Annotated in this window: 51 protein-coding genes, 4 tRNA genes and 2 pseudogenes (1 of these 57 only partly in view); 21 read left to right on the top strand and 36 right to left on the bottom strand. The window is 59.6% G+C overall.

Translation table 11 applies throughout. The features are described 5' to 3' along the window. From AC1D1M_RS11285 to AC1D1M_RS11275, 3 genes are all read right to left on the bottom strand, one after another. Window positions 1-949: the 5' portion of an OmpP1/FadL family transporter gene (locus AC1D1M_RS11285; protein WP_477775691.1), read on the bottom strand. The gene continues 323 nt to the left of window position 1, outside the view; the window shows 949 of its 1,272 coding nt (coding positions 1-949); its start codon is at window positions 947-949; its stop codon lies beyond the left edge, outside the window. 146 nt (window positions 950-1,095) lie between these two features. After that, entirely contained in the window at window positions 1,096-1,578 is a 483-nt protein-coding gene (locus AC1D1M_RS11280; RefSeq protein ID WP_007984504.1) for a hypothetical protein, read from the bottom strand. Between the two features lie 277 nt (window positions 1,579-1,855). Then, on the bottom strand, window positions 1,856-2,080 hold the full coding sequence (locus AC1D1M_RS11275; protein ID WP_003204606.1) for a hypothetical protein: 225 nt from the start codon (window positions 2,078-2,080) through the stop codon (window positions 1,856-1,858). A 1,005-nt stretch (window positions 2,081-3,085) separates the two neighbouring features. Here AC1D1M_RS11275 and AC1D1M_RS11270 point away from each other — a divergent pair. Both AC1D1M_RS11270 and AC1D1M_RS11265 read left to right on the top strand, forming a co-directional pair. Beyond that, on the top strand, window positions 3,086-3,409 hold the full coding sequence (locus AC1D1M_RS11270) for an SEL1-like repeat protein (RefSeq protein ID WP_429369414.1): 324 nt from the start codon (window positions 3,086-3,088) through the stop codon (window positions 3,407-3,409). 175 nt (window positions 3,410-3,584) lie between these two features. Then, window positions 3,585-4,949, top strand: coding sequence for a DNA recombination protein RmuC (locus AC1D1M_RS11265; protein ID WP_477775821.1), 1,365 nt, complete (start codon window positions 3,585-3,587; stop codon window positions 4,947-4,949). A gap of 40 nt (window positions 4,950-4,989) precedes the next feature. Here AC1D1M_RS11265 and AC1D1M_RS11260 read toward each other — a convergent pair whose 3' ends face one another. Together AC1D1M_RS11260 and AC1D1M_RS11255 are read right to left on the bottom strand one after the other, a co-directional pair. Continuing rightward, on the bottom strand, window positions 4,990-8,460 hold the full coding sequence (locus AC1D1M_RS11260; RefSeq protein ID WP_477775690.1) for a hybrid sensor histidine kinase/response regulator: 3,471 nt from the start codon (window positions 8,458-8,460) through the stop codon (window positions 4,990-4,992). Window positions 8,461-8,690: 230 nt separating this feature from the next. After that, window positions 8,691-9,227, bottom strand: a complete 537-nt coding sequence (locus AC1D1M_RS11255) for a TetR/AcrR family transcriptional regulator (protein ID WP_477775689.1) — start codon at window positions 9,225-9,227, stop codon at window positions 8,691-8,693. A 148-nt stretch (window positions 9,228-9,375) separates the two neighbouring features. On the opposite strand from AC1D1M_RS11255, the gene AC1D1M_RS11250 reads away from it, so the two are divergent. From AC1D1M_RS11250 to AC1D1M_RS11235, 4 genes are all read left to right on the top strand, one after another. Further along, complete coding sequence (locus tag AC1D1M_RS11250; protein WP_477775688.1) at window positions 9,376-10,566, top strand: MFS transporter; 1,191 nt, start codon at window positions 9,376-9,378, stop codon at window positions 10,564-10,566. Window positions 10,567-10,614: 48 nt separating this feature from the next. Beyond that, entirely contained in the window at window positions 10,615-10,926 is a 312-nt protein-coding gene (locus AC1D1M_RS11245; RefSeq protein WP_477775687.1) for a cupin domain-containing protein, read from the top strand. 105 nt (window positions 10,927-11,031) lie between these two features. After that, window positions 11,032-12,183 (top strand): TDT family transporter, encoded by a 1,152-nt coding sequence (locus tag AC1D1M_RS11240; protein ID WP_477775686.1) that lies wholly within the window; start codon window positions 11,032-11,034, stop codon window positions 12,181-12,183. A gap of 96 nt (window positions 12,184-12,279) precedes the next feature. Continuing rightward, the gene (locus AC1D1M_RS11235) at window positions 12,280-14,154 is read left to right on the top strand and encodes an MFS transporter (RefSeq protein WP_477775685.1); all 1,875 of its coding nucleotides are present in this window, start codon (window positions 12,280-12,282) and stop codon (window positions 14,152-14,154) included. Between the two features lie 95 nt (window positions 14,155-14,249). On the opposite strand, the gene sugE is transcribed toward AC1D1M_RS11235, so the two are convergent. The 3 genes from sugE to rdgC form a co-directional block, all read right to left on the bottom strand. Beyond that, entirely contained in the window at window positions 14,250-14,564 is a 315-nt protein-coding gene (sugE, locus tag AC1D1M_RS11230) for a quaternary ammonium compound efflux SMR transporter SugE (RefSeq protein ID WP_007977599.1), read from the bottom strand. A 118-nt stretch (window positions 14,565-14,682) separates the two neighbouring features. Beyond that, entirely contained in the window at window positions 14,683-15,648 is a 966-nt protein-coding gene (locus AC1D1M_RS11225) for a bile acid:sodium symporter family protein (RefSeq protein WP_477775684.1), read from the bottom strand. Window positions 15,649-15,792: 144 nt separating this feature from the next. Further along, window positions 15,793-16,713: a recombination-associated protein RdgC gene (gene rdgC / locus AC1D1M_RS11220; protein ID WP_007969735.1), complete on the bottom strand. Its 921-nt coding sequence runs from the start codon at window positions 16,711-16,713 to the stop codon at window positions 15,793-15,795. A gap of 159 nt (window positions 16,714-16,872) precedes the next feature. On the opposite strand from rdgC, the gene AC1D1M_RS11215 reads away from it, so the two are divergent. The 4 genes from AC1D1M_RS11215 to AC1D1M_RS11200 all read left to right on the top strand — a co-directional run bounded on the left by AC1D1M_RS11215 (window position 16,873) and on the right by AC1D1M_RS11200 (window position 17,410). After that, window positions 16,873-16,948, top strand: a tRNA-Val gene (locus AC1D1M_RS11215). 19 nt (window positions 16,949-16,967) lie between these two features. After that, a tRNA-Asp gene (locus AC1D1M_RS11210) sits at window positions 16,968-17,044 on the top strand. A 198-nt stretch (window positions 17,045-17,242) separates the two neighbouring features. After that, window positions 17,243-17,318: transfer RNA gene (locus AC1D1M_RS11205), tRNA-Val, on the top strand. Window positions 17,319-17,333: 15 nt separating this feature from the next. Next, a tRNA-Asp gene (locus AC1D1M_RS11200) sits at window positions 17,334-17,410 on the top strand. Between the two features lie 128 nt (window positions 17,411-17,538). On the opposite strand, the gene AC1D1M_RS11195 is transcribed toward AC1D1M_RS11200, so the two are convergent. Together AC1D1M_RS11195 and AC1D1M_RS11190 are read right to left on the bottom strand one after the other, a co-directional pair. Then, a complete protein-coding gene (locus AC1D1M_RS11195; RefSeq protein ID WP_477775683.1) occupies window positions 17,539-18,675 on the bottom strand; it encodes a catalase family protein in 1,137 nt (378 codons plus the stop codon). 28 nt (window positions 18,676-18,703) lie between these two features. Beyond that, window positions 18,704-20,506, bottom strand: a complete 1,803-nt coding sequence (locus tag AC1D1M_RS11190) for a di-heme-cytochrome C peroxidase (RefSeq protein ID WP_477775682.1) — start codon at window positions 20,504-20,506, stop codon at window positions 18,704-18,706. Window positions 20,507-20,775: 269 nt separating this feature from the next. Between AC1D1M_RS11190 and AC1D1M_RS11185 the strand changes: the two genes are divergently transcribed. The 5 genes from AC1D1M_RS11185 to AC1D1M_RS11165 all read left to right on the top strand — a co-directional run bounded on the left by AC1D1M_RS11185 (window position 20,776) and on the right by AC1D1M_RS11165 (window position 23,473). Next, a complete protein-coding gene (locus AC1D1M_RS11185; protein WP_103394837.1) occupies window positions 20,776-21,492 on the top strand; it encodes an FKBP-type peptidyl-prolyl cis-trans isomerase in 717 nt (238 codons plus the stop codon). Window positions 21,493-21,784: 292 nt separating this feature from the next. Beyond that, complete coding sequence (locus AC1D1M_RS11180) at window positions 21,785-22,240, top strand: YkvA family protein (RefSeq protein ID WP_477775681.1); 456 nt, start codon at window positions 21,785-21,787, stop codon at window positions 22,238-22,240. 115 nt (window positions 22,241-22,355) lie between these two features. Further along, the gene (locus AC1D1M_RS11175) at window positions 22,356-22,697 is read left to right on the top strand and encodes a helix-turn-helix domain-containing protein (RefSeq protein ID WP_477775680.1); all 342 of its coding nucleotides are present in this window, start codon (window positions 22,356-22,358) and stop codon (window positions 22,695-22,697) included. Next, entirely contained in the window at window positions 22,694-23,065 is a 372-nt protein-coding gene (locus AC1D1M_RS11170; protein ID WP_007898892.1) for a hypothetical protein, read from the top strand. The genes AC1D1M_RS11175 and AC1D1M_RS11170 overlap by 4 nt, the downstream gene beginning before the upstream one ends. Beyond that, on the top strand, window positions 23,066-23,473 hold the full coding sequence (locus AC1D1M_RS11165) for an SEL1-like repeat protein (protein WP_477775679.1): 408 nt from the start codon (window positions 23,066-23,068) through the stop codon (window positions 23,471-23,473). Window positions 23,474-23,497: 24 nt separating this feature from the next. Here the strand turns inward: AC1D1M_RS11165 and AC1D1M_RS11160 are convergent, their stop codons facing one another. Continuing rightward, window positions 23,498-25,288 (bottom strand): bifunctional diguanylate cyclase/phosphodiesterase, encoded by a 1,791-nt coding sequence (locus AC1D1M_RS11160; RefSeq protein ID WP_477775678.1) that lies wholly within the window; start codon window positions 25,286-25,288, stop codon window positions 23,498-23,500. Window positions 25,289-25,433: 145 nt separating this feature from the next. After that, on the bottom strand, window positions 25,434-27,515 hold the full coding sequence (locus AC1D1M_RS11155; protein ID WP_477775677.1) for a carboxy terminal-processing peptidase: 2,082 nt from the start codon (window positions 27,513-27,515) through the stop codon (window positions 25,434-25,436). Window positions 27,516-27,653: 138 nt separating this feature from the next. Here AC1D1M_RS11155 and AC1D1M_RS11150 point away from each other — a divergent pair, with 138 nt between their 5' ends. Next, a complete protein-coding gene (locus tag AC1D1M_RS11150; protein ID WP_477775676.1) occupies window positions 27,654-28,616 on the top strand; it encodes a zinc-binding dehydrogenase in 963 nt (320 codons plus the stop codon). A 114-nt stretch (window positions 28,617-28,730) separates the two neighbouring features. Here the strand turns inward: AC1D1M_RS11150 and AC1D1M_RS11145 are convergent, their stop codons facing one another. The 6 genes from AC1D1M_RS11145 to AC1D1M_RS11120 all read right to left on the bottom strand — a co-directional run bounded on the left by AC1D1M_RS11145 (window position 28,731) and on the right by AC1D1M_RS11120 (window position 34,084). Continuing rightward, a complete protein-coding gene (locus tag AC1D1M_RS11145) occupies window positions 28,731-29,384 on the bottom strand; it encodes an HAD family hydrolase (RefSeq protein WP_477775675.1) in 654 nt (217 codons plus the stop codon). Between the two features lie 34 nt (window positions 29,385-29,418). Continuing rightward, complete coding sequence (locus tag AC1D1M_RS11140) at window positions 29,419-30,408, bottom strand: ABC transporter ATP-binding protein (protein ID WP_477775674.1); 990 nt, start codon at window positions 30,406-30,408, stop codon at window positions 29,419-29,421. Further along, entirely contained in the window at window positions 30,405-31,205 is an 801-nt protein-coding gene (locus AC1D1M_RS11135) for an ABC transporter permease (protein ID WP_223444854.1), read from the bottom strand. The genes AC1D1M_RS11140 and AC1D1M_RS11135 overlap by 4 nt, the downstream gene beginning before the upstream one ends. Continuing rightward, the gene (locus AC1D1M_RS11130; RefSeq protein ID WP_477775673.1) at window positions 31,192-32,028 is read right to left on the bottom strand and encodes an ABC transporter permease; all 837 of its coding nucleotides are present in this window, start codon (window positions 32,026-32,028) and stop codon (window positions 31,192-31,194) included. Before AC1D1M_RS11130 ends, AC1D1M_RS11135 begins: the two co-directional genes overlap by 14 nt. 5 nt (window positions 32,029-32,033) lie before the next feature. Continuing rightward, window positions 32,034-32,840, bottom strand: coding sequence for an alkaline phosphatase family protein (locus AC1D1M_RS11125; RefSeq protein WP_477775672.1), 807 nt, complete (start codon window positions 32,838-32,840; stop codon window positions 32,034-32,036). A gap of 179 nt (window positions 32,841-33,019) precedes the next feature. Further along, window positions 33,020-34,084 carry an ABC transporter substrate-binding protein gene (locus AC1D1M_RS11120; RefSeq protein ID WP_477775671.1) on the bottom strand — a complete coding sequence of 355 codons (1,065 nt, stop codon included), beginning with the start codon at window positions 34,082-34,084 and terminating at the stop codon, window positions 33,020-33,022. 372 nt (window positions 34,085-34,456) lie between these two features. On the opposite strand from AC1D1M_RS11120, the gene AC1D1M_RS11115 reads away from it, so the two are divergent. After that, window positions 34,457-35,170: a UTRA domain-containing protein gene (locus tag AC1D1M_RS11115; RefSeq protein WP_150724580.1), complete on the top strand. Its 714-nt coding sequence runs from the start codon at window positions 34,457-34,459 to the stop codon at window positions 35,168-35,170. Between the two features lie 77 nt (window positions 35,171-35,247). Here the strand turns inward: AC1D1M_RS11115 and AC1D1M_RS11110 are convergent, their stop codons facing one another. The 7 genes and pseudogenes from AC1D1M_RS11110 to minC form a co-directional block, all read right to left on the bottom strand. Continuing rightward, window positions 35,248-37,353, bottom strand: coding sequence for a mechanosensitive ion channel family protein (locus AC1D1M_RS11110; protein ID WP_477775670.1), 2,106 nt, complete (start codon window positions 37,351-37,353; stop codon window positions 35,248-35,250). A gap of 126 nt (window positions 37,354-37,479) precedes the next feature. Continuing rightward, window positions 37,480-37,656, bottom strand: coding sequence for a hypothetical protein (locus tag AC1D1M_RS11105; protein WP_477775669.1), 177 nt, complete (start codon window positions 37,654-37,656; stop codon window positions 37,480-37,482). Between the two features lie 98 nt (window positions 37,657-37,754). Further along, a complete protein-coding gene (locus tag AC1D1M_RS11100; RefSeq protein ID WP_477775668.1) occupies window positions 37,755-39,044 on the bottom strand; it encodes a M18 family aminopeptidase in 1,290 nt (429 codons plus the stop codon). 216 nt (window positions 39,045-39,260) lie between these two features. Further along, window positions 39,261-39,785 (bottom strand): annotated as a pseudogene (locus AC1D1M_RS11095) (RluA family pseudouridine synthase); the annotation flags it as partial. A 60-nt stretch (window positions 39,786-39,845) separates the two neighbouring features. Beyond that, entirely contained in the window at window positions 39,846-40,100 is a 255-nt protein-coding gene (minE, locus tag AC1D1M_RS11090) for a cell division topological specificity factor MinE (RefSeq protein ID WP_007974947.1), read from the bottom strand. A gap of 3 nt (window positions 40,101-40,103) precedes the next feature. Then, on the bottom strand, window positions 40,104-40,916 hold the full coding sequence (minD, locus tag AC1D1M_RS11085; RefSeq protein WP_007974946.1) for a septum site-determining protein MinD: 813 nt from the start codon (window positions 40,914-40,916) through the stop codon (window positions 40,104-40,106). Window positions 40,917-41,118: 202 nt separating this feature from the next. Then, entirely contained in the window at window positions 41,119-41,856 is a 738-nt protein-coding gene (gene minC / locus AC1D1M_RS11080; protein ID WP_056722299.1) for a septum site-determining protein MinC, read from the bottom strand. 118 nt (window positions 41,857-41,974) lie between these two features. Between minC and AC1D1M_RS11075 the strand changes: the two genes are divergently transcribed. After that, window positions 41,975-42,907: a lipid A biosynthesis lauroyl acyltransferase gene (locus tag AC1D1M_RS11075; RefSeq protein WP_477775667.1), complete on the top strand. Its 933-nt coding sequence runs from the start codon at window positions 41,975-41,977 to the stop codon at window positions 42,905-42,907. A 34-nt stretch (window positions 42,908-42,941) separates the two neighbouring features. After that, window positions 42,942-44,114, top strand: coding sequence for a patatin-like phospholipase family protein (locus tag AC1D1M_RS11070; RefSeq protein WP_477775666.1), 1,173 nt, complete (start codon window positions 42,942-42,944; stop codon window positions 44,112-44,114). A gap of 112 nt (window positions 44,115-44,226) precedes the next feature. On the opposite strand, the gene AC1D1M_RS11065 is transcribed toward AC1D1M_RS11070, so the two are convergent. The 8 genes from AC1D1M_RS11065 to puuE all read right to left on the bottom strand — a co-directional run bounded on the left by AC1D1M_RS11065 (window position 44,227) and on the right by puuE (window position 52,301). Further along, window positions 44,227-45,012 carry an outer membrane protein OmpK gene (locus AC1D1M_RS11065; RefSeq protein ID WP_477754854.1) on the bottom strand — a complete coding sequence of 262 codons (786 nt, stop codon included), beginning with the start codon at window positions 45,010-45,012 and terminating at the stop codon, window positions 44,227-44,229. Between the two features lie 377 nt (window positions 45,013-45,389). Next, window positions 45,390-46,175: an outer membrane protein OmpK gene (locus AC1D1M_RS11060; protein WP_477775665.1), complete on the bottom strand. Its 786-nt coding sequence runs from the start codon at window positions 46,173-46,175 to the stop codon at window positions 45,390-45,392. A gap of 87 nt (window positions 46,176-46,262) precedes the next feature. Then, window positions 46,263-47,621 carry a nucleobase:cation symporter-2 family protein gene (locus AC1D1M_RS11055; protein WP_477775664.1) on the bottom strand — a complete coding sequence of 453 codons (1,359 nt, stop codon included), beginning with the start codon at window positions 47,619-47,621 and terminating at the stop codon, window positions 46,263-46,265. A gap of 165 nt (window positions 47,622-47,786) precedes the next feature. After that, a complete protein-coding gene (locus AC1D1M_RS11050; RefSeq protein ID WP_477775663.1) occupies window positions 47,787-49,088 on the bottom strand; it encodes a urate hydroxylase PuuD in 1,302 nt (433 codons plus the stop codon). 50 nt (window positions 49,089-49,138) lie between these two features. Then, a complete protein-coding gene (locus tag AC1D1M_RS11045) occupies window positions 49,139-49,642 on the bottom strand; it encodes an ureidoglycolate lyase (RefSeq protein ID WP_007960046.1) in 504 nt (167 codons plus the stop codon). 134 nt (window positions 49,643-49,776) lie between these two features. Further along, entirely contained in the window at window positions 49,777-50,772 is a 996-nt protein-coding gene (alc, locus tag AC1D1M_RS11040) for an allantoicase (protein ID WP_477775662.1), read from the bottom strand. A 90-nt stretch (window positions 50,773-50,862) separates the two neighbouring features. Beyond that, window positions 50,863-51,378, bottom strand: a complete 516-nt coding sequence (gene uraD / locus AC1D1M_RS11035; RefSeq protein WP_477775661.1) for a 2-oxo-4-hydroxy-4-carboxy-5-ureidoimidazoline decarboxylase — start codon at window positions 51,376-51,378, stop codon at window positions 50,863-50,865. Further along, window positions 51,375-52,301: an allantoinase PuuE gene (puuE, locus tag AC1D1M_RS11030; protein ID WP_477775660.1), complete on the bottom strand. Its 927-nt coding sequence runs from the start codon at window positions 52,299-52,301 to the stop codon at window positions 51,375-51,377. Before puuE ends, uraD begins: the two co-directional genes overlap by 4 nt. Before the next feature lie 434 nt (window positions 52,302-52,735). Here puuE and uraH point away from each other — a divergent pair, with 434 nt between their 5' ends. After that, on the top strand, window positions 52,736-53,089 hold the full coding sequence (gene uraH / locus AC1D1M_RS11025) for a hydroxyisourate hydrolase (protein WP_477775659.1): 354 nt from the start codon (window positions 52,736-52,738) through the stop codon (window positions 53,087-53,089). Window positions 53,090-53,213: 124 nt separating this feature from the next. On the opposite strand, the gene AC1D1M_RS11020 is transcribed toward uraH, so the two are convergent. From AC1D1M_RS11020 to AC1D1M_RS11010, 3 genes are all read right to left on the bottom strand, one after another. Then, window positions 53,214-53,840, bottom strand: coding sequence for a LysE family translocator (locus AC1D1M_RS11020; protein WP_477775658.1), 627 nt, complete (start codon window positions 53,838-53,840; stop codon window positions 53,214-53,216). Between the two features lie 72 nt (window positions 53,841-53,912). Then, window positions 53,913-55,262, bottom strand: coding sequence for an NCS2 family permease (locus AC1D1M_RS11015; protein WP_015096117.1), 1,350 nt, complete (start codon window positions 55,260-55,262; stop codon window positions 53,913-53,915). A gap of 236 nt (window positions 55,263-55,498) precedes the next feature. Continuing rightward, complete coding sequence (locus AC1D1M_RS11010; protein WP_477775657.1) at window positions 55,499-55,945, bottom strand: MarR family winged helix-turn-helix transcriptional regulator; 447 nt, start codon at window positions 55,943-55,945, stop codon at window positions 55,499-55,501. 82 nt (window positions 55,946-56,027) lie between these two features. Between AC1D1M_RS11010 and AC1D1M_RS11005 the strand changes: the two are divergent. Next, window positions 56,028-56,175: pseudogene (locus AC1D1M_RS11005) on the top strand (PLP-dependent aminotransferase family protein); the annotation flags it as partial.

The raw sequence follows: 56,175 nt of genomic DNA, 5'->3' as shown, positions 1-56,175 counted from the left end.
TCTGTTCTTCGGTGATGGTGCCGAACTGGCCGTTCAGAACGGCTGGAACGCCTTTGTTTTCAACGGTGATTTCTTTCAGACGGCTCCAGCGGGTCCAGGTGCTGCCTGCGTAAAGAGTCCACTTGTCGTCGAGCTGGTGAGTGACCGAGAAGTCCACCGATTCAGGTGTGGTCAGGTCCAGCGAAGCGTCGTACTTCTGGTTTGGGTTCTGGCCGATCAGGCCCAGCACGTTGTAGTTGACCTTGGTGTTGCCTTCGAGCTTGTACTTCACTTTCGAGTGGTAGGTCAGGCCGACGCGAGTGCTGTCGGTGGCTTGAACCAGCACGCCGATGTTGTAGCCCAGCGCGGTGTCGTCACCTGTGATCTTGACCTTGCCGTCTGGCGCGGCCTGGGTGATCGACAGGTTCGATTCCAGGGTGCCGTCAACGCGGTTGATGGTCGGGCCAAAACCGATGGAAACCTTGTCGTTGAAGGCGTAGCTGACAGTCGGTTGCAGGGTGACGATTTTAACTTCGCTCTTGCTACCGAAGTAACGACCGGCAAAGCCGTTTTCGTAGTCGGTTACCAGACCGAATGGTGCGTACACGCCCACACCGAAGGCCCACTTGTCATCGATTGGCTTGACGTAGTAACCCATAGGCACGGCGATCAACGGTACCATGTCGCCTTTGTTGGTGCCGCTGTTCGGGCTGGAGCTTGCGTGGCTGATGTCAGTGTGTGCGTCGATCATCGCAACACCGCCGGTGACTTGTTCGCGCTTGATGCGGGACATGCCGGCAGGGTTGCCAAAAATTGTACTTGCGTCATCGGCAGAGGAAGATCGCCCGGCAAAACCCGTACCCATCCCGCTGATGCTTTGTTCGTTAACGGCAAAGCCACTCGCGAAGATCTGGGTGGATGCCAAGGCAACGGCGAGGCTAAGGGTGGTTTTGAGCATTACTTTTTTCATTATTAGAACTCCTGGTGATCACCGGGGCGAAAATTACCAACATTTTCGTCCCGGCGCCATAGGCTGTATGCCTTGATTTAGAGCGGTTTTGTAGGACAATCCGACCAGAATCGCGACGTGTTGCGCGATCTTTGGATTCAGAGGGATCAGCAGGCTACCTGATTCAGGGGTGAAACACAGGTTTGCCAGGCGCAGGTGAAATCACGCAGACGCCCTTGGGGTTGAAAGGTCTGGCGCCAGATTCTGGCCATACCCAACAAATCATCCGGGGCGGGGAGGGGGGTATTCTGTTCTTCCACCAGCAGCCAGGCGATGGCTGTGGCGTAACGCAGGTTGACGGTCAATTCGAGGTGCGGGCCACTCAGAAACGCATGTTGGCTGGCCAGGCCGCGGACCAGGCTTGCACGCTCCGGATCAAGGGCCAGGTAATGGTCCCAAAGAGCCTGGTGGCGGGGCTCGGCGATGCGGTACAGGCCGTGCCCACGGCGGTCATGCAGGGCGGAACCAAGGGCGGACTGGCTAGCGGCAATGCCCAGCAGCAGGGATTCGGCAGTAGCGCTATGGCGTCCGAGGTAGATCAAGGTCGGACGAATCACATAACGGCACAGTTCGCTGGCAGCGATACCCATAAAACCCTCGAAACCTGAATTGGACGGCGATACCTGAAGGGGGGGGCTTGGCAGCAGTGAATCGACTCAGGCTCGCCGCAAGCGGGTCAAGCCGCTTGAGTTGAAGTGTAGTGTCATATTCGCGCTGTAAAGGCCTGTTTTTAAAATATTTCCAGCGACCAGTTATAACCGTTATATCGGATCGTGCTTAGCCGTGGTTCAAGGAAAGGGAAACATCGGGCAATAAAAAGCCCTGCTTTTCGGGCAGGGCTTTCGGGTTTTCAGCCTTTCTGGCGTTTCAGGCAACCAGTGCCTGACGGGTACGCTCGATCACGGCCTGCAGCGGCTCGGCGCTGGAGTATTGATCGGGGTACAGGCGTTCGCTGTGACGAGCGATGCCGTGTTCGTTGACCAGAGTGAAGCTGAAGCAGCCTTTGCGAGCGGCCATGATCAGGCAGTTCATTGGTGCAAAAGCGTTGGTTAGGGTGCGAATGGCATCCTGTGCATGGATTTGAGTAGACATTAATGGTGTTCCTACAAATGACACGGATAAGAACCGTGCAACGTTAAAACGTTCCAGTAACGTCGATCACCATTGACCGAACGAAGAACCCGACTGGAACAAAGCAGCCAGTTGAAGCGCTATATGTTTGCGCGCTTGGGCCGGCAGGTAGGTACTTAGGAGGGCAGGCAACACATCGAGGGCAAAGGTTCTGGGCCCGGGGTGAAGATCCTGATCAATTTGCAGGTTGGTTCGAGCAGAGTAAGCAGGCGGAGCAACACCCTTTGCTTTCGATTCAAAGGTTGTGTTGGCGCAAGATTTACCTGGAAACCATCGAGGTGGTCGGTCCCGCTTGTTCGGTGGAGGCTTCCGTCGGGAAGGCTGACCGGGGGGATTTGTTCGACCAGAATTGACTTTCAGCTTGGTACTAACGCCGCGGATACTAACGGATTGAACTGGACAAGGGAAGTGTGTTAGCGAAAAGAGTTTCCTGGCGGGTGCCAGATCGGGCTGTTTTTACCCTGTAGAGGTGTGCATAAAGGTGCGCTGCTTGCGATTGATACGCCCTATAGCAGAACAAAATCCGACCATCGGTCATCGAGGTTTGTAGCAACGCAGCCGTCTAAACACCGGGTTTGCCAAGGCTTATCCCCAGGCATGACCAAAAAATGCGCCGAAAAAGTGCATCGATATAACCGTCGCAAAGGCACTTGTGCACATTAGTTGCGCACCCTGTCACCCCGCTGTCATCTCACGTTCAAGCGTCATGGCTGCCTGTAACCAAAATTTAAGTCAATGAAAAACATCGCTTTTTTTTACTGGTGAAAAAATCGTCAGTTTGACTGCGAGCCCCATTCCACAGGGCTTTGAGCGGGTTGAAGGGCGGTTGTCCACTGAGTTATCCACAGCTTCTGTGGATTGTCCCGAGCGCTTGCTCTAGGACGGGCGTGCCGGGATATTTTCAGCTTTACCTGTAAGAAAAAGAGAGTAAAGTTGCGCGCCTTCCGATCTGCCCCACAGTGCTTTATGAAGTTTCGCTCAGCCTCCGTTTCCTCTTCCTCCACACCACCTTCTGTTGCCCCTACCAAGCGCTTTTCCATGCGCGTGGCGGAGTGGCTGTTGGACAGTCCGCATCTGGGCGAAAACCGTAACGTCAAACACATCGCCGGACGTCTGCTCAAGCAACCGGCCCGTGAAGGCGTGGTGGCTGCGCAAAGTCGCCTTGGCCAGTTGATGTGCCGGGAATGCGGGAATGCCCGGGACCGCCGGATCGGTCAGGACCTGCTGCGTCAGGCCGCCCGGGCAGGCGATCGCCGCGCTCAACAGGAACTGGGGCTGATCGAAGACTGAGCTGTCCAAGATCTGACGCCTTGGTTAACCTTCAGGCTTTATCCGAATGGCAGGAGTGGCTATGGCAATGGATCTGACCAGCGTATTGCTGGGGCTGGCAGCGGCTGCGTTGCCGTTGCTGGTATTGGCCTGGCAACTTCAGCGTCGGGTCAGCAGCACGCGAGCAGACTTTGCACTGCTGCAGGAACGCCTGGCCATGGCGCAACTGGCGCAAGACGGATTGAATGCGCAGCTCGAATCCAGCCGCGACGAAATCGGTGACCTGACCCAGGCCAACGCCGCCAAACAGGCTGATCTGGCTGCGCTGCGTCGTGAAGTCGAACTGTTGCAGATCGAGCGCGACGACGCCCGGGACGCCGCCCATGCGTGGAATATCGAACGCGCCGGCAAAGAAGCCGAATTGCGCCGTCTGGATGCCCAGGCCGCGTCACTCAACGCCGAGTTGCGCGAGCAACAGGACAGTCATCAGCAACGCCTCAACGACCTGCAAGGTTCACGGGACGAGTTGCGCGCGCAGTTCGCCGAGCTGGCGGGGAAAATTTTCGATGAGCGCGAGCAGCGTTTTGCCGAAACCAGTCAGCAGCGTCTGGGGCAGTTGCTCGATCCACTCAAGGAACGCATCCAGTCTTTCGAGAAACGTGTCGAGGAAAGCTATCAGAACGAGGCTCGTGAGCGTTTCTCCCTGGCCAAGGAGCTGGAGCGTCTGCAACAGTTGAATTTGCGCTTGAGCGATGAAGCCACCAACCTGACCCGTGCCTTGAAAGGGCAGAAGACCCAGGGCAATTGGGGCGAACTGATTCTTGAGCGCGTGCTCGAGCATGCGGGACTGGAGAAGGGCCGCGAGTACCAGACGCAGGTCAATCTCAAGGGACCGGACGGCGAGCGCTTCCAGCCGGACGTGATCATTTATCTGCCGGGCGACAAGCAGGTCGTGGTCGACTCCAAGGTCAGCCTGACGGCCTATCAGCAATATGTCGCGGCTGACGACGAGGCCATCGGCCAGATCGCCATCAAGCAACACGTACTTTCGTTGCGCAATCACGTCAAAGGCCTGGCCGGCAAGGATTACAAACGCCTCGATGGCTTGCACAGCCTGGATTTCGTGTTGCTCTTCGTGCCGATCGAGGCGGCGTTTTCTGCTGCGTTGCAGGCTGAACCGACGCTGTTCCAGGAGGCGTTCGACCGCAACATCGTGATCGTCAGCCCCACCACGTTGTTGGCGACCCTGCGCGTCATCGACAGCCTGTGGAAGCAGGAGCGCCAGAGCCAGAATGCCCGGGAAATCGCCGAGCGGGCCGGGTGGCTGTACGACAAGTTCGTGCTGTTCATTCAGGATCTGGATGAGGTCGGCAATCGCCTGCAGCAATTGGACAAGGCCTATAGCTCGGCACGCAACAAGCTGACAGAGGGGCGTGGTAACCTGGTCAGTCGCAGTGAACAACTCAAGCTGCTGGGCGCACGGGCGAGCAAGAGCCTGCCCGCAGACTTGCTGGAGCGGGCGATGACGGATGTGGACGGGTTGGTCGAGCTGCCGGAATAGCCCCCGGGTGAGGGTGGACCCTGTGGCGAGTTAATCCTCGCTACAACGGCAAATATCGGCTCAACAACGCGCGCAACGCCGCCGGTTTCACCGGTTTGGCCAGATAGTCCAGCCCGGCGGCATGCACCAGGTCAACCGTCTCCGGCCGGCCATCGGCGCTGATCACCACCCCCGGAACCGGCTCGCCCATTTGCGTGCGCAACCAGGCCATCAAATCGGTTCCGGTCTCGCCATGATCGAGGTGGTAATCCACCAGTGCCAATTGCGGACGCACGCCTTCGCCCAGTAACGCTGCGCATTCCTCGCGATTGCGCGCGGTCCAGACCTGGCAACCCCAACGGCTGAGCAGGCTGTTCATGCCGATCAGGATGCTGTCCTCATTGTCGATACACAGCACCTGCGCACCATTGAGCAATTTGCCATTGAGCTCGGCGGCTTTGACCGGCGCTGCGGCTTGCGTCTGGGCCAGCGGCACGCTGACGCTGAACACGCTACCGCGTCCCGGCCAGGAGCGTACGCGCAAGGTATGACCGAGCACGCGACAGAGCCCGTCGGCAATTGCCAGTCCCAGGCCGAGGCCTTTTTCGGCCCGTGTCTGGTGGCTGTCGAGGCGCTTGAATTCTTCGAAAATCACCTGCTGTTTATCTTCCGGAATACCCGGCCCACGATCCCAGACTTCCAGGCTCAATCCTTCCTTTTGCCGGCGAACCCCCAGTAGCACCGGCCCTTTGCCGTAGCGGAAAGCGTTGGTCAGGAAGTTCTGCAAAATCCGTCGCAGCAATTTGATGTCGCTGTCGACCCGCAGCGCGCTGCCGCGAACGCGGAACTCCAGTTTTTGTTCTCGCGCCAGCACCTTGAACTCGGTACCGAGGGTGTCGAACAGTTCGTTGATCGCGAACGGCTGGCGATTCGGGTTGATCTTGCCGTTCTCCAGGCGGGAAATGTCCAGCAGGTCGCTGATCAAGTCCTCAGCCGAGCGCAGCGAGCTGTCCAGGTGCCCGACCAGTTTCTGCGCTTCGCCGGACAAACCATCGTCCTGATGGGAGAGGGCGGCGGAGAACAGCCGCGCCGCATTCAAAGGTTGCATCAAGTCATGGCTGACGGCTGCAAGGAAACGGGTCTTGGACTGGTTGGCCGCCTCGGCGGTGCCCTTGGCTTCGGTCAGGGCAACGTTGAGCTGCGACAATTCGTGGGTCCGTTCGGTAACCCGTTGCTCCAGGCCTTCGTTGGCTTCGGTCAGCGCCTGCTCGGCTTCGCGGAACGCGGTGATGTCGGTGAAACTCATGACGAAGCCGCCGCCCGGCATCGGATTGCCGATCAGCTCGATCACCCGGCCATTGGGGAACAGTCGTTCGGAAGTATGCGCGCGGCCCTGGCGCATCCAGTGCAGGCGACGGGCGACATGCACTTCGGCCTCGCCGGGGCCGCACAGTCCACGCTCGGCATTGTGACGGATGATGTCGGCAATCGGCCGGCCGACTCTGATCAGGCCATCCGGGTAGTTGAACAAGTCCAGATAGCGACGGTTCCAGGCCACCAGTTTCAGCGACTGGTCGACCACGCTGATGCCCTGGGTGATGTTCTCGATGGCGCCTTGCAGCAAGGCACGGTTGAATTGCAGTACCTCCGAGGCTTCGTCGGCGATGCGCACGACGTCCTCCAGTTGCATCTCCCGGCCTTCAATGGCGGCCTTTACCACCGCGCGGGTCGAAGAGGCACCCAGCACACCGGCCAGCAGGCGTTCGGTATGGGCGATCCACTCATTGTCGGCGTTCTGGTTCGGGTTGAAGCCTTTGCCCTGGCGATAGGCAAAGCGGATGAAGCTTTGACGGGCGCGTTCTTCGCCGACGAAGCGCGCCGCCAGTTGCAGCAGGTCGTCGATCTGCACTGAAAGCATCGAGCGTGCGCTGGGGCGGGCGCTGATTTCCTGGCCGATGAAGCGGCCCGCCTGCCAGTGCTCGGAAACCCGGGTGCGCGACAACACCGAGACCCAGGCGAACAGCGTGAAGTTGCCTGCCAGCGACAGCACCACGCCTTGGGTCAGCGGGGTGATCGGCAGGTTCAGTGGGTTGCTGTGCAACCAGGCCAGGCCCGGGAATGTGCTCAAGGACAGGCCGAGGCTGAGGGCGGCAATCGGCAGGATCAAGGTGTAGAACCACAGGAACGTGCCGGCGGCGAGGCCAGCGAAAACGCCGCGGCGGTTGGCCTGTTTCCAGTACAGTGCCCCGAGCATGGCGGGGGCCAGTTGGGTCACGGCGGCGAAGGCGATCTGGCCGATGGTCGCCAGGCTGGCGGTCGAGCCGAGCAGGCGATAACTGACGTAGGCCAGCAGCAGAATGACCACGATGCTGACGCGGCGCACCGACAGCATCCACTGGCGGAACACTTCGAACGGGCGCTCGGCGTTATTGCGCCGCAGCAACCAGGGCAACAGCATATCGTTGGAGACCATGGTCGACAGCGCCACGCTGGCCACGATCACCATGCCGGTGGCCGCCGATGCGCCCCCGATAAACGCCAGCAGGGCCAACGCCGGATGCGCCTGGGCCAGGGGCAGGCTGATGACGAACGAGTCCGGCAACACCGAGCTGGGCAGCATCATCTGGCCGGCGAGCGCGATCGGCACGACAAACAATGCAGCAAGGGCGAGGTAGGCCGGAAATACCCATTTGGCCAGGCGCAGATCCTGGGGATCGATGTTCTCGACAACGGTCACGTGAAACTGCCGCGGCAGGCAAATGATCGCCATCATTGCCACACCGGTCTGCACCACCATCGACGGCCAGTTGATGGTTTCCTTCCAGTACTGTTCGAGCCGCGGCGCAAGCATGGCCTGGTCGAACAGGTCGTCGAAACCGTCGTACAGGCCGTAGGTCACGAAGGCGCCGACGGCGAGAAACGCGAACAGTTTGACCAGCGATTCGAAGGCAATCGCAAGCACCATGCCGCGATGGTGCTCGGTGGCGTCGAGGTTGCGGGTACCGAAGACGATGGTAAACAGCGCCAGTACCAGCGACACAATCAGCGCAGTGTCCTGGGCGCGGGTGCCCATGGCGTCGGCGCCGGCGCCGATCAGCAGGTTCACGCCGAGCACAATGCCTTTGAGTTGCAGTGCGATGTAGGGCAATACACCGACCAGACAAATCAGCGCTACCACCACCGCCAATGACTGGGATTTGCCATAGCGCGCGGCGATGAAGTCGGCGATCGAGGTGATGTTCTCCTGTTTGCTGATCATCACCATTTTTTGCAGGACCCACGGCGCGCCGACCAGCAACAGGATCGGCCCGAGGTAAATCGGCAGGAACGACCAGAGCTGTTCGGCGGCCTGGCCCACGGCACCGAAGAAGGTCCAGCTGGTGCAATAGACCGCCAGCGACAGGCTGTACACCCAGGCCCGCACACGCGGCGGCAAGGGCGCGCTGCGACGGTCGCCATAAAAGGCGATGGCGAACATGATGGCCATATAGGCCAGGGCGACGGCGGCAATCAGCCCGGTGGACAGCGACATGGGGACTCCAGACAAAAGACATCCGAGCCTCCCGCTCGGACAGACAGTCTCGCACGACCGCCAGCGTTAGTCAGTGTCGACCAAGGTCGTGGCGTGGCGGGGTGTCGCAGGTTGATTTTCAGTGTCTGTACTGGCCCCATCGCGAGCAAGCTCGCTCCCACATTTGCCCTGTGTTCGCCGCCCCCTGTGGAAGCGAGCTTGGTCCGGGCGGCGTTCCGACGATGGGGGCCTCACTGACTGAATGCGATCTCGATCAATCGGTGCAACTCTTCAACCTCAAGCGGCGCCTCGGCAAACAGGATGCGAAACACCGTCGGCGCGGCGATCAGATTGATCAGCCGATCGACACTGGGCTTGGGCTCATCCGGATAGCGATCCAGAATCGTCTGCAGTTGCCCGCCAATGATGGTCGCGCAATAACTCGGCTTCAACGCCGCCTGCACGTCGCACAGCATGTTGCGGCCGGGTTCGGAGCTCATCTCGTCCAGATACTGCTCGGCCCAGGCCCGCACGTCGCCGTGAAGGCTGCCGGTATTGGCCGGCTCGTTGTCGGGCTGCATGCGGGCGAGGGCGACGTCGGCCAGCAGCGCCGACACATCGCCCCAGCGTCGATAGATGGTGGACGGCGTGACACCCGCGCGCGCCGCAATTTGCGGCACCGTCACGCTGGCGCGGTCCTGCTCCTCAAGGAGTTGGCGCACGGCCGAATGAATCGACTCTTGTACCCGGGCGCTGCGGCCGCCGGGGCGTAATGTGGGAGCGGTCATCTTGTGTTTCCTGTATTGCACCGGGTCTTGCGGCTGGCACCCGGTCCTGAAAGCCATGCATCGGACCTTAACACAAAGAATTTGCTTTAAGAGGGATCCAGTAGCACACTCCGCAAAAGCAAAAAATTAGCTTTTGCGGAGTGTGTGCATGCCCGGTTCTCATTCAAATCGTGCCAGCCTGTGGTTTCTGGCCGTTACCTTGCTCAGTTTCCTGGCGGCCTCCACTGCGCCGACGCCGCTGTATCACCTGTATCAGGAGCAGATGCAGTTTTCGGCCGCGACCCTGACCCTGATTTTTGCCGTGTACGCCCTCAGCCTGTTGGCGGCGTTGCTGACGGTCGGCTCGCTGTCGGATTACCTGGGGCGCAAACCGGTGATCTTTACGGCGGTGGTACTGAACATCCTGGCGATGTTGCTGTTTATCTACGCCGACAGCGTTGCGTGGCTGATCGGTGCCCGGGTCCTGCAAGGGTTTGCCACCGGTATGGCGACTGCCGTGTTGAGTGCAACGCTGCTGGACACCGATCGCCAGCAAGGGCCGCTGGTCAATAGCGTCGCGCCGTTGCTCGGTATGGCCCTGGGTGGAATGGGCTGCGGTTTGCTGGCCGAGTTTGCTCCGGCGCCGTTGCACCTGACCTATTGGCTGCTACTTGTCCTGTTCGCGATGCAGGCTGTAGTTGTCTGGCGTTTGCCGGAGAGCGTCACGCGCCAGTCCGGGGCTTGGGCATCATTGCGACCGACCCTGCATGTGCCGGTCCAGGCGCGTGCGACGTTATGGCGGGTGTTGCCGCTCAACACGGCGACCTGGGCGCTGGGCGGATTTTACGCATCGCTGGCACCTTCATTGGTGCGCGCGGCGACCGGTTCAACGTCGAACCTGATTGGCGGGGCGACCGTCGCCGCATTGACGGTGACCGGTGCCCTGATGATCTACACCCTGCGCAATCAGGCTGCGACCAAGGCGCTGCAACTGGGCGCCAGTTCGTTGCCGGCGGGAGTCGTCCTGATTTTACTGGGTGTGCACAGCGCCAGTTTGCCGCTGTTTTTCCTCGGCACGCTGGTCGCCGGTTGCGGCTTCGGCGCCGGTTTCCTCGGCGCCGTGCGCAGTCTGGTGCCGCTGGCCTTGCCCCATGAACGCGCCGGGTTGATGTCGGCGTATTACGCGCTGAGTTATCTGGCGTTCTGCCTGCCGGCGCTGCTGGCCGGGAACCTGGCGCGGATCTTTGGTCTGGTGGCAACCACCGATGGTTATGGTGCGGTGCTGATGGTGCTGGTCCTCAGCGCAATGGCGGGTTTACTGCGATCACGTTCGGCCAGGGTCTGCGAGGTCAACCGGTAAAATTGAGTTAGCCTTGGCACCCACTCAGTTCACTCGAAGGATCGGACCATGAAGATCATCCGTAGCAAATCGTTCACTGGCGAGCGTGCCTGGGCCGCGCTGGACATCGCCAGCATGAACGGCATCACCACGCGGCTGCACTGGACCGATCAACCCTACAAGTGGCACGTCAACGATGGCGAGGAAGTGTTCGTGGTGCTCGATGGCCAGGTGCAGATGCGTTATCGCGAAGAGGGGGTGGAGCGGGAAGCTTTGCTGGAGGTCGGTGACATTTTTTATGCCTCGGTTGGCACTGAGCATGTGGCGCATCCGCTAGGACAGGCTCGGATATTGGTGATCGAATCGGAGGGGAGTGTCTGACGCTATATAAGTGATATCGATAAGATATAGAGATATTACCCGTTATATAGATATTCTATTCGGATCTAACATGGGCTCTACCTCACGAGAGGACAGGAGTTCGCCATGACATGCGCCAATAGCATCAAGCCCGGAATCAAACCTTTCAGTCACTTGCAGCATCCCCGCGAGGCGATCCGCCAGTTCACCCCCAACTGGTTCGCCGCCACCATGGGCACCGGCGTGCTGGCGTTGGCACTGGCGCAATTGCCGGTCGCCATGCCTGCCTTGCACGCCTTTGCCGAAGCCCTCTGGCTGTTCAATATCGCTCTGTTCCTGCTGTTTACGGCGGTATACACGGCGCGTTGGGTGCTGTTTTTCGACGAAGCACGGCGGATCTTCGGCCATTCCACGGTTTCGATGTTTTTCGGCACCATCCCGATGGGCCTGGCGACCATCATCAACGGCTTTCTGGTATTCGGCCTGCCGCGTTGGGGCGAAGGGGTGATTCATGTTGCCGAAGTGTTGTGGTGGCTGGATGTGGCCATGTCGCTGGCCTGCGGCGTGTTGATTCCCTACATGATGTTCACCCGTCAGGAGCACAGCATCGACCAGATGACAGCGGTCTGGTTGTTGCCGGTGGTCGCGGCAGAAGTGGCGGCCGCCAGCGGTGGCCTGTTGGCGCCGCATTTGGTCGACGCTCATTCGCAACTGGTGGTGCTGGTGACCAGCTACGTGCTCTGGGCCTTTTCCCTGCCGGTAGCCTTCAGCATCCTGACCATTCTGTTGCTGCGCATGGCCCTGCATAAACTGCCCCACGAAAACATGGCCGCCTCGAGCTGGCTGGCCCTTGGACCGATCGGCACCGGTGCGCTGGGTATGTTGGTACTGGGGGGCGACGCACCGCTGATTTTCGCGGCCAACGGTATGCCGGGAGTCGGCGAGATTGCTGCCGGACTGGGTCTGGTGGCCGGCATCACCCTGTGGGGCTTCGGCCTGTGGTGGATGCTGATGGCGTTGCTGATCACCGGGCGATACTTGCGAGCCGGCATTCCCTTCAATCTCGGCTGGTGGGGCTTTACTTTCCCGTTGGGCGTCTATTCCCTGGCGACGTTGAAGCTGGCCAGTACCTTGAACCTGATGTTCTTCAGTGTGTTTGGCTGTGTGCTGGTGGCATTGCTGGCGGTGATGTGGCTGATCGTCGGAAAGCGCACGGTGCTGGGCGCCTGGCGTGGCGAGCTGTTTGTCTCGCCGTGCATTGCCGGATTGAAGAAATAACCGACAAAGATTAGGTAAGGTGTGGCCTGGATCGACTTTTGATAATCCAATAAGAATCCAGGCCACTCGTTACCTATCATCAGGGACACATGGAAGATGAGTCACCCCTCACAGTTCACCTTGCTGCGCACCCGGCGCTTCCTGCCGTTCTTCATCACCCAGTCCCTCGGGGCGTTCAACGACAACGTGTTCAAACAGTCGTTGATCCTGGCCATTTTGTACAAGCTGACCATCGAAGGTGACCGCTCCATCTGGGTCAACCTGTGTGCGCTGCTGTTCATCCTGCCGTTCTTCCTGTTCTCGGCCCTGGCCGGGCAATTCGGGGAAAAGTTCGCCAAGGATGCGTTGATCCGCCTGATCAAGCTGGGGGAAATCGCCATCATGGCGGTCGGCGCCGTTGGCTTTCTGTTCGATCACCTGTCGTTGATGCTGGTGGCGCTGTTCGCCATGGGCACCCATTCGGCGCTGTTCGGACCGGTGAAGTATTCGATCCTGCCGCAAGCCCTGCATGAAGATGAGCTGGTAGGCGGCAACGGCCTGGTGGAAATGGGCACCTTCCTGGCGATCCTCGCCGGCACCATTGGCGCCGGGGTCATGATGTCTTCGGCGCATTACGCGCCAGTGGTGTCCACGGCAATCATCGGCACTGCCGTACTCGGTTACCTGGCCAGCCGCAGCATTCCCCGCGCAGCGGCCGCCACGCCGCAAATGCACCTGAACTGGAACATTTTCAGCCAGTCCTGGGCCACGTTGAAACTGGGCCTGGGGCAAACGCCGGCGGTGTCACGCTCGATTGTCGGCAACTCGTGGTTCTGGTTTGTCGGGGCGATTTATCTGACGCAGATCCCGGCCTATGCCAAGGAATGGATGCACGGCGACGAAACCGTGGTGACGCTGATTCTGACGGTGTTCTCGGTGGGCATCGCATTGGGTTCGATGCTGTGCGAGAAGCTCTCTGGGCGCAAAGTCGAGATTGGCCTGGTGCCGTTCGGGTCGTTCGGCCTGACCGTTTTCGGTCTGCTGCTGTGGTGGCATTCTGGCTCAATTCCGGATAGCGCCACCGGCCATGGCTGGATCGAGATCCTCGGTTTCGGCCACGCCTGGCTGGTGTTGCTCGACATCCTCGGCCTGGGCGTCTTCGGCGGTTTCTACATCGTGCCGCTATACGCGCTGATCCAGTCACGCACGGCGGAGAACGAACGGGCGCGGGTGATTGCTGCCAACAACATCCTCAACGCGTTGTTCATGGTGGTGTCGGCGATTGTCTCGATCGTCTTGCTGAGTGTGGCCAAGCTGTCGATCCCGCAGCTGTTCCTGGTGGTGTCGTTGCTGAACATCGGCGTCAACGCCTACATCTTCAAGATCGTCCCCGAGTTCACCATGCGTTTCATGATCTGGCTACTCAGCCATTCCATGTACCGCGTCGAGCATCGCAATCTGGATTTGATCCCCGATGAAGGCGCGGCGTTGCTGGTGTGCAACCACGTGTCATTCGTCGACGCCTTGCTGATTGGCGGCGCGGTGCGTCGGCCGATTCGCTTTGTGATGTATTACAAGATCTACAACTTGCCGGTGCTGAACTTCATCTTTCGTACCGCGGGGACGATTCCTATCGCGGGGCGTCATGAAGACATCCAGATCTACGAAAAGGCCTTCACGCGCATTGCCCGGTATCTGAAGGACGGTGAGTTGGTGTGCATCTTCCCCGAGGGTAAATTGACCGCCGATGGCGAGTTGAATGAGTTCAAGGGCGGCTTGACGCGAATTCTCGAGGAGACACCGGTGCCGGTGATTCCGCTCGCCTTGCAGGGGTTGTGGGGGAGTTTCTTCAGCCGCGACCCGGGCAAGGGGCTGTTTCATCGCCTGTGGTCGCGGGTGACATTGGTGGCAGGGCCGGCGGTGGCGGTTGAGGTGGCGGAGCCGGCGAAGTTGCAGGCTTTGGTGGGGGAGTTGCGCGGGGCTGTCAGATAGCGGTTGTTTGCGCGAGCCGCTTCGCGAGCAGGCTCGCTCCCACATTGGAATGCAATCCCTGTGGGAGCGAGCTTGCTCGCGATGGCGTCAGTGGCCTATGCGCTGACCTTCAGGCCAACGAGCCCGGAAATGATCAACGCCACACTCGCCAACCGCACCAGCGCCATGGATTCGCCAAACAGGATGATCCCGGCGATCACCGTGCCAACGGCGCCGACACCGGTCCAGATCGCATAGGCCGTACCCAGCGGCAATTCCTTCATTGCAAGGCCGAGCAAGCCAAGGCTGATCGCCATGGCCGCAACGGTCAAAACAGTGGGGAGCGGGCGGGTGAAGCCGTCGGTGTACTTGAGGCCGACGGCCCAGCCGACTTCGAACAGGCCGGCGAAAAACAGAATGATCCAGGACATGAAGACCTCCATCGTCTGACGGGGTCGTCCCCTGATTAATGACTCGATCGAGCCGCGAGGTCGTCCTCGCGATGCGCAATATAGTGCCCAGTATTAACCCGGGGATCAAGTTTTCGGATCAGTCAGTCGCCTGCTGTGCGGCCATTTCCCGATCCTGCTTTTCACTCATGCGGCGGAAATACGTGGATAGCAATGCCCCGGAAATATTGTGCCAGACACTGAACAATGCACTTGGCACTGCGGCCAGCGGCGAGAAGTGTGCACTCGCCAACGCGGCACCCAATCCGGAATTCTGCATGCCGACTTCCAGGGCCAGGGATTTGCGCTGGGCCAGAGGTAGCTTGAACAGGCGCCCGGTGAAGTAACCCAGCAAGTAGCCGAAGCTGTTGTGCAGCATGACCACGGCCATGATCAGCAGGCCGGACTCGGCGATCTTCGCCTGGCTGGCAGCAACCACGGCGGTGACAATGATCACGATGCTCACTACCGAGACCAGCGGCAATACGTCCACCGCATGGCGAACCTTGTCGCCCAGTACCCTTTGGGCAACCACGCCCAGCACGATCGGCAACAGCACCACTTGCAGGATCGACCAGAACAACTCCATGAACGACACCGGCAACCAGGCCGAGGCCAGCAGCCAGATCAGCGCTGGGGTCAGCAGCGGGGCGAGGAGGGTGGTGACGGCGGCAATGGCCACCGACAACGCCAGATCGCCGCGGGCCAGCCAGGTCATCACGTTCGACGAAGTGCCGCTCGGGCAGCAGCCGACCAGAATCACACCGACGGCGATTTCCGGTGGCAAGTGGAACGCCTGGCAGAGCAACCACGCCACGCCGGGCATGATCACGAAATGTGCAACCACGCCCAGGGCCACGCGCCATGGATGGCGAGCGACTTCGGCGAAGTCTTCGAGTTTGAGAGTCAGGCCCATGCCGAACATCACCAGCCCCAGCAAGGGCACGATGGCACCTTTGAGGCCGAGGAACCACGCCGGCTGCAGAAACGCCACGGCAGCAAAAATCAGTACCCAGTAAGCGAAGGTGTTGCCGACAAAACGACTCAATGCAGCCAGTGCACGCATGCTCTGATCCTTGTTATTAGACACGCTACATAAAACTGTGGGAGCGAGCTTGCTCGCGATGAGGGACTAACATTCAACAGGGATGTTGACTGACATTCCGCTATCGCGAGCAAGCTCGCTCCCACAGGGTATTCATCGACTGATTCAGATCCCCTGCGGAGTCTCTTCACCACCCAACGCTTCAACCAGCGCCGGCAGGAAGTCGCCGAAGGTCAGCATCATCAGGGTGAAGCTGGCGTCCAGTTGGCCCAGGGCTTCGTCGCCGCCGTCCTGTTCCGCCTGGTCTTGCAGCAGGTCTTCGAACTTGAGGCGCTTGACCACCATTTTGTCGTCGAGGACGAACGACAGTTTGTCCTGCCAGGCCAGGGACAGTTGAGTGACCACTTTGCCGGTGCTCAGGTGCAGCTGGATTTCTTCGCTGGTCAGGTCCTGGCGCTTGCAACGCACGATGCCGCCGTCTTCGTGGGTGTCGCGCAGTTCGCATTCGTCCAGCACAAAGAAATCGTCCGCGGCTTTCTGGGTGGTGACCCACTCGGTCATGGTCGCGGTCGGGGACATCTTCACGGTCAGCGGGCGCACCGGCAGGGTGCCGATCACTTCACGCAGGGTCGACAGCAAGTCTTCGGCGCGTTTCGGGCTGGCCGAGTTGACCAGGATCAGGCCCTGTTTCGGCGCGATGGCGGCGAAGGTCGACGAGCGGCGGATAAAGGCGCGCGGCAGGAAGGCCTGGATGATTTCATCCTTGATCTGATCGCGTTCCTTCTTATAGACCTTGCGCATTTGCTCGGCTTCGATCTCTTCGACCTTTTCCTTGACCGCGTCACGTACGACGCTGCCTGGCAAAATACGTTCTTCCTTGCGCGCGGACACCAGCAGGAAGTCACCGCTGACGTGCACCAGCGGCGCATCTTCGCCTTTGCCGAACGGCGCGACGAAACCGTAGGTGGTCAACTCCTGGCTTGCACATGGGCGCGCCAGTTTGGTGGCCAGTGCAGTTTCCAACGCCTCGGCATCAACAGGCAGATCTTGGGTCAGGCGATAGATAAGCAGGTTTTTGAACCACATGGGGTGAGTCTCTCCTTTATACAAAGGCGGGCATTATTGTCTTCGCCGTGCCATAGGCCAACCTTTCTCTAAGCCTTTGGAAGGCCTGAGAAAATTATTTTAAAAAGTGCTTGCCAGAGGTTGGGTCGCTCCGTAGAATGCGCGCCACACCGAAGCGAAGGGTGATTAGCTCAGCTGGGAGAGCGTCTGCCTTACAAGCAGAATGTCGGCGGTTCGATCCCGTCATCACCCACCATTCGTTTCAAGTGTTACGCGCAGCGGTAGTTCAGTCGGTTAGAATACCGGCCTGTCACGCCGGGGGTCGCGGGTTCGAGTCCCGTCCGCTGCGCCATATTCGGTAACCTGGAACACTGAACGCCAGGTCACCACGGAAAAGCCCGCTTAGGCGGGTTTTTTTCTGCCTCAAGTTTGACTGTTGTTCCTGTGGGTTGCATCGTTTCACTGGTTTTTAGATTTTTTGAAAAAAACTTCAAATAAATCAACACTTTATAAAAACCTGTGGCATAATGTGCCCCGCAACGAAGGTAAAGGGTGATTAGCTCAGCTGGGAGAGCGTCTGCCTTACAAGCAGAATGTCGGCGGTTCGATCCCGTCATCACCCACCACTTTCAACGCTACGCGCAGCGGTAGTTCAGTCGGTTAGAATACCGGCCTGTCACGCCGGGGGTCGCGGGTTCGAGTCCCGTCCGCTGCGCCATATTCGGTAATCTGGAACACTGAACGCCAGATCACCACAGAAAGCCCGCCCAGTGCGGGCTTTTTGCTGTCTGGCGTTTGGCCAGTCCATAAAGCGATCCGAGGATCGCTTTTTTTGTGCCTGCCCGATTATTGCTCGGCGTTGCGCCTGTGGCGGTAGTCGCTGACGGCTTCATACACTGCCTTGCGCAGGCGATTGATCCCGCCGATGGGGCGGTGCGCCTCGATGCCGAACCAGGGATTGAACGACTGGTTGTCGCATTGCAGGTTCAGCGCCGGTGTATCGAAGTCCTGCGCCGGCACATTGATCCGCGCCACCGTCTCGAAGGGCGCATCGCTCTCGCGCCACTCAATGCTGGTGTCTTCGATCGGCATGTACTTGTTGGCGTCCTGTCGCTGGATCTGCAAGGCGAAACACGCAGGCACCCGGTCGGTCGACAGCTGTTGGTTCAGCGCATTGCGCAGAAAGTTCGGCAGCTTGCGATTCTGTTCCGGCAGGCTGTAGGCCGGGCAGTTATCCGGATCGGGTATGACCCGGAACTTTGCATTGGCTTCACCGAATTTGTAGGGCGAAACCGAAAAGTATGTCGTCTGGGTCGGGCTCGACGGGGCAGGGGCCAGTGTCGCCAGGGCAATAAACAGATGGCGAACCTGCCAGGTGCGTGGATCCCAGCCGGGGAAGAACGCCATCATCTTTTTACCGTCGGCTTGGGCGGCAACGTTTTGACGGTATTCGGCGACATTGCTTACAAAGAAGTTCGGATGGCTGAACATCACAAAATCCTGTTCGCCTCGGCCTTGCTGATCGCTCAACAGTGGTTTGCCCGGTACATCGAACAGCTTGATCGCCATGCCCCGGGCATCGCGAATGCTGTCGAACTGCGGGTAGGCATTGCCGTTGGACAGGCGCATCGTCGCTTGCCAGGTTTTGCCCGGCTCGCTGAACACGCCCTGGCGCAGTTCGCCTGGCAGTTCCGCCAGCACTTGAACCTCAGCCTTCACACAACCGTGGGCCTTGGCATGGGCGTCGCGCAGGTAGCGGGTGCTTTCACGGTGCTGATCGACAATGCGCACGGCGGTCTGGATGATGTCCTGGGTCATCGCGGCTTCACCGTCCGCAATCAACTCCTGCGTCGAGACCGGCCCGCGCTGCTGCCAGGCAAACCAGGCACTGGCCAATGCCCAGCCCAGCACTCCGAGACCCAGTAACCACAGCAGCAGCTTGCCGAGAAAGGCGCCCAGGCGCAGCCAAAGTGTAATCAGCATGGGAAAGTCCTTTTGACTGAGGCGGTGGTCATGGCAATTGCGCTTCCAGCGGGCCGCCCAACACTTTCAGGTATTCCAGCAGTGCCCAGCGTTCTTCCGGCTGCAACCCGCGGCCGATCACACCGTTGCCGAGTTTGCCGGCACGGAATTCATGACCGCTGTTGTGGTTGCCGGTGATTCGCGTGTCGAACAGAAAACCGTTGGCAAAGGCTTCGGTGCGGTAGCCCAGGTGTCCCGGGTCGTACTCGAAAGTACCTTTATAGAAAGTGGTCGCACGCTCATCCTGAGGCGACAGCAATTGATAAATGCTCGGTACCGAACCGTTGTGCAGAAACGGCGGTGTCGCCCAGACACCCGCCAATGGCCTGGCCTTGTACGCACGTAATTCGCGCACACCGATTGGCAGGCCGAAACCGTCCATTTCAGGGCGCTCGGCAGGGGTGACATTGGCGTCTTGATACGCACGGTCCTGGACATAGGCGGTGACATAGGCCAGCCCCTTGGCCACGGACATTTTGCTCAGGTCCAGCGGCTCCGTGGGTTTTGGCTCTACATCGAGTTTTTCCAGTTCCGCCTGGTTCCATTGCAGCGCTGTCAGGTCGAAGCGGTGATCGGCGATGTTGTTGGCCGCGCCGGGGTCTGTGCCAATGTAATCCACCGGGAGCATTTTCAGGTGCTGAACGTATCGCCCGTCGCCCTGTGTGGTGCGCGGTACATGACAACCCGCGCAGTTTTCGGCGAACAAGGCGCGCCCCTTGGCCGCCAGAGGTTTGTCGACCGCGCCCAACAGATCTTCCGGCCAGGCCGGAGGCTTGAGTCGTTGCAGGGTTTCTTCGATCAAGTGCAGATCGCGCACACGGACACTGGAGGGATAGCGGGCATCGCCCATCAGCGGCTGGCCGTTCTTGTCGAAGAAGTTCAGCGTGGCGCCGACGCCCAATGCTTCGCCGATGTTGCGCGCCATCGGTTGTTTCGCCGAGCCGTTCCACTGCACCCATTCAAACGTCCACATGTTCCACAACTGCGGATAATCGACCGGGGCATTGGCCACACGGTAGTTATCGGGGGAAATGGCATCACCGAAGCTGGCGTTGGCAATGCGCCCGAAGGCGTCTGTGCGCCCCGGGCCTTCCTCGGTCGGATAGAGCCCGCGATGGGTGTCGTTCCAGGCCACTTTGAGGAACGTATCCAGTGAGGATTTCAATTCTTTGCGCAGTTGTTTGTGGCGCGTCTCGTAGTCCTGACCCAGCACGTTGCGTGCGAAACGTTCGAATTTCCAAGGGTTGTAGTAAGTGGAGGCGAGGCTGGCCACCAGCGCCTGTCCGAAACTGCCTCCTTTGAGCGTAGGAACACTGGACGGCAGGACATGCTGCGCCGAGCCGCCGTCGATACGCACGGCTTGACCCTTGAAACGCAGTTCACCGGTGTGGCAGGCCGCGCAGGTGATATCCAGAAACCTGTCCGGGCTCCCCGTATTCTGGTGCCGGGTAAAGCCTGCCGGGAGGTTGCCGGGGTTGTTCGGTGTCGGTTTCTGGCCGGGGTCCACCAGAAAACCGAAGCGGGCGAGGTATTCGGGGGCGGCGAAGCGTTGCTGCGAGAAGGGCAGTTCGAGGGCGTTGAACCAGTCGTAGCGCAAGCCTTTGACTTGAGTGCCCTGGGGTGTGAAGTAGTAGGTTTCGCGGTCGACGGCGCTCCATTGCTCCAGGTAATGAACCTGTTGTGCAGGCGACCAGGCCGGCAATTTCGGGTTGGCGACGTAGTAAAGAACCACGGCCATGACCAGCCCGAGCAGTACTGCGATGAGAGCCAGCAAGCGAAAGAAGAGGCGCAAGATAAACATCCTTGTTGAATTATCATGCCGTTATGCCCGAGCACCCAAGGTGCGGCAAGAGGCCATTACGCCAGATATTGTAGGTTCAGGAATCAGTCTGCGTCGGAACAAGATGAAAGAAGCTTCATCAGCCGAATTGTGAAATGCGTTTAAACACCTGAACTTATCAATTGTTTCCGGCTCTCATGCCGGTAGCCATTGGTCGTGGCGGCCTGATAAGCTCGCGGCTTTACTCGATTGCCCTTTAGGCGCATGAACAAGGAAATAGCATGAAACAGCATCGGTTGGCGGCGGCGGTGGCCCTGGTTAGCCTGGTACTCGCGGGTTGTGATTCGCAGACCAGCGTAGAGCTGAAAACTCCGGCGCAAAAAGCTTCCTACGGCATTGGCCTGAACATGGGCAAGAGCCTGGCTCAGGAAGGCATGGATGACCTGGATTCCAAAGCTGTAGCTCAGGGCATCGAAGACGCCGTCGGCAAGAAAGAGCAGAAGCTCAAAGACGAAGAATTGGTTGAGGCGTTCGCCGCACTGCAAAAGCGTGCCGAAGAGCGCATGGCCAAGATGAGCGAAGAGTCGGCCGCTGCCGGCAAGAAATTCCTCGAAGAAAACGCCAAGAAAGCCGGTGTAACCACCACGGCTTCGGGCTTGCAGTATGAAGTCGTGCAGAAAGCCGATGGCCCTCAGCCAAAGCCGTCTGACGTAGTGACCGTTCACTACACTGGCAAGCTGACCAACGGCACCGTATTCGACAGCTCCGTCGAGCGCGGCAGCCCGATCGATCTGCCGGTCAGCGGTGTGATCCCGGGTTGGGTCGAAGGCCTGCAACTGATGCACGTTGGCGAGAAGTACAAACTGTACATCCCTGCTGACCTGGCTTACGGCGCTCAAAGCCCGAGCCCGGCGATTCCGGCCAACTCGGTGCTGGTATTCGACCTGGAACTGCTGGCCATCAAGGATCCGGCAAAAGAAGACGCCGCTGCCAAGTAACCAGCGTCTGCTTCGATAACAACGCCTCGCTTATGCGGGGCGTTGTTGCATCTGGCGTTCGGTACGGGTAAACAAAACGAACAGACGCTCTAGGCCGGAGTCTTAGGCATGGTAGCCTCGGCGCTAGACGCACAAGGCCGCCAAGTCAATGAAATTATGGGGTTTTTTTGATGAGTAAAAAACGCCCGATCTGAACGGAGGCCTTGTAAAACGGGCCTTGCAGCGATGAAAAGCAGCTCTGTTCACAAGGTTATCCACAATTTGTGTGGATAACATTTCAACGGGAGGAATGATGAAAGCACCCTGGAATTTCACTCGTTTCCTGCCACTGGCTGGCCGCCTGCTGGCACGCGGCCGATTGCCGACCCTGTTGTTCGCGGTCGCCAGCAAAGGCGCGAGCCAAGGCAATCGACTGGGCAAGCTCAAGGACGATTTGAAGCTGTTGCAGGCACTCTGCCTGGCCTACTGGCGTGGTGAATATCGCGCCATCAGCCCCAAGGCGCTGGTTTCGGTCGTCGCGGGCCTGATGTACTTCCTCAGCCCGGTGGATGCGATCCCGGATTTCATTCCGGTGTTCGGCATGCTCGATGACATCGCGGTATTGGCGTGGCTGATGAAAGTGCTCGACGACGAACTCAATGCCTTCCGCGCCTGGCGCAACCGTCAGGTGCCGGAGAAGCTCGCGGTGGTCGAGCGCCTGCCTGATACCCCCGAGCAACTGCAACTTCAAGGCCCGAAAAAACACTGAGTCGATTTCGACCTGTTCACAGATTGATTCCCCCCCGCGACCTTGGCCGCTGTTAGGATTACACTTCTAGGGAAAAGTGCCGACTCGCTAAGTGTTGTTGTCCTACGGGGTAGTCATGGATATTCAGATAATTACACGCGAAGGCGAACCCGAATATGCGGTTCTGCCATGGGCTCAGTATCAGGCGTTATTGAAAGCAGCGGGGGTCAAGGAGCAAGCGTCGCCTCAAGCCACGAAGATTCAGGCGGCAACACCAGACGCGATTCTTCCGGGTCTGGATCAACTACGCAGTTTGCGCGAAGGAAAGGGCATCGCCATCGAGGCGCTGGCCCGCACGGTAGGCATCAGCCCGTCTTACCTGGCCATGATCGAAAGCGGCGAGCGTCTGCCCGACGCTGCGATTCGCCGTAGCCTGGCCTGGGAATTGACGGTGCCAGGGTGGAGGGATGAATCGTGAGCGTACGCATCAGTCGTCAACATTGGGACGGATTGCTGGGCGAACTGGATCAGGCGCGTCGCCAGCGCCATCTGTTGACGTATCGGGCATTGCTGGAGCGTTTGCAGCTGCCGACCCCGGCCATGCAAACCCTGACGGCGGCCCTTGAGCATCTGGCGGCCCTGGACGCCAGGGCGGAGCAGCCATTGCGCAGTTCACTGGTGATCAGTCAGGGCGCCAGCCGCTTGCCGCGCACCGGATTCTTTGAGTGTGTCGAGCGTCTCGGACGTTTTTCCGGGCCGTCGGACGGCGTTGCCGCCGCGTCCTGGCATGCTTCGGAAGTGGTGCGGGTGTTCGAGTACGAATACCCGGAATCGGCTGAGGCCTGAGTGTTTTTACAACTCAAGGCACGGGCCGGTTACTGGCTCGCGCGCCGATTGTTTCACTGGTCATGGTTTGTCCGTCAGCCACGAGGCTGGCGCTGGCTCGAAGGCCAGTTCGCACGCATGGCCAACCTGGGCGATGTCGGCGCCCAGAGCTTCTATGGGCACATCCTGACGTTTCGCGGTGTCGGGCTCGGGGCTCGTGAGGAGGGCGTGCGTTTGTTGCGCCTGGCGGCGTTGGCGGGCGATGGCAAGGCGGCGTATCAAGTGGGCGTGATCAGTCTGGCCGGGACGGCGAGCAAGGCACCGGATCCGATTGAAGCGGTGCGATTCTGGGAGATCGCGGCGAAGGCCGGGCATCCGTTGGCGCCGATCAAGCTCAAAGAACTGAAGTCCTCTTCGGCGCCTCGTTGATTGGAGTGAAGCCGAAAAAATCCCTTATCGGTGCCCGGAAACGAGCACCTCTTCAACAGGCGACACCGCCAGGCTATCAATCACGTGCACGCTATAGCCCTGCACATTCTTCGCATGGTGCTTGGCCTGTGATGCCATCTCGGCCAACTGGCTCGCATCGAGTTGTTCACAGACCTGTGGATGCAGATGCACCACCCCGATCGACAGCGACAACAGCGCAAACTCCTGTCGCACGCCCTGGCGGTTCGGTGCGACGAAGCAGCCGGCTTCCAGGTGCTCGCTGCGGTAGAAACGCCGGCACTGGCTCTGGAAGTCGTCGAGTAACTGGTTCAAACGTTTGCGCCAGTCTTCCGGGCCGAGCACCAGCAGGAAATCATCACCGCCGATGTGGCCGACGAAGTCGCGGGCCGGGTCGACGCGGTCGTTCAGGCATTGCGCCAGGCACAGCAGGATTTCGTCGCCGCGGCCATAGCCGTAGATGTCGTTGAAGGGTTTGAAGCTATCAATGTCCACGTAACAGATCACCGATTCCCGTTGCTGTTGCAGCAGTCGCGTCAGGCATTGCTGGATCGGCACGTTGCCCGGAAGCAAGGTCAACGGGTTGGCGTAGCGGGCCTGTTGGATCTTCAGTTCGGTGATCAGCTTGAGCACGTCAATCACCCGGCCCAACCCCAGATAACCGCCGTTGAGGGTGATGATGAAATCCTCCTCGATGCGCTGGCGGGCACGGCTGGTGATCAGACGGCTGACTTGTTGCAGCGACTGACTCAGCTCGACGGCGAGGAAGTCATCGTTCATCAAGCGGCTGATGGGCTTGCGGGCGAACAGGTCGGTGGCAAAGGGCTTGAGCAGGGCGTCGGAGAGCGAATGCCGATGGACGATGCCACATGGCTGGCCCTGTTCATCCAGGACTGCCAGCGAGTTCAGGTTGGCCTGGCGGCGAAAGGCTTCGAGCACCGTGGCGGTCGGGGTGTCCCGGTTCACCGCGGGTTGCTCGTTGAGCAGGGCGCTGAGGTCGCTGCCGTCTTCGCTCAGTACAACGGCGGTGCTGTCCTGTCGGGGCATCAATGCCCGGGCATCCCGCGGTGGGTGCTCCTGGGGGCGGCAGAGCAGATAACCCTGCACCAGGTCCACGCCCATCTCGGTCAGCACCGTGAGCTCTTCGGGTAGCTCGATACCTTCGGCGATGACTTGCGCCCGCGAGGCCTTGGCGATTTGCAGGATCGAGCCGACGAACTCGCGCTTGAGCGCATCCTGATGAATGCCATCAATGAAATGCCGGTCGATTTTCACGTAATCCGGCCGCAGTTCGGACCACAACCGCAAACTCGAATAGCCCGCCCCCAGATCATCCAGCGCGATCGAAAACCCCATCGCCCGATAGTGATGCAGGGCGGTTTGCAGCAGCTGGAAATCATCCGTTGGCGTCTGTTCCGTGAGCTCGATGACCACCTGACTGGGCGGAATGCCGAAGTCTTGCAGCAGTTGCAGGGTACGCCCCGGTTGATGGGCCGCTTCGAGCAGGGATTCCGGGGATACGTTAAGGAACAACAGGCCGGGCAGTTGTTGCTCATTGAAGCGTCGGCAAGCGCTTTCGCGACAGGCAATTTCCAGCTCGCTCAGGCGTCCGGCCTGGCGGGCGACGGCGAACAGGGCGACAGGGGAGTGCAGAGGGCTGTTGGACGGGCCGCGACTTAGGGCTTCGTAGCCGAGAATGCGCCGTTCAGAGACGCTGATGATCGGCTGGAACAGGCTGTGCAAATCGCTTTGAGTCAGGATCGAGCTCAATGCACTCAGCTGTTCGGTTGTGGTCATGGCGATCTCTGGCGATAAAAAAGGACCGGGCGTGCCCTTGGTAAAAAGAGCACGCCCGGTCCTTTATTTCACGACAGAATGATGACTGCTTGATGACGCTCCGGGGAGCGTCAGCATTAAATTGCCATCAGTTGTTTGTATAAACTCAGTGCTTGGCTACTGCCGTGTTGAGTTTCAGGTAGTCCAGCAGAATCCGCCCGGTTTCGCTCAGGTAGGCATCGTCTTCCGGCTTGGTCTTGTCATCCTCGGCCGCAATAGCGTCCTCGTCTTCTTTCTTCAGCTCTTTGAGCGGTTCTTCGCCCTTGGCCTTGCGACGGATGTTTTCCATGGTCAGCTGTTTGGCTTCGATGTCAGCGTGCTGGGCACGACGCTCGGCTTCATTGAGGCTGACGGTTTTTTCGGCCATCAGTTTCTGCGCCAGGGCCAGCTTGTCGCGGATGAACACGAACTCCGCATCTTTGGCCGTACGCCCGTCATGCTCGGACTTGAGCTGCGAAATGTATGGTTTGAACGGATCCACGGCAGGCTTGATCGCAGCCTTGATGGTGTCCCACGGCATGGCTTCCGGCAGGGCGCTTTCACCGATTTCCTTGGTGTCGATGATCGACGGGTAGTCGATGTCCGGCAGGACGCCCTGATGCTGGGTGCTCTGCCCGGAAACCCGGTAGAACTTGGCCAGGGTCAGTTTCAGTTCGCCATGGTTGAGCGGCTGAATGGTCTGCACGGTGCCTTTGCCGAAGGTCTGGCCGCCGATGATCAGTGCGCGGTGGTAGTCCTGCATGGCGCCGGCAAAAATCTCCGAAGCCGAGGCGGACAGGCGGTTGACCAGCAACGCCATCGGGCCTTTGTAGAACGCGCCCGGGTTTTCATCTTCCAGGACATCGACCCGGCCATCGGCGTTACGCACGAGTACGGTCGGGCCTTTGTCGATGAACAGGCTGGTCAGCTCGGTGGCCTCTTGCAGGGAACCGCCGCCATTGTTGCGCAGGTCGATGACTACGCCGTCGACTTTCTCTTTCTGCAATTCGGTCAGCAGTTTCTTGACGTCGCGGGTGGTGCTCTTGTAATCCGGGTCACCGGCACGGAAGGCCTTGAAGTCCAGATAGAAAGCCGGGATTTCGATGACGCCGAGCTTGTAGTCCTTGCCGTCCTGCTTCAGGTTCAGTACCGATTTCTTCACGGCCTGGTCTTCGAGTTTCACCGCTTCACGGGTGATCGGCACGATCTTGGTGGTCTGGTCGTTCGGCGCATTGCTCGCCGGGATCACTTCCAGGCGCACCACGGTGCCTTTCGGACCACGGATCAGCTTGACCACTTCGTCCAGGCGCCAGCCCACGACGTCAACCATTTCCTTGTTGCCCTGGGCAACGCCGATGATCTTGTCGGCGGGTGCAACCTGCTTGGTCTTGTCCGCCGGACCTGCCGGCACCAGGCGTACGACTTTCACCTGGTCGTTATCGCTCTGCAGCACGGCGCCGATGCCCTCGAGGGACAGGCTCATGTTGATGTCGAAGTTCTCCGCGTTATCCGGTGACAGATAGTTGGTGTGCGGGTCGTAGGACATGGCGAAGGTGTTGATGTACGCCTGGAAGATGTCTTCCGCGCGGGTCTGGTCCAGGCGCGCCAACTGGTTCTTGTAGCGCTTGGTCAGGGTTTCCTGGATCTGCTTGGGCTCTTTGCCGGCGATCTTCATCCGCAGCACTTCATCCTTGACGCGTTTGCGCCACAGGTCGTCGAGTTCTGCGGTGGATTTGAGCCAAGGGGCCTCCTTGCGATCGATCAGCAAGGTTTCCTTGGTGGTGAAGTCGATCTTGTCGACGCCTTTGCCCAGCTCGGCAAGGGCGAAGTCCAGACGCGCCTTTACGCGGTCCAGGTAGCGCTTGTAGATGGTGAACCCGGCGTTCAGGTCGCCGCTCTTGAGGAAATCGTCGAACTGCGTCTTCCACTTGTCGAATTCGGCAATGTCGCTGGCCATGAAGTAGCTGCGCGACGGATCCAGCAGCTTGAGGTAGCTGTCGTAGATGATCACCGAGCGTGCGTCATCGAGCGGTGGCTTGCTGTAGTGGTGGCGCTTGAGCAACTCCACGACGTTCAGGCTGGCGATCACTTCGTCACGATCGGGTTGAAGCTTGTCCCAGCTATTGGCTGCGAAAGTATTGCCCGACATCGGCAGCAAGCCGATACCGATGAATAAGGCGAGGGCAGTGCTGGGGAACAGATGCTTCATGCTGATTCGACGCGGGGACAATTGATAACGCATATTAGGCCGTCTTTGAAGTCGCCGGATCTTTGGGAACCGGTCGCATAATGCAAAAAGCCCGACGCTATAGCTTCGGGCTCAGTCCAGACTCACTATGGAGGCACTGTGAAAGCATTGCAAGGCGTTGACGGTCGAGTGGTGTGGGTTGATGAGCCGAGTCCTACATGCGATGTAGGGCAAGTTCGCATCCGAGTGTCGGCAGCGGGTCTCAATCGCGCCGATTTATTGCAGAAGGCAGGCCTTTATCCGCCGCCGCCAGGGGTTAGCCAAGTGCTTGGTCTAGAGTGCTCCGGTGTGATCAGCGAGGTTGGCGCCGGGTCCTCCTGGCAGATTGGCGATCGGGTTTGCGCCTTGCTGGCCGGGGGCGGGATGGCCGAAGAGGTGGTTGTCGACGGGCGGCACGTGCTGCCGGTTCCCGACGGAGTGTCACTGGTCGAAGCGGCGGCATTGCCCGAAGTTTATGCAACAGTCTGGCTGAATTTGTTTCAACTGGCTGCGCTCAAACCGGGTCAGAAAGTTCTGCTGCATGCCGGAGCAAGTGGAATTGGTTCAGCGGCCATTCAGCTGTGCAAGGCCTTCGGTAACCCGTGCTGGGTCAGCGTCGGCTCCGCCGAGCGGTTGGCGTATTGCGAAGCGCTGGGCGCCCAGGGCGGCGTGGTGCGTAATGACGATCTGGAGAGCCTGCGGGATCTGGGGCCGTTCGACGTGATTCTCGACCCGGTGGGTGGCAATTACGCGGCTTTGAACCTCAAGTTGCTGGCGCAGGATGGTCGTTGGGTGTTGATCGGTCTGATGGGCGGCCGCGAGGCCAAGCTGGATCTGGCCCACGTGCTGGCCAAGCGCGTGCAATTGCTGGGCTCGACCCTGCGCAGCCGTGGCGATCAGTTCAAGGCGGATCTATTCAGCGATCTCAGTCAGCACGTGTGGCCGTTGTTCGCCGAAGGGCGCTTGAGCCCGCAACTGGCCAGGACATTCCCGATCAAGGATGCCGAGGCAGCGTTTGCCGAGCTGGCGAGCAATACCGTGGCGGGGAAGGTGGTGTTGGTGATTGATGAAAGCTTGAGCTGACAACACAAAAAACTGTGGGAGCGAGCTTGCTCGCGATGGCGGCCTGTCTGTCGACATTAACGTTGACTGACACTCTGCTATCGCGAGCAAGCTCGCTCCCACAGGGGATCCGGGTTATTTCCAGATATGGATCGGCCAACCGGCTTTTTCGGCGTGTTCCAGTAATACCGGGTCCGGATTGACCACGTGGGGGAAATCCACCTTCAGCAACAGCGGCAGGTCGTTGCGTGAGTCGGAATAGAAACTCGCGCCTTCAAGGTTTTCTTCTTCCGCATCCAGCCATTCCAGCAAGCGGGTGATCTTGCCTTCGCGATAAGTCAGGGTGCCGACGGTATGGCCGGTGTAAACGCCATGAGCCACTTCCAGTTCGATGCCCAGAATCTCGTCGATGCCCAGGCGCTCGGCGATTGGGCCGACCAGGTGGGTGCCCGAGGCCGAGATCACCAGAATCCGGTCGCCGGCCTTGCGGTGGGCGGCGATGGCTTTGGTGGCGTCGCTGAAGATGATCGGTTCGATGAAGTCTTCCACCCATGGACCAACCAGATGCTCGACCTCTTGCGGCGTGCGGCCGATCATCGGCTCGAGGCTGAAGGTCATGTAGTCCTCCATGCGCAACTTGCCGTGGCTGTAGGCGTCCATCAGCTCGTTGTTCTGCCGCATGAACGACTCGGAGTCGACCCAGCCCAGGCGGCCCATCTGTTCGCTCCAGAGAGTGGCGCAGTCGCCATGGATCAGGGTTTCGTCCAGATCAAAAATTGCCAGGGCCATCAGTGCAGTTCTCTCTTCAGGGTAAGCAAAGGCATCAGGCTACCTCACACAGGGCCGTCGGATCGATGGAAAGCGCCAGCCGCTGACCATCGGGATGCAGGTCGGCCGCCGAGCGGTTCAGCACATCCACCACCAATTCCACGCCCCGGGCTTCGACCCGGTAGCGAATCACGTTGCCCAGCAGGCTGTGGCTGCGTATCTGTGCGTCCAGTTCGCCGTTAAGGCTCAGTTCGATGGCTTCTGGGCGAATGGCGATGCGCTTGCTGATCGGACGCTGCAGCAGCTTCGAGGCGCTGTCGGCATCCAGCAGGTTGTAGTTGCCGATGAAACCGGCGGCGAACACATCCACCGGTGCGGTGTAGAGGGTTTCGGCGTCGCCGCTTTGTACGATTTTTCCCTGATTCATCAGGAAAATCCGGTCAGACATGGTCAGGGCTTCTTCCTGATCGTGTGTGACGAAAATCGTGGTCAGGCCCAGTTCGCGCTGGATCTGACGAATCTGTTCACGCAGGTGCTTGCGAATGCGCGCGTCCAGGGCCGACAACGGCTCGTCGAGCAGCAACAGGCGTGGCCGGGTCACCAGGGAGCGGGCGAGGGCGACGCGCTGGCACTGTCCTCCCGAGAGCTGATGCGGGTAACGCGCGGCAAAGTCATTGAGCTCCACCAGTCTGAGCACTTCGGCGACGCGTTTGCGGCTGTCATCGGCATTGACCTTTTGCATGCGCAGGCCGAAGGCGACGTTTTGCTCCACGGTCATGTTGGGGAACAGCGCATAACTCTGGAACACCATGCCGATCCCGCGTTTCTGCGGGCTCACCGGCACGATGTCCTGGCCGTCGAGCAGGATCTTGCCGCCATCCACAGAGGTCAGGCCGGCGATGCAGCGCAGCAGGGTGGATTTGCCGCAACCGGACGGGCCGAGCAGGGTGACGAACTCGCCTTTCTGGATTTCGCAATTGATGTCGCTGAACACCGTGGTGCCTGCGAAGCTTTTCTGAAGATGTTGGACGCTGACATAGCTCATTCGCTTTTGTCCCTGTTCAAGATATTGGCAATCCAGGTCAGAACCAGCACAAAGAAGAAGTAGGAAATCACCAGCGCACTGGTGAAATGACCGCTGCTGTTGCGCATGTTGTTGAGGTAGACCTGCAGGGTTTCGTAGCGGGTGCCGACGAGGATGTTGGCGAACACGAACTCACCGAACAGGAACGAGAACGACAGCAGCAGTGCCACCATCAGGCCCTTGCGCAGGTTCGGCAGCACCACCAGGAACGCGGCTTGAAAGGTGCTGGCGCCGAGCAACTGAGCGGCGTCCATCAGGTCGCGCAGGTTGATCGCTTGCAGGTTGTTGGTGATCGCCCGGTACATGAACGGCAGCGCCACGGTGAAGTAGCAACCGATCAGGATCCACGGCGTACCGACCATGGCGAACGGCCCGGAACCGTAGAGCTGCAACAGTCCCACCGACGACACCACCGGCGGCACGGCGAAGGGCAGCAGGATCAGGATGTTCATCAGCGCGTCGAGTTTCGGGAAGTGGTAATGCACCACGAACAGCAGCGGCAGAATCAGCACTACTGAAAGAATCAGCGAGCCGACGCAGACCAGCAGCGATTGCCCGAACGCATGCAGAAAGCGCGGATCGCTCCACAGCTGGATGTACCATTTGAGGGTGAAACCGCTGGGCAGAATGGTCGCCGACCAACTGCTGGCGATCGAGTAGATCAGCGTGCCGGCCAGCGGCAACAGCAGGATGGCAAACAGCAAGTACACCACGACGCGGTGGTAGACACCGGCGGGCCCCAGTTCAGCGCGAGACATGGTAGCTCCTCTTCAACAGCAACTGATGCACGATGGTCACCAGGGTCATCAAGGCCACCAGCACCACGGCCAGGGCGCTGGCCAGGTTCGGGTCCAGGGAAATGTCACCGGACACCATCGCCGCGATGCGGATCGGCAGCACGTTGAAGTTGCCGGTGGTCAAGGCGTACACCGTGGCGTAGGCACCGAGGGCGTTGGCCAGCAGGATCACGAAGGTGCCGAGCAACGCAGGTGTCAACACCGGCAATCCGATGTGTCGCCAGAATTGCCAGCCGCTCGCGCCGAGCAGTGAGGCGGACTCGCGCCAGTCCTCGCGCAAGGCATCGAAGGCCGGGTACAGCAGCAGCACGCCGAGGGGAATCTGGAAGTAGGTGTAGAGAATGATCAGCCCGGTTTTCGAGTACAGGTTGAAATCCTGAATGATGCCGGCCTGCTTGAGCATGATGGTGAAGCTGCCGTTGAAGCCGAGCAAAATGATGAACGCGAAGGCCAGGGGCACGCCGGCGAAGTTGCTGGTCATGTTGGCGAAGGCGTTGACGAAATTGCGCAGTTTCGAATCGACCCGACGCAGGGAGTAGGCGCCCAGTATGGCGATGATGATCCCGAACACGCTGGACCAGAAGCTGATCTCAAGGCTGTACTGGATGGCCTGCAGGTAAAACTTCGAGCTGAAGATCTTGCTGAAGTTGGCCAGGCCCCAGCCGAACTCTTCCGACTCCAGGCTGTTGATCATCACCCAGGTCAGCGGGGCAATTTCGAATACGATAAAAAACAGTGCGAAGGGCAGCAGACACAGGGCAGCGAGCCATTTACTGCGGGTCATGGCATTCACTTGAGCAACCCCCGGCAGACCGGTTTGTCGTGGGGCACGCCAAGCAACGCGCAGACTGTGCCGCAGATGTCGGTCTGTTTCGGCGCGGCGCCGGCGTCGAAGCTGAATGCGTCACCGAGAACGAACAGCGGCACCTCACGCTCTTCCGGCAGCAGGCCGTTGTGGGAGCGGTCGTTGTTCATGCCGTGGTCGGCGGTGACCAGCACCTGATAGCCGGCATCGAGCCAGCCTTGCAGGTAGTCGGCCAGGATGATGTCGGCCGAGCGGGCGCTGTTGCGGTACTGCGGTGTGTCGAGGCCGTGCTTGTGCCCGGCGTCGTCGATGTTCATCGGGTGGATCAGCAAAAAGTTCGGCGTGTGGCGCAGGCGCAGGTTCTCGGCGTCGGCGAACAGGTGCGAATCCGGGTAGTGATCGCTCCAGTAGAAGTGCCCGTGCTGGATCGGCAGTTGCGGGTTATCGGTGTGACGGTCCCGGGCCGCCACGAAGGGCGAACGGTTGTACAACTCGCTGACCCAGTGATAGGCCGCCGCCGCGGTTACAAGACCTGCGTCGGTGGCGTAGTGATAGATGCTGCGCTGGTTGGACAGGCGCGAGACGTTGTTGTGGACGATACCGCTGTCGATGGGCGCAACGCCGGTCAGGATGCATTCGTACAGCGGGCGGGACAGGGCTGGCAACTCGCACTCCAGTTTATAGAGTGCGGCGCGTCCGGCGCCGACGTACGCCTGCAGGTGCCCCATGGCGTGGCGGGCGACCTCGTAGTTGAGGCCGTCGAGCACGACAAGGATGACGTTGTGCTTCATAGGGGCGATGACTCCGTGAAACAGATATTCGGAACTCACTCGATCCACTGTGGGAGCGAGCTTGCTCGCGATGAGGGACTACCAGTCAACATCTATGTTGAATGCCAGTTCGCTATCGCGAGCAAGCTCGCTCCCACAGGGATTCTCATTGACCCATCAAAAAATGGTGGGCCACAGGGTTACTGCATATTGATGATGACTTCTTCCTGCCACTTCTGAGGAAGGGCCTTGGAGGTCTTTTCCCAGGCGTCCGCGTCTTTGATCGGTGTGACCTTTTTGTACTGCTCGTTAGGCAGCAGCTTGGCCTGCACCTCGGCTGGCAGTGTCAGGTGCTCGGCACGGATCGGACGGGCGTTGCCCTTGGCCAGGTTGATCTGGCCGGCGTCGCTGAAGATGTATTCGCGGGCCAGCTTGGCGGCGTTCGGGTTCTTCGCGTACTTGTTGATGATGGTGGTGTAGCCGGAAATCACCGAACCGTCGGACGGGATCAGCACCACGTAATCATCCGGGTTGGCCATCTTGGCCTTGTAACTCAGGCCGTTGAAATCCCAGACCACGCCGACTTCGATCTCGCCCTTTTCCATGGTGGCGATGGTCGGGTTGGACATCGACAGGCGACCTTGCTTGGCGATGTCGGCGAACAGATCCAGGGCAGGCTTGAGGTTTTTCTCGTCGCCACCGTTGGCCAGTGCCGCTGCCAGTACGCCGTTGGCGGCCTGGGCTGCGGTGCTCACGTCACCGATGGAGACCTTGTATTTACCGCCCTTGAGGTCAGCCCACTTGGTTGGGGCTTCGGAGCCGTGCAGCAACTTCTTGTTGACGATGAAAGCGATGGTGCCGGTGTAGGCCAGCGCCCAGTTGCCGTCCTTGTCCTTGGCCCAGGCTGGTACCTGATCCCAGGTGGAAGGCTTGTAAGGCTGGACCACGCCTTGCTTGACCGCGATCGGGCCGAACGCTGCACCGACGTCGCCGATGTCGGCGCTGGCGTTGTCTTTTTCCGCGGCGAACTTGGCGATCTCCTGGGCCGAGCTCATGTCGGTGTCGATGTGCTTGAGGCCGTATTTATCGCTCAGGTCTTTCCAGGTGCCGGCCCAGTTGGCCCAGTCATTGGGCATGCCGACACTGTTGACGGCGCCTTCCGCTTTCGCAGCGGCTTCCAGGGTTTTCAGATCATCGGCCGCCATGGCGGCGGTGCACATTGCGATGGTCGAGCCTAACAGTGATGCCAGGAAAAGCTTTTTCATTCCGAAGCTCCTTGGGTCGTGTTCAACGCTACGATTGCGGTTGTGTTGGTCTAGGTCAGCAATACCTGAGCCAATTTAAGGGGGCTGGATGACACTTTGATGTCGTTCGTCGCCCGGGATGACTTTTTGTTCAGCGGTATCGCGACTGGCCTGCTAAGCGTAGACCATGGTCAAAGCTCCGGCAGGCAAGGGACTTGGCCGATGAATTGCACGTTGTTGAAAGAAGAGGAAGTCAGGGAATGGCGACCGTTGGGCAGTTTTGTCACATCTCGGTCATCTGCGCTGCCTACGCTTGCAGACTATTGAATGAGCCGGTTTGCGCTGCGGTTCTGCCCTGAATTGGTGCTGGTCTAGTCCAGAAAGGAAACGTTGATGCGTGAAGAGGCAACAAAAGCGGTAACAGCCATCGGCCAGGTGCTACAGGAGCAGATCGACCATGGACTGTTGACCCCCGGTAGCAAATTGCCGGCCGAGCGCAAGCTCAGTGAATTGTTCGGCACCACGCGGATCACTTTGCGTGAAGCGTTGTTGCAGTTGGAGTCACAGGGGCAGATTTATCGCGAGGAGCGTCGCGGCTGGTTTGTCTCGCCGCCACGCCTGGCCTACAACCTCATGCAGCGCAGCCACTTTCACGCGATGGTCAGCGCCCAGGGGCGGGTGCCGTCCACCGAGGTGATTTCGGCGCGATTGCAACCGGCATCGGCGGCGGTGTGTGCCTGGCTGCAATTGCCGGCGCTGTCGAGCGTGATTCAGATCTGCCGCTCACGGCGGATCGACGGGCGGCTGGTGTTGTATGTGGAGCACTATCTGAATCCGCAGTACTTTCCCGGGATCCTTGATTTCGATTTGAATCAGTCGATCACCGAGTTGTATGCGCGGCATTACGACTTGCACTACGGGCGGGTGCGTTTCGAGATTGTGCCCACGGCGTTATCAGTGGATGCGGCGGCGGCGTTGAAGGTGTCGGTGGGCAGCCCGGGCTTACGGATTGCCCGGGTCAACTATGACCAGCATGAACGCTTGATCGACTGCGACCTGGAGTTCTGGCGGCATGATGCGATTCATGTCGGGGTGGATGTTGTCTGACGCTGCTTTTGTAGGAGCTGCCGCAGGCTGAGATCCTTTAAAGGCCAAAATCAAAAGATCGCAGCCTGCGGCAGCTCCTACTCCTGCTGGCCGCCACCTGCAGTAATCACCTGAATACTCATCCGCGGTGTCGCCAGATCCAGTCCGGCTTCATCCATGTGCCGCTTGAGTGACAGGTTGAACGCTCGCGACACTTCCCACTGCTTGATTGGCGCCGTCTTGAACCGGGCGCGCAGGATCGCGTTGCCCGACTCGAAACTTTCCACCCCCTGAAACTCCAGCGGCGACCAGATATTGCGCCGCTGCAACGGATCGGTGCGCATTTTCTGGGCGACTTCGCGCATCAGTTTGATTGCGTTGTCGATGTCCATGCTGGCGGGCACTGCTACCCGGAAGATCGCGTAGCCGAATTCCCGGGAGTAGTTCTTGATGCTTTTGATTTCGCTGAAAGGAATGGTGTGGACGATGCCGTCGATGTCCCGCAGGCGCACGGTACGGATGGTCAGGCCTTCGACCGTGCCGAGGTGGCCGCCGACATCCACGTAGTCGTCGATGGCCAGGGAGTCTTCGATGATGATGAACAACCCGGTAATCAGGTCGGCTACCAGCGACTGCGCACCAAAACCGATGGCCAGACCGATCACGCCGGCACCGGCCAGCAGTGGCGTGACGTTCATGCCCATGTTCGCCAGGGCAACGATCAGCGCGATGATAAAAATCGCGATGAACAGCACATTGCGGATCAGCGGCATCATCGTCTGTGCGCGGGCATTGGCCAGGCCTTTGCGCGAACGGGTCAGAGCATGGTGCACGGCGGTGTCGCTGAGAATCCAGATCAGCCAGGCGAACAGCAGCGTGCCGGCGAGGCTGAACAGTTTGACGCTGACTTCATGGCCATCGCCTTCGGTAAAGCGGATCAACGACATGCCCCAGACCCGCAGGCCGAGTTCGATAAAAGCCAGCCACACCAACAGGTGGACGATGGTGTAGAAAAAGTTTTTCAGCCGTTCCGAATACACGGCGTAACGCCGGATGCCGTGCCGGGGTTTGAGGGCGTGACGGCGTACCAGGCCGTTGATGACCATGCACAGCACCAGCAAAACGGTACAGATCAGCGACTGGCGCAGGGCGGTGCTGGTGTCGCCGGCGGAAATGAACGTCGCGAACAGGGAGATGGCCACTAGCACCAGCGCCGGCACGTACCAGAAGGTGCCGAGAATCGACAGGGTGTCATTGAGGGCACGGCGGGTCAGGCGCCGGGACAGCGGCTGGTTGCGGATCAGGTGGGCGATCGGCCGGCGGAAGCGCAGGATGAACCGTCCCGTGGAGAGCGCTGCCAGGACATTGGCGACGGTAGCGGCGGTATGGGCCAGATGGCTGCCGAGGCTGTCGACCAGTTGCGGATCGCTCAGCGCTTCGCCAAACGCGGCGAAGCTGCCGATCAGCCACAGCGGTCGAAACGCCTGGTGCCGCAGGATGTACAAGGCGCGATGGCGGTGCGGGCCGTCGAGCAGGGAAAAGGCAATCACGCAAATGGCCGAGAAGCAGGTCCCGACCACCAGTGCATAGGCCAGCACCATGGCCAGGCTTTTGCCCAGGGACGAGGGCAGGGCGTAGCTCATGTAGACCGTGATCACCAGGGCGATCAGCCATGGCCCGAGTTTGCGCAGCGCGAAGCGCAGCATGTCGAGGGCCCTGGGATGTTGCGGCAGTTCCTCGGTCAGGCCGAAACGCATCCGCACGCGGTGGCTGATCCAGATCAGGGCGGCAGCCAACAGGCTCCAGACCATCAGGATCATGGCGAAGGCGAACAGCATGGGCAGCCATTCATTGGCCGGCAGCGCCAGCGCCACCAGTTCTTCCCTGGCCTGATCGAACTCACTGGACCAGCGCGTGAGCGGACTGTCGTCGCCGGTAAACTTCTTCTCGATATTGGCCAAGGTTCCGCCAATCAGGCCCAGCACGCCTTCTTCGGTAATCGGCTGGGCCTGTTTGGTGGTGTCGCGGAGCTTTTTCAGATCGGCCAGCAGCTTGCTGCGTTGCTGATCGTTCTCCAGTGACTTGATCACTTCGTCCAGGGATTGCCCCAGCGGTTCCTGTGCTTCGGGTTGGGTCTTGGCCTGGCTGTTGAGCAGGCCTGGCAGGCCGGCCGCCTGGGCAGGCGCCACTGACAGCAGCGTCATCAGGCAGACAAGGAAAATACACGGGAGGGCAAAAAGACGTGCGAACACTAGGCGGTCAACCTCGCAAGGAGCGGATCGACCGAGTGTACGAGCCCGTCAAAATCAATGCGAGCCAAGGGCGATGAATTATTCGTTGAGTTTGGCGAGGATCTTGATCACCACAGTCGCGAGGATGGTCAGCATGCCGATCCACATGACGAACACACCGGCATTTTTGTCGCGAAAGTTGAAGCCGACGGCCAGCATGATCATCCCGGCGAGAATCGGGATCAGCATGGCGTGAAAGGTAGACATCGAGATCATGGAGACAGCCTTGTCGAAGGGATACTTGAAGTCTAGGCCGCTTTTGACGCGGCCGGTGTGATGTGTGTAGGAGCTGCCTGCGGCAGCTCCTACCGGCGTTACGGCAACTCGCGGCAGGCGTAGAACGCGCTCAGTACCTTGACCAGATGTGCCAGGTCATGGCTGCCGCACAATTCGCGGATCGAGTGCATGGCGAACGTCGGCAGACCGATGTCCACGGTGCGCACGCCCAGGTGACTGGCGGTGATCGGGCCGATGGTCGAACCACAGCCCATGTCGCTGCGTACCACGAAACTTTGCACCGGCACTTCTTCCGCCATGCACAGATGACGGAAGAACCCGGCGGTTTCGCTGTTGGTGGCGTAGCGCTGGTTGCTGTTGACCTTGATCACCGGGCCGGCGTTGAGTTTCGGGCCGTGGTTGGCATCGTGCTTGTCGGCGTAGTTCGGATGTACGCCGTGAGCGTTGTCAGCCGAAACCAGCAGGGATTTCTGAATGGTGCGTACGAATTCATCACCTTCAGGCAGCAGGCGACGCAAGGTTTGCTCAAGCATCGGGCCGTCGGCACCGCAGGCCGAGCAGGAACCGACTTCTTCGTGGTCGTTGCAGACCAGCACGCAGGTTTCGTCGGTGTCGGTCGTCAGCAGCGCTTGCAGGCCGGCGTAGCACGACAGCAGGTTGTCCAGGCGCGCGCCGGCGATGAAGTCGCCATGCAGGCCAATGACCGCAGCGCTTTGGGTGTCGTAGAAACTCAACTCGTAATCGAGCACCACGTCGGCATTCAGACCGTGTTCGCGGGCGAGCTGGTCGGTGAGCACTGCGCGGAAGTCCACGCGTTCGTCACCGGCAAATTGCGCGAGGATCGGCGGCAGTTCGGTCTGGGCGTTGATGGCCCAACCCATGTTGGCTTCACGGTTGAGGTGAATCGCCAGGTTAGGAATGATCGCGACCGGTGCTTTGAAGTCGATCAACTGGCTTTCGACCTTGCCATCACGACGGAAAGTTACGCGGCCCGCCAGGGACAGGTCACGGTCGAACCATGGCGCCAGCAGCGCGCCGCCATAGACTTCAACGCCCAGTTGCCAGAAGCCCTGGCGTTGCAACTCCGGTTGCGGCTTGACGCGCAGGCACGGGCTGTCGGTATGGGCGCCGACCAGGCGAATGCCGCCGTGCAGTGGTGAGTGGCGGCCCATTTTGATCGCGATAATCGAAGAGTCGTTGCGGGTGACGTAGTAACGACCGTTGGCTTCGGTATTCCACGGCTCGCGCTCGTCGAGGCGTTGATAGCCCGCCGCTTCCAGACGCTGAACAAGGCTGGCGGTGGCATGGAACGGGGTAGGGGAGGCCTTGAGGAAATCGATCAGGCCTTGGTTCAACTCTTCGCGCATAAAGTAGCTCCAGACAGCAGTGGCGCCAGTTTAACGTATTGGCTTGGTAAATGGCGTCGCACTGAATGGCGGGGATGGCCACCGAAATCGAATCTGGAGGAGATCCCCTGTGGGAGCGAGCTTGCTCGCGATGGCGGAGTGTCAGCCAGCATCAATGTTGTATGTGCCGGCCTCATCGCGAGCAAGCTCGCTCCCACAGGGTTTTGCGTAAAGTGCCTAGAACGGTGCCGGACACTCGAAGCGCAGGCGCTCGCCACTTTGCGGGTGGGTAAAGCTGAGCATGCTCGCGTGCAGACACAGGCGCGGCCAGGCTGCCAGCGCCTGCTCGTGGGCGTAGAGCCCATCGCCCAACAATGGATGACCAATCGAGAGCATGTGCACGCGCAACTGGTGGGAACGGCCGGTGATCGGTGTCAGCTCAACGCGGCACCAGTCGCCGCAACGTTCGAGCACGCGCCAGAAGGTCAGCGCATGTTTGCCGAATTCATGGTCGACCACGTGGCGCGGCTTGGTCGGCGGGTCGTAGCGCAAGGGCAGGTCGATGCTGCCGCTGTCCAGTTCCGGCTGACCCCAGCACAGGGCGGTGTAGGCCTTTTCGGTTTCGCGGTCGTGAAATTGCCGGGACAGCTCGCGATGGGTATCCGGATCGCGGGCCAGCAGGATGATCCCGGAAGTTTCCCAGTCCAGTCGATGGACGATTCGCGCTTCCGGGTAGCCGTTTTCCTGCAGGCGAGTGATCAGGCTCAGGCCCCTTCCGGTTGCAGAAGGGACCTGAGCCGCCGTGGCTCCAGCCGGATCGACTCAGCGATCTGGCAGGGTGATATTGAGTTCCAGAATCGAGCAGCTGCCCTGGCTTTCCAGTGCGACATGCACGTCATCGGACCCGATATTGACGTACTTGCGGATCACCTCGACCAGTTCCTTCTGCAAGGCTGGCAGGTAGTCCGGGGTACTGCGTTGGCCGCGTTCGTGCGCCACGATGATCTGTAGACGCTCTTTCGCTACCGACGCGGTGCTTTGCTTTTTGTTGGCACGAAAGAAGTCAAAAAGGTTCATTGCTTAGTTGCCTCCAAACAGGCGCTCGAAGAATCCCTTCTTCTGTACATCGAGGAAACGATGATCCACGGTCTTGCCCAGCAGGCGATCTACGGTATCGCTGTAGGCCTGGCCGGCATCGCTCTGGTCGTCGAGAATTACCGGAACACCCTGGTTGGATGCCTTGAGCACCGCCTGGGATTCAGGGATCACGCCGAGCAGGGTCACCGAAAGGATTTCCTTGACGTCTTCTACGCCGAGCATTTCGCCTTTGCTCACACGTTCCGGGTGATAACGGGTAATCAGCAGGTGTTCCTTGATCGGGTCTTCGCCGCGTTCGGCACGACGGGACTTGCTGGCCAGCAGGCCGAGCATGCGGTCGGAGTCACGTACCGAGGAGACTTCCGGGTTGGTCACGACGATCGCTTCATCGGCGAAGTACATGGCCAGGTGGGCGCCTTTTTCGATGCCCGCCGGGGAATCGCAGACCACGAACTCAAAGTCTTCCTTGAGTTGCATCAGGACTTTTTCCACGCCTTCGACGGTCAGCGCGTCTTTGTCGCGGGTCTGGCTGGCGGCCAGCACGTAGAGGTTTTCCAGGCGCTTGTCTTTGATCAGGGCCTGTTGCAGGTTGGCTTCGCCGTTGACCACGTTGACGAAGTCATACACCACGCGGCGCTCGCAACCCATGATCAGGTCGAGGTTACGCAAGCCCACGTCGAAGTCGACGATTACTGTTTTGTGGCCGCGCAGAGCGAGGCCGGTACCGATAGCGGCGCTGGTGGTGGTCTTACCCACACCACCCTTGCCGGATGTAACCACGAGAATCTTGGCCAAGGTGTTTCACCCCTAAGGAAGAAGGACTTTTCAGTCCCTGAAAAACATCTCCTGAAAAACTACTGCAGTCGGACAGCCTTGGCTGGAATCCGGTTTTGAGCGGCGTTTACCCCCGGTAAACACTGCTTTCGGCCTTTTTCCTACTTCGTTTGAGCCGTTTTCGCTACGTTTTAGAGATGCTTGGAAAATGCGGCAGTATCCGTTAAAGCCGAATGATGTTCAACACGTCGCCGGACAGGCTGACCTGCACACCCGAACCCCATAGAGGGTCGCGGCGCAGATCTTCGGAAACCTTGTAATGCCCCGCGATGGAAATCAGTTCAGCACTCATTTGCTGACAGAAAATCCGCGCCTTGGTGTCGCCCTTGACGCCGGCCAACACACGACCCCGCATCGGGCCGTATACATGGATGTTGCCATCGGCGAGAAGTTCCGCCCCCGGGCTGACCGAGGAGATCACCACCAGATCGCTGCCCTGGGCATAAATCTGCTGACCACCGCGTACTGGCGAAGTGATGATTTTCGTCGGCTTGATGGTCGGCTCGGGCGGTTTTTCCGGTTTTTTCTTCGGTTCGCCTTCGGTCAGGTCCAGTGGACGCTCCCGGGCGCCGGACGGTGGCAGCACCGGCAGGTCGACCGCAATGGCGGCGGCGATGTCTTCGATGCGGCTGGCGCGGATCGCCAGGGTGCGCAGGCCATGTTGGCGGCACACGCGCATCAGCCCTGGCAGATCGACCGCGCCTTCGTTGGCCGGGAGTTTGTCCAGGGCCAGTACCAGCGGCGCGTTGCTGAAGAAGTTGGGCGCCAGGGCGACCTTGGCGGCCAGTTGCCGATCAAGGCTTTCGAGGTCGTTACGGGCCAGTTCCAGCACCGTAATGGCCAGCATGCTGCCCTTCAACTGGAACACGGGATCTTGGTCTAGCGGTTCGGTTTGGCTCATGGTCGGCATACAACGACTTGTCACTAAAAGTGCCGAGACTTATAACGAGAACGCCCGCAGGCCGCAAGCCGGGTCGAACGATGTAGAATGCGCGGCCATTGTCATTCCGGAAGCATTAATGGACCGCCCGCGTTTTCGAAAAGCATTTCTATCTCCACGTTTCTGGCCGCTGTGGTGTGGCCTGGGGCTGTTGTGGCTGATCGTCCAGTTGCCGTATCCGGCACTGCTGTGGATCGGTCGTGTATTGGGCTCATTGATGTATCGTGTGGCCGGCGACAGACGGCGCATTGCCAAGCGCAATCTGGAACTGTGTTTTCCTGAAAAAACCGCCGCCGAGCGCAAGCGTCTGCTCAAGGAAAACTTCGCCTCCACCGGCATCGCTTTTTTTGAGATGGCGATGAGCTGGTGGTGGTCGCGCAAACGCCTGGCCAATCTCGCTCATATCGAAGGGCTGGAGCATTTGCAGCAGGCCCAGCGCGAAGGCAAGGGCGTGATCCTGATGGCGTTGCACTTCACGACGCTGGAAATCGGCGCGGCATTGCTCGGTCAGCAGCACACCATCGACGGCATGTACCGCGAGCACAAGAATCCGCTGTTCGACTACATCCAGCGCCAGGGCCGCGAGCGGCACAACCTCGATTCGCTGGCAATAGAACGCGAAGACGTGCGCGGCATGCTCAAATTGCTGCGCTCGGGCCGGGCGATCTGGTACGCACCGGATCAGGACTACGGCGCCAAGCAAAGTGTTTTTGTGCCGCTGTTCGGCATTCAGGCTGCGACCGTCACCGCCACGAGCAAGTTTGCGCGGTTGGGCAAGGCGCTGGTGGTGCCGTTCACCCAGGAGCGTCTGGCAGACGGCAGCGGGTATCGCCTGGTGATCCATGCGCCGCTCGAAGGCTTCCCCGGCGAAACCGAAGAAGAGGACTGCCTGCGCATCAACCAATGGATCGAAAGCGTTCTGCGCGAGCATCCCGAGCAATACCTGTGGGCCCACCGCCGCTTCAAGAGCCGTCCACCGGGCGAGCCCAAGCTGTACGCCAAGCGCGGTTGAGTAACCGTTTTCCCAAGCACCATGGAGTGTTGCGATGAGTCCAGTTGAACCGGTAACAGGGTTGATTCTTTCCGGTGGCGGGGCTCGGGCGGCCTATCAGGTCGGGGTGCTGGCGGCGATTGCCGAATTGCTGCCGCCGGGGGCGAGCAATCCGTTTCCGGTGATCGTCGGCACCTCGGCGGGCGCGATCAACGCCGTCAGCCTCGCCAGCGGGGCAATGGACTTTCGTAACGCCATTGAACGCCTGACAGCCTTCTGGCAGGGCTTTCGCAGTCATCTGGTGTTGCGCAGCGACTGGCCCGGGGTGATTCGCCAGGCCAGCCGCTTTGTCAGCCACAGTTTGCTCGGCATCGGTAAGCACATGCCGGTGGCGCTGCTCAACAGTTCTCCGCTGCGGGATTTGCTCAACAACAAGCTGCATATGGGCGGCATCGCCGAAGCGATCGCACAGAAGCAATTGCATGCGGTGGCGGTCACGGCGTTCGGCTATGAGTCCGGCCAGGCAGTCACCTTCTATCAGGGCGGCGGCAAGATCGATGCCTGGTTGCGCCATCGACGCATCGGCGTTCCCACTCAACTGTCCGTTGAACACTTGCTCGCCAGTTCGGCGATTCCGCTGCTGTTCGCCCCGGTGAAAATCGGCGAAGAGTATTTCGGTGATGGCGCGGTGCGGCAGTCGGCACCGATCAGTCCGGCGCTGCATCTGGGCGCCAGCCGGGTGCTGGTGGTGGGCGTCAGCGGCAACCCCCGTGGAGTCGACCCGCAACAACCCTTGCTGCGCAGCTACACCGGCCAGCAGCCGACCCTGGCGCAGATCGGTGGGCACATGCTCAACAGTACGTTCATTGACAGCCTGGAAAGTGACATCGAGTTGTTGCAGCGCCTGAACCAGTTCAGTCACCTGATGCCCGACGGTACACCAACCCGTGCATTGGGCGTGGCGCCGGTGGACGTGCTGGTGATTTCACCGAGCCAGCCAATCGACGAGATTGCCGCGCGCCATCGTCAGGAATTACCGGCGGCACTGCGCCTGTTTCTGCGCGGGCCGGGCGCGACCAAGACTAGCGGGGCAGGGGTGCTGAGTTACCTGCTGTTCGAGGCGGGGTATTGCAGCGAGTTGATTGAGCTGGGGCGACGTGATGCGTTGGCCAAGCGCGGAGAGTTGTGCCGGTTTCTGGGGGTGGAGGAACCTGTAGTTTCGGCTTGAGATAGGCGGTCTGTAGGAGCGAGCTTGCTCGCGATGGACGTTAACGATAACGCGTTTTACTGATTAAACGCGCCGTCCTCAAGTCCATCGCGAGCAAGCTCGCTCCTACAAATCAGAAGTGAACCTTGACCAGGAAGCTGGTCACGCTCTGATCAGTCTTGAAGCCCTGGCTGTCTTCGATGCCGTATTTGTTTTTCCAGTAGTCATACTCGACACCGACGTACAACTGCTTGGCACCCAGGTTCAGCGCCTTGCCCAGGTCATATTTGACCTGCGGATTGAAGTGCAGGTTGGCGTGGTATTCGCCTTTTTTGTTCACATCGTTGTCGACGACCCAGTCCATGAAACCGTCGATCAGCACATCCGAGCCACCCACCGGGATGGTGTAGGACCAGACCGGCGTGACCTGCCAGATGTTGTCGCCCGGGCGGTCGCCTTCGGTGTGGCGGTTGTAGAAGTTCAGCTGGAAGTAATCGAAGCCCGGGATGGCCAGGTCGAAACCAGGGCCGATCAGGTAGGACTCGGTATCGTCTTCACCGAACTCGTAGGTCATGGCCAGCAGAACGTCCTTGATCGGGCCGAGCTCGAACTTCTGGTCGAAGATCTTGTTGAACGACAGGCGCGGGCTGAGCTCGCCGTAGTGGCTGTTCTTGCCCGCGAAGGCGTCTTCCTTGCCGTTGTAGAAGATCTTGTCGATGAAGAAGAAGTTGTCGCCGTATTTCCAACCGTCGGCGTGTTCAAAGGTCACCGTCTGCTGGATGCGCGGGTTGACCTGGAAGTCCTTGCCATAGAGGTAGCTCAGGCTGTTGTTCTGCCATTGCAGCAAGTCGCCGGCCATGGCCTGACCCCCCGCCAGCAATGATCCCGCCAGCATCAGGCTAGTGCACGTACGTTTCATTCGGTTGCTCCCAAAAAGTAGGTGGTTCCACGTTATTTTTTTAAGGTCGGCGCTCTGGTGTGGCGCCTGTTTCTGTAGCGGCAAAAAATCATCCATTCGGTCAGCTTTAGTGCTGTTAGCAAGAGCTGAGCCAAGGCTTTCAAAAAGCAAAAAAACTCCCGTTCGGCGGCTCAAGAGCGGTCGATTGAGAGGGGTTTTGGAGTGCCTTGGTGCCTGCCAGAGCCGGGATAAGTTGGCCTGCTGGTCAGGTTTTACATCCGGGCTTTTTTTTAAACCGGATTCGGGCGGCCGCGGAGAATACTGACTCCTCGGCCAGGTCTCAAGTGCTCCGCAACGGCGCACCGACGACAGGTTTGGGGCACGGTTGCGGAGCAGCATCAGAAATGCACCTTCACCAGCAGGCTGGTGGTGTTTTCATTGGTGTCGAAGCTGGAACTGTTTTCGATGCCGTACTTGTCTTTCCAGTAGCTGTATTCGACGCCGGCGTACACCTGTTTCTCCCGCCAGCCCATGGCCTTGCCCAGGTCGTACTTGATCTGCGGGTTGAAGTGCAGGTTGGCGTGATAAGTGCCATGGGAGTTCTGGTCGTTATCCACCACCCAGTCCATGTAGCCGTCGATCAACAGGTTCGAGTTGCCCAATGGCAGGGTGTAGGACCAGGCCGGCGTGATCTGCCAGACATCGTCGCCGGGACGCGAGCCTTCGGTCTGGCGGTAATAGAAGTTCAAGGTGAAAAAGTTGAAACCCGGTACCGCGAGGTCGAAACCGGGACCGATCAGGTAGGCCTCGGTGTCGTCTTCGCCGTTCTCGTAGGTCATGGCCAGCAGCACGTCCTTGATCGGGCCGAATTCGAAACGGCGGTCGAGGATCTTGCCGAAGGAGAGGCGCGGACTGAACTCGCCGTAATAGGCGTGAGCGCCTTTGTTGCGGTCTTTTTCGCCGTTGTAGTAAGTGCTGTCGATGAACATGAAGTTGTCACCGTACTTCCAGCGGTCGGCGTGTTCGAAAGTTATCGTCTGCTGGATCGACGGGTTGACCACGAAATCCTTGCCGTACAGGTAGCTCAGGCTATTGGTCTGCCACAGCAGTAAATCGCCGGCCATGGCCTGACTCGCGGCCAACAGGCCAGCACTCAACAGCAGGTTGGTTTGTGTCCGAATCATCTGTTGCTCCCTCTTGTTTTTATTTTTGAGGCGCAGGTTGTGGCCAGGGGGCTGGCCACAGGCAGGCCCCCTTGGTTATCCGTCAGATCAATGGGTGTGAGCGTGGCAGTCGTTGATGGCCGCGCGTTCGGCGCCACCAAGGATGTTGAACAGCAGGTTCAGCGTCAGCGCGCTGAGGGTGGCCATGGCGATGCCGCTGTGGGTGATCGGGCTCATCCACACGGGCAGGTGGGCGAAAAACTCCGGACGTACAACCGGGATCAGACCCATGCCGATGCTCACCGCCACCAGCAACTGGTTGCGACGGTCACCGATGTCGGCTTCCTGGAGAATCTTGATCCCGGTGGCGGCGACCATGCCGAACATCGCAATCGCTGCGCCACCGAGCACGGCCGGTGGAATCGAGGCCACCAGGAACGCCGCTTTGGGCAGCAGACTCAGGACGATCAGCAACCCGCCGGCAACGATGGTCACCGAGCGGCAACGCACGCCGGTCATCTGCACCAGGCCGATGTTCTGGGCGAAGGAGGAGTGGGTGAAGGTGTTGAAGAACCCGGCGAAGAACGAGGCGCCGGCATCGCACAGCAAACCGCGACGCAGCATCCGTGGGCAGACTTCCTGGCCGGTGATCTTGCCCAGCGCCAGAAACATCCCGGTGGACTCGACGAAAATGATCACCACCACCAGGCACATCGACAGGATCGGCGCGAGTTCGAATTTCGGCATGCCGAAGTGCAGCGGAGTGACGAATTGCAGCCATGGCGCCTGGGCCATGCCACTGAGGTCGACCATGCCGAGCAGGCCGCAGAGCACATAGCCCAGGCACATGCCGATCAGTACGGAAATATTGACCCAGAAACCGCGCATGAAACGGTGCACCAGCAAGATGGTGCCCAGTACCAGTGCGGCGATGGTCAGGTAAATCGGCGAACCGAATTGAGCGGCGCTGGCACCGCCGCCGGCCCAGTTCACGGCCACGGGGAACAGCGACAAACCGATCGAGGTGATGACCGTACCGGTCACCAGTGGCGGGAAGAAGCGCACGACCTTGGACATGAACGGGGCGATGAGCATGCCGAAGAAGCCGGCGGCGATGGTCGCGCCGAAGATCCCTTGCAGGCCGATACCGGGCATGCCGGCCATGGCGACCATGCTGCCGACGGCGGCGAAACTGGCACCCATCATCACCGGCATGCGAATGCCCATGGGGCCGATACCGAGGGACTGGACGATGGTGGCGATGCCGGCGACCAGCAGGTCGGCGTTGATCAGGAAGGCGATTTCTTCACGACTCAGGCCAGCGGCCTGTCCGATGATCAGCGGTACCGCGATGGCACCACCGTACATCAGCAGAACATGTTGCAAACCGACCAGGATCAGTTGCAGGAGGGGCAAACGCTGAATGGCGGGTGCGTCGGGGATGCGCGCTGTGGATAGCTCGGACATGCAACACCTCGGATCTTTTTTATTCTTGTGATTTACAGCTGCAGTGCTGTCGGCAGCTGTATTCGAATCGGGTGGGCCGCTTTGCGGCCATTCGCGGGCAAGCCCGCTCCCACACAGGCCATGCAAAACCTGTGGGAGCGAGCTTGCTCGCGATGCTTTTGTTGCTTAGTTGGTCTGGGCGCCCTGCACAATCCAGGCACCGATCAGGTCACGTTCCTGCTGGGTCATCTGCGTGATGTTGCCCAGTGGCATGATCTGGCTGGTGACGGCTTGCGCCTGAATCCGCGGTGCGTTCTGGCGGATCTGCTCGGGGGTGTCGAACATCACACCGGCAGGGGCCGTACTGAACAGCGGGCTGGTCGGCTTGGCCGAATGGCAAACCGCGCAACGTTCCTGAATCACGCTGTGCACTTTGTCAAAGCCAGGGCCGGCGTTGGACGCTTGCGCCGGTGCGGCGGCAGGCACTTCTGCAGGTTTGGCTTCAGCGGGTTTCAAACCACCGCCCACTGCTGTTTCCGGCAGTGGCTGGTATTCGATCTTCGCTGGCGCCTTGGCCACTTCCGGGCTGTTCAGCGGCGCAGGGCCGGTGACGTAGGCCAGGCAGATCATGCCAACGGCTGCCACCGGCAGGGTCCAGGCAAACTTGTGGCTGTCGTGACGGGTGTTGAAGTAGTGACGCACCAACACCGCCAGTACCGCGATCCCGGCCAGGATCAACCAGTTGTACTGGCTGCCGTAGGTGCTCGGGAAGTGGTTGCTGATCATGATGAACAGCACCGGCAAGGTGAAGTAGTTGTTGTGACGCGAACGCAGCAGGCCTTTGGCCGGCAGCGCCGGATCCGGCGTGCGGTTCTCGGCGATCGCCGCGACCAGTGCGCGCTGCGCCGGCATGATGATGCGGAACACGTTACCGACCATGATGGTGCCGATGATCGCGCCGACGTGCAGGTATGCACCTCGACCGCTGAACACTTTGCTGAAGCCGTAGGCCGCGCCGATGATCAGGACGAACAGGATGAAACCTAGCAGGGCAGGGCGTTTGCCCAGGGCCGAGTCGCAGAGGAAGGAGTAGATGAACCAGCCGATGAACAGCGAGCCGAGACCGATGGCCACGCCTTCAGGACCGCTCAGGGTGCTGCCCGGAGCCAGCAGGTAGAGCGTCGGGTTGGAGTAGAACACCACGCACAGCAGCGCGATACCCGACATCCAGGTGAAGTAGGCTTCCCATTTGAACCAGTGCAGGTTGTCCGGCATGGTCGGTGGAGCCAGTTTGTATTTTTCCAGGTGGTAGATACCACCGCCGTGGATCGCCCACAAATCACCGGCCAGACCGCTTTTCGGGTTGACCCGATTGAGGTTGTTTTCCAGCCATACGAAATAGAACGACGCACCGATCCAGGCCACGCCAGTAATCATGTGAACCCAGCGCACGCTCAGGTTCAGCCATTCCAACAGATGTGCTTCCACAGTCTTTACCTCTCGCCTGTCACTCTGTTGTCGAGTGATCAGACCTTCTCTTATTGGTGGGGGGCGAGGATCAAACGCTCATCCTCTTTGAAAAAATGCTCATCGCAGTTATTGCCTGTGCCACTGCGATCAACCACCAGGAAGTCATCCCGCTTTTCGATCGTCAGCACCGGATGGTGCCAAACGCCGCGATGGTAATTAATGCCCTGCCTGCCGTTGGTGACGAAGGCGCGGACCAAGCCTGATACAGGTTCATCGCCAAGTGGCGCGACCACGATCAGAAAGGGGTTGCCGAGCAGCGGAATGAAAGCCTGGCTGCCCAGCGGATGGCGCTCCAGCATGCTGACGGTCAGCGGCATGTCCTGCGCGTCGGCGCGGAAGATGCTGATGATCGCGTTGTCCTCTGGCGTAGCGGTTTCGACCGTCGCCAGTTTATGGAAGCGCATGGTCGAACCGTTGTTGATCATGAAGTGATCGCTGCCGTCGGTTTCGATCACGTCACCGAAAGGGGCGAAGGCTTCTTTGGTCAGCGGTTCAATCGTCAGTGTGCGCATGCTGGTCTTCTTTTCTTCAAATGTATGTTCGGTTTACCGCATTCCCTGTAGGAGCTGGCGAAGCCTGCGATCTTTTGACTTTGCTTTTTAAGATCAAAAGATCGCAGGCTGCGGCAGCTCCTACAGGCTCAGCATTACTTCGCGACCTTGCCCAGTACACGCAGGCGGCTCACACCACCGTCCGGGAACACGTTCAGGCGGATGTGGGTGATCGGGCCCAGTGCCTTGATCTGCTCGGCGAAGGTGTGTTCGGCGTGCATTTCAAGCTTCTGGCTTGGCAGCAGTTCGCGCCAGAACAGCGATTGGGTTTCGATCTGGCTGTCGGTACCGCCCTTCACGAACGCGCCCTGGATCGAGCAGCTGTCCGGGTAGTTGCCCTTGAAGTGCAGGGTGTCGACGATGACTTTCTCGACTTCACCGGCATGACCCAGCGCGACGATGACCCAGTCATTGCCCGGGGTACGGCGACGTGCGGTTTCCCAGCCATCGCCCATGTTGATTCCACGGCCCGGGTTGAGGATGTTGCTCATGCGACCGAAGTGTTCGTCGGAGCAGGCGAGGGCGCGACCACCGTTGAGGGCAGAGGCCAGGTCGACTTGCTCGTTGTCGCCGGTAGCCGACCAGTCACGGAACGGCACGCCGTACACGCGCAGACGGGCCACGCCGCCATCCGGGTAGATGTTGAAGCGCAGGTGGCTGAAGGCCTGGTCGTTGTTGATTTCGTGGTAGTGGTGGCTGTTGCCTTGCAGCTCGACGGCGGACAGCACTTCGACCCACTGGGTGTTTTCGTTCGGCTCGCCTTCGGCCAGGAAGCAGGCTTCCAGGGAGGCCGATGGCGGGAAGTTGCCGGTGAAGAATGAAGTGTCGATGTCGACGCCCTTGATCGAACCCGGTACGCCCAGACGGATCACTGCGCTGTCGAAGCCTTCGAAGCGCTTGCGACGCGATTCCCAGCCGTCCATCCACTTGCCGTTGTCATCGAACACGCCTTCTTTCCAGACGGCCGGGGTCGGTTGGAACAGACGGTTGGCGTCTGCGAACCAGTCATCGGTGACCGAGATGATTTTGGTGCCCAGGCGGGCATCGGCCAGGTTGACGAACTTCTCGAAAGGTACGGCGTAAGCTTTCATTCTTCTTGTCTGCCTTTAAATAAGTGGCTTGGGATGCTTGCGGGGCTCAGGGCGGTTTCGGCGTTCTTGAATCCGCTCGAGCCAGGCTTGCTATAGGGTCAGTAATCGGAACAGGGCGATCTTGTTGATCTCCGCCAGCGCGCATTTGAATTCGGTATCGACCGGGTTGTGGATGCGCGTTTCGAATGCTGCGAGGATCTGATGCCGGTTGCTGCCTTTTACCGCCATGATGAAGGGAAACTTGAACTTGGCTTTGTAGGCGTCGTTCAGCTCGGTGAAGCGCTGGAACTCTTCGGCCGTGCATTGGTGAATACCGGCGCCAGCCTGTTCATTGGTGCTGGCTTCGGTCAACTGGCCCTGGACGGCCGCACGGCCTGCCAGGTCCGGGTGAGCGTTGATCAAAGCCAGCTGGCTTTCGTGATCGGCGCTCAACAGGATGTCGCTCATGCGCTGGTGCAGGGTTGCGATCTCGTCGATCGAAGCGTCCTGGCCCAGGTCGAAGGCCTTCTCGGCTACCCATGGCGAATGTTCGTAGATGTCGGCGAAAGCGGCGACAAAGGCGTCGCGGCCGAGGCTCGAAGGTTTGACGGTTTGGAAGGTGCTCATTTGGCAGCCCCTGTGTACGGGTGGGTTTCTTGCCAGTGGCGCGCGATGTCCACGCGACGGCTGAACCACACCTGTTCATGACTTTTAGCGTATTCGATAAAGCGCTTGAGCGAAGCCAGACGCGCCGGACGGCCAATCAGGCGGCAGTGCAGGCCGATCGACAGCATTTTCGGTGCCTCGGCGCCTTCGGCGTAAAGCACGTCGAACGCATCCTTGAGGTATTCGAAGAAGTCGTCGCCCTTGTTGAAACCCTGGACCTGGGTAAAACGCATGTCGTTAGTGTCCAGGGTGTACGGGATCACCAGGTGCGGCTTGCCGGTCGGGTTGTTCGGTTCCCAGTAGGGCAGGTCGTCGTCGTAGGTGTCGCAGTCGTAGAGGAAACCACCATCTTCCATCACCAGGCGACGGGTGTTCGGGCCGGTGCGGCCGGTGTACCAGCCCAGCGGGCGTTCACCGGTGATTTCGGTGAGGATGCGGATCGCTTCGAGCATGTGCTCGCGTTCCTGGGCTTCGTCCATGTACTGGTAGTCGATCCAGCGATAGCCATGGCTGCAGATCTCGTGACCGGCATCGACCATGGCGCGGATCACGTCCGGGTGACGCTGGGCGGCCATGGCCACGGCGAAGATGGTCAGCGGAATGTCGAATTCCTTGAACAGTTTCAGGATCCGCCACACGCCGGCACGGCTGCCATACTCGTAAAGGGACTCCATGCTCATGTTGCGCGCGCCTTGCAGCGGCTGGGCAGAAACCATTTCCGAGAGGAACGCTTCGGACTCTTTGTCGCCGTGCAGGATGTTGCGCTCGCCGCCTTCTTCGTAATTGAGTACGAACGACAGGGCAATGCGGGCATTGCCCGGCCAGTGTGGGTGAGGAGGGTTACTGCCGTAACCGACCAGGTCGCGTGGGTAGTCAGCGCTCACTGCAGGCTTCCTTCTTATTCGATGATGACGGTTGGTGTGACGCAGCTGAAAACTGGATGGCAGGCTGGCGTCACAGCGATGGGCTGATTGTATACAACTTTATATTCACTTTGTAAGCCTGAATTTTCGCATTTTTCACCGACTGTCATCTTTTACTGCTATTGGCGTGAGCCTGCAAGAATTCTGCCTGACTGGTCAATTATTGATTGAAGGGTTCATAGGCTGTGCGGTTTAGCGGGAAATCGACGGCAAATATGCAAATGGCGGGAGCCATGGGAAAAATGTCGTTTTTATTGTGTACAATTTTTTTGAAAAGTGTCTTAATTAGTCGCTCGCCGCAGCTTTTCGTGCTCCGAATCGGTGCGGTCTCCTTTTCAACTGACTTCGGGAGGCGCGAAGTCTGACTGCTCCACGCAGGCAGGCGCGCAGAATCAATGGGACGTTTGACTACACACGTTTTGGACGCAGCACACGGTTGCCCGGGCAGCTCGATCAAGGTCGAGTTGTACCGCGTTGAAGGTACGCACCTGGAATTGGTCGCCAGCGCGATAACCAACAGCGATGGCCGTGTCGATGCACCGCTGCTGCAAGGCGATGACTACCGCACCGGGGTCTATCAGGTTCAGTTTCATGCCGGCGATTACTACCGCGCCCGTGGCGTCAAGCTGCCGGAGCCGGCTTTTCTGGATGTCGTGGTGCTGCGTTTTGGCATCTCCGCCGAGCAGGATCACTACCATGTGCCGTTGTTGATTTCGCCTTACAGCTACTCCACCTATCGCGGCAGCTGATCCCCCAGGCAGCAGCTGCACCCTGGAAGCGACTGCGCATATAGCTTCTTTGGTTTTTCGCCCGCTCACACTGCGGGCTTTTTTTCGTCTTCTGTAGGAGCGAGCAAGCTCGCTCCTACAGCTCTTAGCGGCTCAGCAGGGACGCAGCTCCCGCGCCACTGAACAACCCCGCACTGATCCGGTTAAACCAGCTCTGGCCCTTGCCACTGCGCAGATACCGCGCCGCACCATGGGCGCCGAGGCCATAAGCCAACTTGCAGGCCAGATCCAGCAGTGTCCAAGTGACAATCATCACCAGCAACTGCGGCAGGAACGCTTGTTCGGCGTTCAAGAACTGCGGCAGGAAAGCGGCGAAGAACAGAATGTCTTTCGGGTTACTGGCGCCGAGCATGAACGCACGGCCGAACAGTGCACGAAAGCGTGGCACCGGCGCGGCCTGTGGCACTTCAGCGCCGTGGGAAGGCTGGCGCGATTGCTGCCAGCTCTGCCAGGCGAGGTAGAACAGGTAAAGGGCGCCAAGAATCTTCAGGGCGCTGAACAGCTGTTCCGACGCCAGCAACAACGCACCCAGGCCTAGCGCCGAAGCACTCAGCAGGCAGATCGATGCGGACACGCCTCCGAGAAAGGCCGGGTAAGAGCGGCGCAGGCCGTAATTCAGACTGTTGCTGATCATCAGCAACGACAGCGGCCCCGGGATCAGGATCACTATCAGCGCAGCGCCGCTGAACAGCAGCCAGGTTTCCAGACTCATCACTTTCCTCCATTTGCACAAAAGCCCCACCCGACGGGGTGAGGCTGTTTTCAAGCGGGTCCCGCGTAAGGTTTACAAGAAGATGAACTTGGCGATGAAGATCGCGCAGAGCACCCACAGACTCACGGAAATTTCCTTGTACTTGCCGGTACCGGCCTTCAGCGCCACGTAGGTGATGAAGCCCAGTGCGATACCGTCGGCGACCGAGAAAGTCAGCGGCATCATGATTGCGGTAACAATCGCCGGAATGCTGTCGGTCGCTTCGTCCCATTCGATGTGGGCCATGCCACCCATCATCAGCATCGCCACATAAATCAGTGCACCTGCGGTTGCATAGGCAGGAATCATCCCGGCCAGTGGCGCGAAGAACATGGCTGCAATAAATAGCACACCTACGGTCACTGCGGTAAGACCAGTCCGACCACCCGCTGCTACACCCGCGGCACTTTCCACGTAGCTGGTGACCGGCGGAACGCCGACTACCGCACCGAATACGCTGGAAGCACTGTCGGCTTTCATGGCGCGGGAGAGGTTTTCGATCTTGCCGTCAGCGCCCACCAGGTTGGCGCGCTGGGCCACGCCCATCAGGGTGCCGGCGGTGTCGAACATGTGCACGAAGAGGAACGCCAGGACCACGCTGATCATGCTGACGTTGAACACGCCGGCGACGTTCATGGCCATCCAGGTCGGCGCCAGGCTTGGCGGGGCCGACATGATGCCCTCGTAGTGCACCAGCCCGAGGCCCCAACCGGCGAGGGTTACGGTGATGATGCTGATGAGGATCGCGCCGAACACTTTGTGATAGCTGAGGATGGCGATCATCAGGAAGCACACGGCGGCAAGCAGCGGGCCAGGTTCGCGCAGGGAACCGAGCTTGATCAGCGTAGCCGGGCTATCGACGACGATACCTGCGGTTTTCAGGCCGATCAGCCCCAGGAACAGACCCACGCCGGCGCCCATGGCGAAGCGCAGGCTGACCGGGATGCTGTTGAGCAGCCATTCGCGGATCCGCGAGAAGGTCAGGATCATGAACAACACACCGGACACAAACACCGCGCCGAGGGCGGTTTCCCAGTTGTAGCCCATGGTGCCGACCACGGTGTAGGTGAAGAATGCGTTCAGCCCCATGCCTGGCGCCAGGCCGACCGGCCAGTTGGCGTACAGGCCCATCAACAGGCAACCGAGTGCCGCGGCGATGCAGGTGGCGACGAACGCGGCACCGTGGTCGATCCCGGCGTCGGCCATGATGTTAGGGTTGACGAAAATGATGTAAGCCATGGTGATGAAGGTTGTCAGACCGGCAATCAGCTCGGTCTTCACCGTGGTGCCGTGCAAGCTGAGTTTGAACAGACGTTCCAGCAAGCCATTGCGTAATGGCGGCGAGAGATCCAGCGTCGATGCTTCGGATTTGCGGCTTTCCACAGCGAATACTCCTCAAGAGTTTTATTGTTATTTCCAGGGCCGGACCCATGAGGGTGGCAGCGGCCCTTTGAGGCACTTGCGAATTTGTTGACCGCTTGGTCAGGAACTCGCACGAGGTGGATTATGCTTTTGTATACAAAGAAAGCAAATAATGTTTTTGATTTTGTAGACGAAAAGTTTGGCTTTAGAGATATATCGCCGGATCAGCCAGCATCAAAATCAGCAGGCAGAATGTCTCAGTCGGTATGCGCCTGGTTTTTCCCCAACGCCAGATTCACCGCCAACCACCCATTCACCGCCGTCTCCCCAGCCTCGGCAAACACCCGCTCCAGCACTTTCACCTGCTCACGCCGCAATGCCTGCTCAAACCGGGCGCCTTCGGCGGTCAACTCCAGCAGGCGCTTGCGCTTGTCGGTTTCGGACGCAACGCTGTCGACCAGATGCATCTCCAACAATTGTCGCAATGGCATGTTCAACGCCTGCTTGCTCACACCGAGCAACGCCAACAGCTCCTTCACACTCAGGTTCGGATAGCGGGCGATGAAAAACACGATGCGCTGATGCACCCGACTAAGGCCGCGACGTTCGAGCATTTCATCGGCCTTGGCGGTGAAGGCCTGGTAGCCGAAGAAAAACGCTTCCATGGCTTGTTGCTGGGAAAGCGGGCTTTTAAGGTCAAGCATGTTGACGTATCCATTCGGGCTGGCGTAATTTCGGTCAACAAGTTTGACTCATTTTTCACATGCCTCGCTACCGGTGATCCCCATGGCTTTTTCCGAACGTGTCTCACGCCTTAAAAGTTCTTTGATCCGTGAAATCCTTGCCGCCGCCCAGCGTCCGCAGATGATGTCGTTTGCTGGCGGCTTGCCGGCCGAAGCCATGTTGCCGAAGGTCGATTGGGCCGACATGCCGC

The organism is Pseudomonas sp. P1_F7, assembly GCF_056405655.1.
Note: the sequence above shows the minus strand (reverse complement) of the source record. Positions and strands in the feature narration are given on the sequence as shown.

Coding starts and splice junctions, on each gene's coding strand:
- AC1D1M_RS11280 (WP_007984504.1), bottom strand. CDS start 1,578: ATGGGTATCGCTGCCAGCGAACTGTGCCGTTATGTGATTCGTCCGACC.
- AC1D1M_RS11275 (WP_003204606.1), bottom strand. CDS start 2,080: ATGTCTACTCAAATCCATGCACAGGATGCCATTCGCACCCTAACCAAC.
- AC1D1M_RS11270 (WP_429369414.1), top strand. CDS start 3,086: ATGAAGTTTCGCTCAGCCTCCGTTTCCTCTTCCTCCACACCACCTTCT.
- AC1D1M_RS11260 (WP_477775690.1), bottom strand. CDS start 8,460: ATGTCGCTGTCCACCGGGCTGATTGCCGCCGTCGCCCTGGCCTATATG.
- AC1D1M_RS11255 (WP_477775689.1), bottom strand. CDS start 9,227: ATGACCGCTCCCACATTACGCCCCGGCGGCCGCAGCGCCCGGGTACAA.
- AC1D1M_RS11250 (WP_477775688.1), top strand. CDS start 9,376: ATGCCCGGTTCTCATTCAAATCGTGCCAGCCTGTGGTTTCTGGCCGTT.
- AC1D1M_RS11245 (WP_477775687.1), top strand. CDS start 10,615: ATGAAGATCATCCGTAGCAAATCGTTCACTGGCGAGCGTGCCTGGGCC.
- AC1D1M_RS11240 (WP_477775686.1), top strand. CDS start 11,032: ATGACATGCGCCAATAGCATCAAGCCCGGAATCAAACCTTTCAGTCAC.
- AC1D1M_RS11235 (WP_477775685.1), top strand. CDS start 12,280: ATGAGTCACCCCTCACAGTTCACCTTGCTGCGCACCCGGCGCTTCCTG.
- sugE (WP_007977599.1), bottom strand. CDS start 14,564: ATGTCCTGGATCATTCTGTTTTTCGCCGGCCTGTTCGAAGTCGGCTGG.
- AC1D1M_RS11225 (WP_477775684.1), bottom strand. CDS start 15,648: ATGCGTGCACTGGCTGCATTGAGTCGTTTTGTCGGCAACACCTTCGCT.
- rdgC (WP_007969735.1), bottom strand. CDS start 16,713: ATGTGGTTCAAAAACCTGCTTATCTATCGCCTGACCCAAGATCTGCCT.
- AC1D1M_RS11195 (WP_477775683.1), bottom strand. CDS start 18,675: ATGCTGATTACACTTTGGCTGCGCCTGGGCGCCTTTCTCGGCAAGCTG.
- AC1D1M_RS11185 (WP_103394837.1), top strand. CDS start 20,776: ATGAAACAGCATCGGTTGGCGGCGGCGGTGGCCCTGGTTAGCCTGGTA.
- AC1D1M_RS11180 (WP_477775681.1), top strand. CDS start 21,785: ATGAAAGCACCCTGGAATTTCACTCGTTTCCTGCCACTGGCTGGCCGC.
- AC1D1M_RS11175 (WP_477775680.1), top strand. CDS start 22,356: ATGGATATTCAGATAATTACACGCGAAGGCGAACCCGAATATGCGGTT.
- AC1D1M_RS11160 (WP_477775678.1), bottom strand. CDS start 25,288: ATGACCACAACCGAACAGCTGAGTGCATTGAGCTCGATCCTGACTCAA.
- AC1D1M_RS11155 (WP_477775677.1), bottom strand. CDS start 27,515: ATGAAGCATCTGTTCCCCAGCACTGCCCTCGCCTTATTCATCGGTATC.
- AC1D1M_RS11145 (WP_477775675.1), bottom strand. CDS start 29,384: ATGGCCCTGGCAATTTTTGATCTGGACGAAACCCTGATCCATGGCGAC.
- AC1D1M_RS11140 (WP_477775674.1), bottom strand. CDS start 30,408: ATGAGCTATGTCAGCGTCCAACATCTTCAGAAAAGCTTCGCAGGCACC.
- AC1D1M_RS11135 (WP_223444854.1), bottom strand. CDS start 31,205: ATGTCTCGCGCTGAACTGGGGCCCGCCGGTGTCTACCACCGCGTCGTG.
- AC1D1M_RS11130 (WP_477775673.1), bottom strand. CDS start 32,028: ATGACCCGCAGTAAATGGCTCGCTGCCCTGTGTCTGCTGCCCTTCGCA.
- AC1D1M_RS11125 (WP_477775672.1), bottom strand. CDS start 32,840: ATGAAGCACAACGTCATCCTTGTCGTGCTCGACGGCCTCAACTACGAG.
- AC1D1M_RS11120 (WP_477775671.1), bottom strand. CDS start 34,084: ATGAAAAAGCTTTTCCTGGCATCACTGTTAGGCTCGACCATCGCAATG.
- AC1D1M_RS11115 (WP_150724580.1), top strand. CDS start 34,457: ATGCGTGAAGAGGCAACAAAAGCGGTAACAGCCATCGGCCAGGTGCTA.
- AC1D1M_RS11110 (WP_477775670.1), bottom strand. CDS start 37,353: ATGACGCTGCTGTCAGTGGCGCCTGCCCAGGCGGCCGGCCTGCCAGGC.
- AC1D1M_RS11105 (WP_477775669.1), bottom strand. CDS start 37,656: ATGATCTCGATGTCTACCTTTCACGCCATGCTGATCCCGATTCTCGCC.
- AC1D1M_RS11100 (WP_477775668.1), bottom strand. CDS start 39,044: ATGCGCGAAGAGTTGAACCAAGGCCTGATCGATTTCCTCAAGGCCTCC.
- minE (WP_007974947.1), bottom strand. CDS start 40,100: ATGAACCTTTTTGACTTCTTTCGTGCCAACAAAAAGCAAAGCACCGCG.
- minC (WP_056722299.1), bottom strand. CDS start 41,856: ATGAGCCAAACCGAACCGCTAGACCAAGATCCCGTGTTCCAGTTGAAG.
- AC1D1M_RS11075 (WP_477775667.1), top strand. CDS start 41,975: ATGGACCGCCCGCGTTTTCGAAAAGCATTTCTATCTCCACGTTTCTGG.
- AC1D1M_RS11070 (WP_477775666.1), top strand. CDS start 42,942: ATGAGTCCAGTTGAACCGGTAACAGGGTTGATTCTTTCCGGTGGCGGG.
- AC1D1M_RS11065 (WP_477754854.1), bottom strand. CDS start 45,012: ATGAAACGTACGTGCACTAGCCTGATGCTGGCGGGATCATTGCTGGCG.
- AC1D1M_RS11060 (WP_477775665.1), bottom strand. CDS start 46,175: ATGATTCGGACACAAACCAACCTGCTGTTGAGTGCTGGCCTGTTGGCC.
- AC1D1M_RS11055 (WP_477775664.1), bottom strand. CDS start 47,621: ATGTCCGAGCTATCCACAGCGCGCATCCCCGACGCACCCGCCATTCAG.
- AC1D1M_RS11045 (WP_007960046.1), bottom strand. CDS start 49,642: ATGCGCACACTGACGATTGAACCGCTGACCAAAGAAGCCTTCGCCCCT.
- alc (WP_477775662.1), bottom strand. CDS start 50,772: ATGAAAGCTTACGCCGTACCTTTCGAGAAGTTCGTCAACCTGGCCGAT.
- uraD (WP_477775661.1), bottom strand. CDS start 51,378: ATGAGCACCTTCCAAACCGTCAAACCTTCGAGCCTCGGCCGCGACGCC.
- uraH (WP_477775659.1), top strand. CDS start 52,736: ATGGGACGTTTGACTACACACGTTTTGGACGCAGCACACGGTTGCCCG.
- AC1D1M_RS11020 (WP_477775658.1), bottom strand. CDS start 53,840: ATGAGTCTGGAAACCTGGCTGCTGTTCAGCGGCGCTGCGCTGATAGTG.
- AC1D1M_RS11010 (WP_477775657.1), bottom strand. CDS start 55,945: ATGCTTGACCTTAAAAGCCCGCTTTCCCAGCAACAAGCCATGGAAGCG.